Here is a 57,671-nt window from a genome sequence, read left to right as displayed (position 1 = left end):
GGCCGGCGTCTCGGTAAAACTGCTCAGCGACGGTGACATTGCCGGTGTCATTCACGCGGTGAACACCGAAGATACCGGCGTCGATATCTATCTCGGCTCCGGCGGCGCCCCTGAAGGCGTCCTTGCCGCCGCCGCCCTCCGCTGCATCGGTGGTCAGATGCAGGGCAAACTCATCCTCGACACCCCCGACAAGCGCAGCCGCGCCGCGAAATGGGCATCACCGATGCCAATAGGGTCTACAATGTCGGCGACCTCGCTTCCGGCGACGTCCTCTTCTCCGCCACCGGCATCACCGACGGCTCCCTCATCGAAGGCGTAAAACTCCGTCGCCAATGGGTAGAAACCTCAACCGTCGTCATGCGCTCCTGGAGCCAGACCACGCGATGGATCAAGGCAAGGCACGCAAGGTAGTTTGCTGGGATCCTGGTCTGGCCAGTATGGCAATACCCAGTGGGGTAGGACACTCGTCCGCCAGAGCCTTTCAAAAGCGCGGTGTCATTCCCGCGCAAGCGGGAATCTCTGTTTCTGTGCAAGGAGATTTCCGCTTGCGCGGGAATGACACGGTGAGGGGTGGGGCTGAGGAGCCTCACTACTTCCCGTCCGCCACCTCAAAGAACCGCGACACCGCCCGCTCGCCCCGCCAAGCCGCCGTCACCCTCTCCACATTCTCCTCGATCCCATCCCCCGCCTGCAGCTCCAGATCATACCGACGCCCCTCATGGATCGTCAGCGCATCCTTTTCCGCGCTGCCCACCGGCCGATCCCCGCGCGCCAATTCCCGCCGATTAAGTTCCTCCACCGGGCAATGCAGCGCCACGAACAACACATCGAACGGCTGAAACAGCTCCGCCAGTTCCCCCTGCCACCCCGGCGTATCCAGAATGTGCTCGACGATGAGATTATTCCCCGCCGCCGCATAGGCAGCCAGCGACGCATGATAGCCGGCAAAGAACGGCGCCCGCATCTCGCGCCAATTGAAGTCGCCCGCCTTAACCCGCCCCAGCGGCAACACGCCCGAGTCGCGCAGATGGTCGATGGAAATGTGCCAGAAGGGCCTCTCGATGCGATCCTGCAGCATGCGTGCAAGGGTAGACTTCCCGCTGCTCGAAGCGCCATGCAGGAAAATGATGCTCGCCTTGCCCGTCATCGATCGCTCCCAGATTGCCGGGCGCAACAAGCATGCACACACAACACGCGGCAACCCCTTTCCCCTCTGCACTAAATCGCCTAACACCAGCCCATGCTGGAAACGCGCCGCAATTTTCTTGACGTCACTCAGTCGGTCCTTGGCCGCGCCTGGGTCGACAGGCTCGACGTCGCGGGCGCGCGCATGGCCACGGCCATCGCGCAGCGTGCCGGCATTTCGGACATCCTGGCGCGAATTCTTGCGGGCAGGGGCGTCGACATCGATTCCGCACAGGCCTATCTCGAGCCCACCATCCGCAACCTGATGCCCGATCCCTCGACGCTGACGGCCATGGATGATCTCTCCGACCGTCTCGCCCGCGCCATCGCCGACAATGAATCCATCGCCCTCTTCGGCGATTATGACGTGGACGGCGCCAGCTCCTGCGCCCTCATGGTGCGCTACCTCGCCCATTTCGGCCTGACCCCGCAGGTCCATATCCCCGATCGCATTTTTGAGGGCTACGGCCCCAACATCGCCGCCATGGACAAGCTGATCGATGCCGGCGCCTCGCTCATCATCACGCTCGACTGCGGCACCACCAGCGATGGCCCAATCGCACACGCCCGCTCCCGCGGCGTCGATGTGCTCGTCATCGACCACCACCTCTCCGACCACGACCTTCCCCCCGCCACGGCCCTGGTCAATCCCAATCGCCCCGACGACATTTCCGGCCTCGGCTATCTTTGTGCTGCCGGCGTCACCTTCATGGTTCTGGTCGCCGTAAACCGCGCCCTGCGCCAGCGCGGCGATACCGGTCTGCCGGACCTTTTGAAATTGCTCGACATCGTCGCCCTGGGCACCGTCTGCGACGTCGTGCCCCTGGTCGGCCTCAACCGTGCTTTCGTCCTGCGCGGCCTCGAAGTCGCCCGCCGCGGCGACAACCACGGCATGGCCGCTCTGGCCCTCGCTTCGCGCGTCAGTGGCCCGCTCAATCCCTATCATCTGGGGTTTCTCATCGGCCCGCGCATCAATGCCGGCGGCCGCATCGGCAATGCCGCCCTCGGTACCCAACTCCTTGCGCTCGACGACGAGCACCAGGCCCTCGTCATCGCGGCAAAGCTCGATGAGCTGAACACCGAACGCCAACGCATCGAAGTCGAAGCCGTCGAAGAAGCTACATCCGTCGCCGCTGCCGAAATCGGGGCAGGCGAGGGGCCTCCCATTCTCGTTCTGGCCTCTGCCAATTGGCATCCCGGCGTGGTTGGCCTGGTCGCCGCGCGCTTAAAAGAGCGCTTTGATCGTCCCGCCTTCGCCATCGCCCTCCACCCCGATGGCACCGGTACCGGTTCCGGCCGCTCCATGCCCGGGGTCGATCTCGGCAGCGCCGTCATCGCCGCCGTCGAGGCCGGTTTGATCCCCAAGGGCGGTGGCCACGCCATGGCTGCCGGCGTCACCCTTCGCCCGGGCGATCTCGGCCCCTTCCGCTCCTTCATCTCCGACCGACTCAGCGGCAGCGTCACGACGGCCCGCGCCGCCTCCGCCCTCAAGGTCGATGCCGCCCTCACGGCCCGCGGCGCCACCGTCGACCTCCTCCACAATATCGAACGCGCCGGCCCCTTCGGCGCCGGCAATCCGGGCCCGGTCTTCGCCTTCCCGTCCCATCGGGCGCGTTTTGCCCAGGTCGTCGGCAAGGGCGGCCATGTCAGTTTCACCCTGTCGTCAGACGACGGCGCCAAGCTGAAAGCCATTGCCTTCCGCGCCGCCGGCACGCCTCTCGGCGATATCCTGCTGCGCGATAGCGATCAGCCCCTGCATTTTGCCGGCAGCCTCTCGCTCGATCACTATCAGGGCCGCGAACAGGTCCAGTTCCGGCTCACGGATATCGCGCGGATTCCGCGGTAGCGAGGAAACTCAATCCAGATCCAATGCGTTATTCGCCTCGTAGTCGAATATGAGACTATGTGGGGAACTCTTTCGTGCGTGCTTTATCCAGTGCTTTCAGTAACACCGGGAGGCCAGGCTTTTCAGCCGCTTGGTTCGGTTCCCGGAATCATTTTTTCAGCCATTTTGTGAAGCGTTTCGATCCCAGCTTGCCGCGCTTTGTCGGGCCGGCATCGGGCATCAAACTGCTGCTTGCATATCCGTTAATGCCCGTTAAACTATTGATATGCATCCACTGGGAAGCACTACTGCTTCGGCTCAAGGGGATGCCTCCGCGGCCGAAGCTGTGCAATTTGCCTGGCTCGCTCCGGCCCGCATCACGATGGTTGGATGTAGCGGCGCAATGAGTAAGACAGCGGTAGACCACTCCAATACTGGCGCAACGCCCTGGACGCGTTTTGCCTCCTTTCTCGTCGAAAAGATCGGCTTTGCCCTGATCGGCCATCCCAAATTCGGGGCCGTGACCGTCATTCTGCCCAATGGCCGTACGCGGACCATGGGCAATACCAAGACGGGCGAGCACGCCGTCCTGCGGCTCAACAATTTTAGGGTCATCACCGAGGCCATGCGCCGCGGCACGGTCGGCTTTGCCGCCGCCTATATGAATGGCGACATCGAGGTCGACGATCTCACCGCGCTGTTCCGCTTTTTCCTGCAAAACCGCGACATGTTCGAGAGCGCCAACAAGGGCTTCTTCCGCCGCGCCGCCACGGACTTGCACTATCACCTGTCGCGCCGCAACACGCTCGAAGGCTCCAAGAAGAACATCGCCGAGCACTACGACCTCGGCAACGACTTCTACGGCCAGTGGCTCGACCCTTCGATGACCTATTCCTCGGCGCTTTTCACCTCCGGCGATCAGAGCCTCGAAGAAGCGCAGGTGGCAAAATATCGCCGCGTCGCCGACATGGCCGGCGTCACGCCCGGCTCCTCCGTGCTGGAGATCGGCTGCGGCTGGGGTGGCTTTGCCGAAACCGTCGCGCGCGACTATCAGGCCAACCTGCGCGGCATTACCCTTTCCGCCGAACAACTCAAATACGGCCAGGACCGCCTGGCGCGTCAGGATCTCGACAAGTACGCAAAGCTCGTCTTCGAAGACTATCGCCACACCGAAGGTCAGTTCGACCACATCGGCTCCATCGAGATGATCGAGGCGGTGGGCGAGGACAATTGGCCGAGCTACTTCCAGACCATTCATGATCGCCTGAAGCCCGGCGGCACCGCCGCCATCCAGGCCATCACCATCAACGAGGCCGATTTCGACGGCTACCGCAGCGGCCCCGACTTTATCCAGCGCTACATCTTCCCCGGCGGGATGCTGCTGACCAAGACGGTGATGCGCGAATTCGGCGAAAAATACGGCTTGGTTCTCGAAAACGTCGAGACCTTTCGCCTGTCCTACGCCAAAACTCTAAAACTCTGGCGCGACCGCTTCCTCGAACGCTGGCCCATGATCGCTCCGCTCGGCTACGATGAAACCTTCAAGCGCAAATGGGTCTACTATCTCAGCTATTGCGAAGCCGGTTTCACCGAAGGCTCCATCGACGTCGGCATCTACCAGTACCGCCGTCCTGCGTGAGGCTGGGCTCACCCCTTCCTCGACCTCTTCTCCTCCACAACGTCATCCCCGCGAAAGCGGGGATTTTGCCGCGACACCCCTCCATCCCTCCCCGCAAGGGGGGCTGGTGTTTTTGTACAGGTCTGGCCCCACACTCGATGCAGCACCTCTCCCTTGACGGGGGAGGATGGGAGGGGTGCTGGCATGCTCAATGGCCAAGGTCCATATACGACGTCCCCGCCTTCAGCGGCGTTCCACCACCGCCCTGCACCCTATAAACTTGACTTGACCATTCAATATTACCGAGGCAAAAAACGCTCACTTTGCAACCAGGTGAGCCCATGACCCTTCGCGCCTTCGCTCTCGCAGCCCTGTCGTCACTTGCACTGTCCGCCGCGGCTCATGCCGAACCCTGGACTTACACTGATGGCTCAGGCCAGACGGTCACGCTCGACGCCGCCCCGCAGCGCATTATCGCCAGCCAGGATGCCGCCGCTGGCCTCATTCCGCTCGGTATTCGCCCCGTTGGCATCTATGCCGATGGTCCGGTTGCCGACGCCAAGGCTCTGCAGGGTCTCGATCTCACCGGCATCGAAATCATCGGCCAGGCCTGGGGCGAGGTCGATATCGAAAAGGCCGCCGCCCTCAATCCCGATCTCGTCCTTGCCGAATGGTGGGATCGCAACGCCACCTGGTCGGGCGGCGAAGATGTGGTCACGCTGCTGACCCAGCTCGCTCCCATCACCGGTGTTTCGGCCGGCGATTCCATCCTGGGCATGATCGAGGACTATGAAACTCTCGCCGCCAGCCTCGGCGCCGATCTCGCCCAGCCCTCCATTGCTGCCGAAAAGACCGCCTTCGAAAACGCCTTGGCCGATTTCAAATCCGCCATCGCAGCCAAGTCGGGCCTGAAAGTTCTCGCCGTCTATGCCGGCGACGACGCACTCTATGTTGCCGATCCTGCTGGCGCCGCCGAGCTGCTCGATATGCAGTCCTGGGGCCTCGACCTCGTCGAACCCGAAGGCGTCGACGCCGCCGGCAACAACTATTTTGAGACTGTCAGCTGGGAAAACGCCGACAAATACCCGGCCGATCTGATCCTCGTCGACAACCGCTCGCCCGCCACCATGAAGACGGCGCTGGCCCAGCCCACCTGGACGCTCAATCCTGGCGCCAAGGCCGGTCAGGTCGCCGAATGGCCGGCTTTCTGGCTGCGTAACTACACCCACTACGCCGCCGCGCTCACCGAACTGACCACGGCCATCAACGCGGCCAATGCCGATCTCACCCCCTGATGCCAGTGGAGCAGGCGAATAGGAAAGCGGGCCGGGCGGCAACGCTCGGCCTCGGTCTCGCCCTTTTGGGCGCGGCGCTCTTCGCCATCGTCCTGCTTTCAATGGCAACCGGCGCGCGGCCCATCCCCATCGACATGGTTTGGTCCGCGCTCGTTTCCTACGATCCCAATTCGACCGAACACCGCATCATCTGGGACCTGCGCCTGCCGCGCACGGTCGTCGGCGTCCTCGTCGGCGCCGCCCTCGGCCTTGCCGGCGCGGTCCTCCAGGGCGCCACGCGCAACCCGCTGGCCGATCCGTCCATCCTCGGCATCAATTCCGGCGCCGCCCTCTTCGTCGTCCTCGGTGTTTCCGTTTTCGGCATCACCCAACTGACGGCCTATGTCTGGCTCGCCTTCATTGGTGCCGGCGCCGCAATGCTGGTCGTCTATGCCGTAGCCTCGCTCGGCCGCGAAGGCTCCACACCCATCAAGCTGGCCCTTGCCGGCGCCGCCATGACCGCGGTCATGCAGGCGATCATCAACGCCATCCTGCTCACCAGCCCGCGCACGCTCGATGAGGTGCGCTTCTGGCAGGTCGGTTCGCTGGCCGGCCGCTCCATGGAAATCGCCCTTCAGGTCAGCCCTTTCATTCTCGCAGGCACCGTGCTCGCCCTCGCCACGGCCCGCCTCCTCGATGGCCTCAGCATGGGCGACGACGTCGCCCGTTCCCTCGGCCAGCGCATCGGCCTCTCCCGCGGCCTTGCCGGCCTCGCCTCCGTCGTTCTCGCCGGCTCCGCTGTCGCCGCTGCGGGCCCCATCGCCTTTGTCGGCCTCACCGTCCCCCACGTCGCCCGCGCCATCACCGGCCCCGGCTATCGCTGGATCCTGCCCTATTCCATGCTGATGGCGCCCATCCTGCTCCTCGGCGCCGACGTCATAGGCCGTATCATCGCCCCGCCCGGCGAAGTGCAGGTCGGCATCGTCACCGCCTTCATCGGCGCGCCCTTCTTCATCGCGCTGGTCCGGCGCCGCAAATTGGCGGCCCTCTGATGACCGCAATCGACACCAGCTACATCGCAGGCGTCCGCCGCCAGCGCGAAAGCAAAAGCCGTCGCGTCACCCTCGGCCTCGTCCTCGCCCTGGTCCTCGCCAGCGCTGCCGCGCTCACCCTCGGCGATTTCCCGGTGCCGCCCGAAGAGATCATCCGTTCGCTCTTCTCCCCGCTGACCGGCCTCACCAACAAGGGCGTCGATTTCATCGTCCTGCAGGTCCGCGTGCCGCGTCTCTTCCTGGCGCTCCTGTCCGGCGCCGCCTTCGGCCTCTCCGGAATCATTTTCCAAACGCTTCTGCGTAACCCCTTGGCAAGTCCCGATATTATCGGCATCGCCCACGGCGCCAGCGCCGCTGCTGTTTTCTGCATCATTGTCCTGGGCTGGACCGGCCTCGCCGTTTCCCTCGGCGCATTCGCCGGGGCTCTGCTCACGGCCTTTGCCATCTACATCCTCGCCTGGCGCAATGGCGTCACCGCCTATCGCGTCGTGCTGATCGGCATCGGCGCCGCCGCCATGCTCAGCGCCGTCATCTCCTATCTCTTTACCCGCGCCCGCCTTTTCGAAGTGCAACAGGCCATGGCCTGGCTCGTCGGCAGCTTGAATGCCGCGCGCCCCGGCGATTCCATCGTCCTCGCGGCCATGCTCGTCGTCACCCTGCCTTTGCTGATCATCCTCGTCCGCGGCCTCGATGGCCTGGAACTGGGCGACGACACCGCCCACGCCCTCGGCACTCGCGTCGAGCAAACCCGCTTGGGCCTCATGATAGCGGGCGTAGCCCTCGCCGCCTTCGCCACGGCCGCAGTCGGTCCCGTCGGCTTCGTCGCCTTCGTCTCCGGCCCCATCGCCCGCCGCCTGATGGGCGGGGCAGGGCGCGGCATTCCCCAGGCCGGCCTCGTCGGCGCCCTGGTCATGCTGGTATCGGACCTTCTGGCGCAACACGCCTTGCCAAACATGCAATTGCCGACCGGTGTCGTCACCGGCGGCTTCGGCGCAGTCTTTCTACTGTGGCTGCTCGTCGTCTCCGGCCGTTCCGGCCGGGTGAATTGAAGGAGACGAACATGACGCAAAACCACCAGCTCATGGCCGCCGGTCTGCACCTCGGCTATGCCGACCGCGAAATCGTCTCCGATCTCAATCTCAACGTTCCCGCCGGCAAGCTCACCGTCATCGTCGGCGCCAATGCCTGCGGCAAGTCCACCCTCTTGCGCGGCCTCGCTCGCCTGCTCACGCCCACAAAGGGCGCCGCCTATCTCGATGGCAAGCCCATCCACCAGATGCCGACCCGCGAAGTCGCAACCCTTCTTGGCGTCCTCCCCCAGTCCCCCATCGCCCCCGACGCCATCACCGTCGCTGACCTTGTCGGCCGCGGCCGCTATCCGCACCAAGGCTGGTTCCGCCGCTGGACCCCGGAAGACGACGCCGCCGTCGCCGAGGCCCTCGGTGCCACCGATATGGGCGAGCTTGCCGATCGTCCCGTCGACGAACTCTCCGGCGGCCAGCGTCAGCGCGTCTGGATCGCCATGGCCCTCGCCCAGCAGACCGATCTTCTTCTCCTCGACGAACCGACCACCTTCCTCGACATCAACCACCAGGTCGAAGTCCTTGATCTGCTTACCGATCTGGTGAAAGAGCGTGGCCGCACCGTCGTCGTGGTCCTCCACGACCTCAACCTCGCCTGCCGCTACGCCGACCACATCGTCGCGATGAAATCCGGCAAGATCGTCACCGAAGGCCGCCCCGTCGACGTCATGACCGAAGCGGTCGTCCGCGAAGTCTTCGGCATGACCTCACGCATCGTCGTCGATCCCATTTCCGACACCCCGATGATCGTCCCCATCGGCCGCCACCACGTGGAAAAGGCTGTCGCCTGACAGCAAAAAGCCCCGGAGGCTTTCGCCTTCGGGGCCGTTTATCGGTCTTCGATATTTTCTACCGCTTTCCGATTTAGACACAACGCGCCGCCTCCGGATCGGTTCCAACCTTTTTCGCTTTTTCTCAGCGAGCTTGACTCTCAACCTGCAAGTGAACAAATAGAGAACAAAGAAAAGCTGGCGACCGGTGGCATCATGTCGACAGAAGCAACGATCCTCCACGCCGATCTCGATTCCTTCTACGCCTCGGTCGAGCAGCTTCTAAACCCGGACTTGCGCGGCAAGGCCATGGCCGTGGGTGGTGGCGTCGTCCTCGCCGCCTCCTATGAAGCCAAGGCCTTCGGCGTCCGCGGCGGCATGTCCGGACGCAAGGCGCGCGAACTCTGCCCACACCTGCTCTTCGTCCGTGGTAATTTCGACCAGTACCAGCGCCTGGGCGACGCAGCCATCGCCGTCCTCGAAGACTACACGCCCCTTATCGAACGCATCTCCATCGACGAAGCCTTCGCCGACGTCGCCGGCTGCACCCACCTCTTCGGCTCGCCGCGCGAAATCGCCGAAACCGTCCGCCGCCGCGTCCGCGACGAACTTGGCCTGCCCATCTCGGTCGGCGTTGCCCGCACAAAACATCTCGCCAAGGTCGCCTCCCAGGTCGCCAAGCCCGATGGCCTGGTCGTCGTCAATCCGGCCACCGAACTCGACTTCCTCCACGATCTGCCCGTCGGCCTCATGTGGGGCGTCGGCCCTGTCACCGAAGGCAAGCTCAAGGCCGAAGGCATCCTCACCATTGGCCAGCTTGCCAACACCCCCGGCCGCTCCCTCCGCGGCCTTCTCGGCGATGCCGCTGGCGAAAAGCTCTCCGACCTCGCCTGGAACCGCGACACCCGCGCCATTGTCAGGGAGCATCGCGCCCGCTCCGCCGGCGCCCAATCCGCCCTAGGCCGTCAGCCGGCTACCGAAGCGGTGTTCAAACCCGTCCTGCAGCACCTTGCCGATCGCGTCACCTCGCGCCTGCGTGCAAAATCCCTCGCCGGTCGCACCATCACCGTCCGCGTCCGCTTTGCCGATATGCGCGCCGTCACCCGCGCCATGACGCTCGATGCGCCCGTCTCGGCCACCCTGATCGTCGCAGAAATCGCCGAAGAACTGGTCCGTCAGGCCCTCGCTGACCACCCCAAGGAAAGGACGATCTCACTGCTCGCCGTCTCGGTCTCGCACATCGAGGAGCAGCGCCAGATCCAGCTCGAACTCTCCCTCGGCCTCGACGACGAAAAGCGCCGTCCCGGCTCCCGCCAGGGGTGCCGCCCGCTGGTCGGCCGACCGCGCCATGGACAAGGCCCGCACTCGCTTCGGCCGCGACTCCATCGGCTACGCCGCCGCCCACCTCGAGCGCAAAAGCTCCGTCCCCGACGCTTTTCGCGAGCTGGCCGAAAAGGACCTTGGCCGGAGCTAGCAGGAACGGGGAAGCAATCGCTTGTCCTTTTTTGTCCGCTAGTCGTCTCGCCCATGCCTCGAAATCCTCGACAGAAAGCCTAGGATCGCGTCATATCCCGCATAACGGAGTGTCCAGAAATGACCGATACGGCTCTTCTCGTCATCGACGCCCAGGAAAGTTTTCGCCAGCGTGCCAATTGGCACGAAGTGGATAGCCCGACCTATCTTCGGAACCAGCAGGCACTGATCGATGGCGCCCTGGCAAAAGGCTGGAAAATCGTCCGCGTCTTCCACGGCGAGCCCGAAGGCATTTTCTCAATCGCCTCCGGCTTCGTCACGCCCATCAGCGATCTCAAGCTCGACAAGCCCGACCTCGAATTCATCAAGCAGCGCCATTCCGCCTTTGTCGGCTCACCACTTGAAGTCTTTCTCGTCGAAAACGGCATCCGCCGCCTCGTGATTTCAGGCATCCGCACCGAGCAGTGCTGCGAAACCACCACCCGCCACGGTTCCGACCTCGGCTGGCAGGTCGACTACGTCACCGAAGCCACCCACACCATGCCGCTCACCGACGCCACCGGCAAAACCTGGACTGTCGAAGAGCTGAAGGCGCGCACCGCCGCCGTCCTCGATGGCCGCTTCGCCAGGGTCTGCACCATCGCCGAAGCCCTCGCTGGCGCACCCAAGGCCGCCGCCGCATGACATCAACGCCGCGCCGCATTCCGACTTACGTCGTCCTGCCGGCGCGGACGCTCCTTCTTGACGTCGCGGGCCCGGTGGAGGCCCTGCGCTACGCCAATCGCGCCCAGGATCAGGTGCAATTCGACGTCCGCTATGTGGGCGCCTTGCCTGAGGTCACGACCTCCATCGGCCTGAAAGTCTCCGGCATCGAGCCTTTGCCCGCGACGATAGGGCAGGGTGCCATGATCATCCTCTCCGGTCACACCGAAGAGCCGATGGATGCGGGCCATCCCATGGACCCGCTCAACGCCGGCTCCGACGAAGCCGTCGCCTGGCTCCGCCGCATCGTCCAGCCCGAAACCCTTCTCGTCTCGATCTGCTCCGGCGCTCTCCTCGCCGCCCGCGCAGGCCTTCTCGACGGCGTCAATTGCACCACCCATTTTTCCGATTGCGGCGACCTAGCCGCCGTGGCGCCAACAGCAAAAGTGCTGGAAAACCGCCTCTATGTCGAAGATGGCAACCGCTATACCAGCGCCGGCATCACGGCCGGCATCGATCTGATGCTGCACATCATCGGCCGCCTCACCAGCCCCGCAACCTCCGCCGCGGTCGCCCGCCAACTGGTCGTCTATCTCCGCCGCGCCGGCACCGATCCGCAGCTATCCCCCTGGCTCGAAGGCCGAAACCACATCCATCCTGCGATTCACCGCGTTCAGGACGCCATCACCGCCGATCCCACCCGCGATTGGTCCCTCGAAATCCTCGCCCCCATCGCCATCGCGAGCCCGCGCCACCTCAGCCGCCTCTTCAACGACCACACCGGTATGAGCATCCCCGACTATCTCAACAAGCTCCGCGTGGCCCTCGCCCAGCAATTGCTGACCGAAACCCGCCTCGATATCGAACGCGTCGCCGAGCGCGCCGGCTTCAATTCGAGCCGCCAGCTCCGCCGCGCCTGGAGCCGCATCAGCCAAACCCCGCCCAGCGCCGTTCGCCGCTTGAGCTAGAACACCCGCCGGAGCTCCGGTCAGCCTTCCCCTTCAAACATGCTGCGCGCAAATACGGCTGCCTCCACACGGTTGCGCACCCCGAGCTTAACGAAGATGCGGCCGAGGTGATATTTCACCGTCGCTATGCTGATGCCCAGATGCTTGGCGACCTCTCCATTGCTGCTGCCCATCGCGATAGAGCGCAACACGGCGCGCTCCTGCTCGGAGAGTGCGGCGACCGAGTCGCGATCGGCTTCCGCCTTGGACGTGTTGTTGAGCGTCGTCAGCCAGCCGGCGAGCGATCGCGTGGAAAGATAGGTTTCCCCGCCCTGCACGTCGTTGATGATGGCGATGAGGTCGGCCGGCGATGTTTCCTTGGTAACGAAACCCGCCGCCCCCTCGCTCATGGCCGCGACAACGTCGACACCTTCCTCGGAGGCCGTCAGGATAACGACCTTGGTGCCCGGACTGGCATCGAGAATTGAACGAATATGCCCCACGCTGCTGGCGCGCTGCATCCACAGGTCGAGCAGCAGGATGTCGGGCCGGTGCCGGGTTGCCAGCTCGATGGCATCGGCAGGGCTGCCTCCTTGGGCGACCACCTCGATCTTGTCCGAAGTGGCAAGCGCCTGGGCCAGCCCGGCGCGGAAAATGGCGTGGTCGTCGACAAAGACGACGGTGGTGACCTCAGTCATCTTGCCGCTCCATATCGAGGCTTACATCAAGCGAAAATTCATCCCCGATCCGCCGCGCCGCGAACGTGCCATTGAGGATTTCCACGCGCGCCTTGAGGCCATCGAGGCCCATGCCGGACAATTCGTGCGGCTCGCGCGGCCGCGCCGTCGAAATCGCATTACGCAGTTCTATGCGTGCACGCTGCCCCGACATTTCGCACAAAACAGTGACGCTCGAATCCTGGGAGTGCCGGAAGGCGTTGTTCAGCCCCTCCTGCACGATCCGATAGAGCGCAATCTGCGTCTCGAGGCCCGCGTTGGCCGGGCCGAACTCCCCCTGCGAATGACGCTCGCTCCGGTGCGCGCCTCATGCGCCTCGATGGCGAGATCGACGATCGCGTCGAATGACAGATTGGCGATATCGGGCAGAATGAGACCGTGGCTGATGCTCCGGATTTCCGACAATGCGGTGATCAGCGAGGTGCGCATCGCGTTCAATATGCGCTGGCGCTCGGCCGGCGTTTTCGCGATGGCACTCTCCTGCGCCTTGAGAAGAGCGAAGTTGATGAGCTGCGATGGGCCATCGTGGAGGTCTGCGCTCGCCAGTTTCAGGCGTTTTTCAGCCAGCAGCGCGGCATTGTCCGAAAGCCGGCGCGCCTCCTGCACCTCCCCCACCTGCGCCCGCAGATGCAGGGAAGCCTTCAATCGCTCGGCAAGATCGTGCCTTTGCGCCTGAATGGTCCGGCTGCCCCTTTGCACGATGCCAAAAAGCACGATGATCGCGGCCAAGGCGCCCGCCACGACGAATGACCAGACGAGCAGGGTCGTATTCGTCAGCGAATGCTCGAGCGCTTCGGTCGTTTCGTGGATTTCCACCACGGCAATGATCTCGTCGCTGCCTAGCCTGTGGACGGGTGCATAGACCTCGAGCAGGCCCGCCTGCAGCTCGCGCAGCGTGTGCTCCTCCGCCCCCAGATCCGCAAATGTAGAGGTAACTCGTCCCTCAAACGCATGGCGCGCTTCGATAGGCAGGGCGAACTTGCGGCCGATCAGGAAGGTCGAATTGGAATAGGCGACTTCGCCGCTTGGCAGCCAAACCTCGAGGTAGGGGAACCGATCCCGAAAATCCTCCTTGGCCATCAAGGTATCCATGCGAGCAATATTGTCGCGGGAAATTTCGCCTCCATCAGCCACGTCCTGCAACATCGTGGAAAACACCCCATCGAGAAAAAGGGCTGTCTGCTGGGTTCGTTCGTTGATCTCGCTTTGGTTGAGAACGGCGCTGATGAGCATGCCCGAAACGGCACTGACCAGCAGCACCATGGACACGCTGGCGATCAGATATTGCGTCGCAAGTTCAAGGTCGCGCCAGCGCAGAACAGCACCCTGAAAATGCTGCCTGAGCCCGATCATTTCCCGATACGCCCCGCGGGCGACGATGGCAGCGGAAGACTCCCCAAAAACACTTTCAGATCTCTCCGTCCTTCTCCGGCAAACATGACGCGCCGGAACAATTACCATCCTCCAATATTTCGGCTTCAACAACGCAACTTCTTGAGTCGTGGATAAAAACGCTCGACCAAGGCCCTAACCACTTGGCTAGTCGCGCGCTAACCGCGCCGATAGGACCGGTTCCGACTTCAAGGGTAAAAGTCTCAAGACCTACCGATATTACGGCCGGGTCGTTGCCGTCTTAGCGTCTCCATAACGAAAACCCCTGCGCCCAGTGTTTGGCCCCTGCAGCGGTTTCGATTGTTTGGGAGATGGCAATGGTAACGCTCGTAAAGCACGATCTGGAATTCATCCTGAAGCAGATCGAGATCGCGGAAGCACACGCCGATGGCGGAGATCTTGCAGCGCTGGTCGCGGGTTATGGCGGCAATGATGGCCTCGCACAGGCACACCTCTTGCCCTATGGCCTCCGCACCGTCGATGGCAGCTACAACAATCTACTGCCCGGCCGGGAAAACTGGGGCGCCTCCGACCAGAGCTTTCCTGGCCTCTTCACCCCGACCTATCTCAACGATGGGGACGGCGACAGCTACAGCTTTAACCCCGCCCCGGGTGCACCGCCCTATAGCAACAACAACTACGGGGCATCGGCCACCGTCATCGACGCCGATCCGCGTATCATTTCCAATCTCATCGTCGATCAGACGCTAAATAATCCAGCAGCCATCGCCGCCGCGCTGACACTGGCCGGCGTTCCCGCCGCGGAGCTCTATGAAATTCTCGGCCAGATCGTCGATGCCAAGCGGGCGGTCGACGCAGCCACGACAGGCAATGCATCCGCTCAGGAAATCGCAAATCTCGAGGCGGCAGTCGATGCGGCCGAAGCGGCGCTGGTGCAGGCCAACGCCGATGCCGGGAGCCTGATTGCTGCTGCTGCCGGCGATCAGGCCTTGCTGACAGCGGCGGAAGACGCCCGAGATGCCGCGCAGCTGGCCGCCGCGCAAGCGGTTGCCGCCGTTACCGCCCTCCTGACCGATGGCGTTCCCAATGCCGATCAGAGCGTCGCCTTTGCCGATGCCATCGCCCATTCCGATCTCATGCAGGCAGCGGTCGTAACGGCCGAGGCGAATCTGGTCACCGCGCAGGCCAACGCAGCCGCGTCGTCGGCGGCATTGTCCGCCGTCATCGGTGCGGCAACCGATGCGCTCACCGAAGCGCAGGCCGATCTCGCTGCGGCATTGCAGTCGGCGCCGGATCTCGCAGCCGCCCAGGCCCATCTCACGGTGCTTCTCGCCGCACATGGCGTCGAGATGGATGGCAATACGGTCCTCCTGCCCAATGTCTCGCCCGACGAAGGCCTGTCCTCGCCCTTTAATGGCTGGATGACGATCTTCGGCCAGTTCTTCGATCACGGCCTCGATCTCGTGGCCAAGGGCGGCAATGGCACGGTCTATGTGCCGCTGGCTGTCGATGATCCGCTCTATGAAGTTGGCGGCCAGAACTACATCGCGGTCACCCGCGTCACCGTCAATCCCGGCGCCGATGGCATTCTTGGCACGGCTGACGACGGTGCCGGCCCCAAGAACCTGACGACGCCGTGGGTCGACCAGAACCAGACCTATGCCTCGACCGCGTCCAAACAGGTTTTCATGCGCGAATATATCGATGGTCCCGATGGCAAGCCGATCGCATCGGGTCTCTTGCTCGAAGGGCTCAAGGGAGGTCTTGCCACCTGGGCCGACATCAAGGCGCAGGCCCGGGATGTCCTCGGCATCGACCTCACCGATCTCAATGTCGGCAATATCCCGCTGATTGCCGCCGATGAATATGGCAACTTCATCCCCGGCCCGAATGGCTATCCGCAGCTGGTGGTAGGCTGGGGCCCGGACGGCATTCTGGGCACCACCGATGATGTGCTGCGCGAAGGTAACCCCGGCGCTCCGGTGAGCGCCCTCGGCGTCGTCCTCACCGGCCACGCCTTCCTCGATGACATCGCCCATGCGGCAGTGCCGGTGGTTGCCGGCGGTGTGCTCCAGGAGGATCCGGATAGCCTGACGGGCAACGCCGTTCCCAGCGTCATGGGCCGTAACACCCAATACGACGACGAACTGCTCGATCGCCACTTCATTGCCGGCGATGGTCGCGTCAACGAGAACATCGCCCTGACCGCCGTCCACCAGGTCTTCCACGCCGAGCACAATCGCATCGTGGAAATGACCAAGCAGATCGCGCTCGAGAGCGGCGATCTCAACTTCCTGAATCAGTGGCTACGGGTCGATGTCACCGCCATCCCAACGACGCAGGCGGGAATCAACGCCCTCGTCTGGGACGGCGAACGACTCTTCCAGGCCGGCCGCTTCACCAATGAAATGGAATACCAGCACCTGGTCTTCGAAGAATTCGGCCGCATGATGCAGCCCGATATCGACGCCTTCGTGTTCGAACCTTCCGCCGATATCAATCCCAGCATCGCCGCTGAATTCGCCCACGTCGTCTACCGCTTCGGTCACTCCATGCTGCGGCAGAACATCGACGTCATCCAGATGGATGCGGTTACCGGCAACCCGATAGAGAACGAAATTTCCTTGTTCTCGGGCTTTCTCAATCCCGTCATGTACGAATCCCTGGGCACAACCGCAGAGGAAGCGTCTGGCGCCATCATTCGCGGCATGACCCGTCAGGTCGGCAGCGCCATCGACGAATTCGTCACCGACGTGCTGCGCAACCAGTTGCTCGGCATTCCGCTCGATCTGGCCGCGATCAACCTGGCCCGCGGTCGCGATGTGGGCACGCCGCCGCTCAATGTCGGCCGCCAAAAATTCTACGACGAAACCGGCGATACCCTGCTCAAGCCCTACACGAGCTGGGCCGATTTCGCGCTCAATCTCATGAATCCGGCCTCGATCATCAACTTCATCGCGGCCTATGGCACCCACGAGTCCCTGCTCAATACCCAGGCCAACCCCAAGACCGTCGAACAACTGCGCGAGGCGGCCACGCTGCTGGTGCTGGGCGGCACGGGCGCACCGGCGGACCGGCTCGACTTCCTCAATGCCACGGGCGCCTACGCCAACGCCAAGCTCGGCGGCCTCAACGATGTCGATTTCTGGATCGGCGGCCTGGCCGAAAAGAAGATGGCCTTCGGCGGCATGCTGGGCTCGACCTTTGCCTTCGTTTTCCAGATGACCATGGAAAACCTGCAGGACGCCGACCGGTTCTACTACCTGTCGCGTACCCAGGGCCTGAACCTGCTCAACGAGCTGGAAAACAACACCTTTGCCGAACTGGTCATGCGCAATACCGACCTCGGCGGCACGGACCAGACGGCCTTGCCCGGCAATCTCTTCTCCGCTTTCGAAATGCCGACCCTGGAAATGGATCCGAGCAAGCAGCTCGGCGACGATCCGACCCAGGACAATCCCTATCTGCCCTTCGCCAATATCGTCGAACGGCGCGACGCCGCCGGCAACCTGATCGCCGCGGGCGATACCAGCACCATTGCCGCCTATATCCGCGTCAACAGCAATGAGCACTTCACCATCGGCGGTACCGAAGGCAATGACACCATCGTCTCTGGCGGCGGCGACGACGCCATCTGGGGCAAGGGCGGCGATGACCGCATCGAGGCTGGCTACGGCGTCGACAAGGTCTTTGGCGGCACGGGCGACGACATCATCACCAATGCCGGCACTGATATCGGCGAGGCTGATTTCCTGCACGGCAATGAAGGCAACGACGTCATCCATGGCGGCTCGGGCCTGTCGCTGATCTTCGGCAATCAGGGCAGTGACTTCCTCATCGCCGGCCCCGACGGCAAGGAGGTCTTTGCCGGCACCGGCAACGACTTCGTCCTCGGCGGCACGGGTGGCGATTTCCTGCTCGGCAACGAAGGCGACGACTGGATCGAGGGCGGGGATCGCTTCGATACGCTGGCGGGCGAAAACTCCGAACTCTTCTTCAATTCCTCGATCATCGGGCATGACGTGCTGCTCGGCGGCGGCGGCGACACCGACTATGACGCCGAGTCCGGCGACGACATCATGTCCCAGAACAGCGAGGGCATTCAGCGCTCCAACGGCATGGCCGGGTTTGACTGGGCCATTCACAAGGGCGACAGCCAGGCCGCCAATTCCGACCTCGGCATCCCCATCTTCGAAACCCAGGAAGCCTTCATCCTGCGCGATCGCTTCGATCTCGTGGAAGGCCTGTCGGGTTGGGTGAAGAACGACACCCTGACCGGCCGCAACGTCGCGGTGAATACCCGCGCCGAAGCCGAAGGCACCGCGGCCATCCCCAACGCAGATTCCGCTCTCGACAGCTATTCCAACGCACTGCTTGAAAAGAATGTCGACCTGATCACCGGGCTGCGGGCCCTCGTCGCCCACATCACCCGAACCCAGCAAACCGGCAACAATGACGTCGTCGAATCCGTCGTGCTCGAAACGGCTGATGCTTCTGACATCCTGCTCGGCGGTGGCGGTAGCGACACCATCAAGGGTCTGGCCGGCAATGACGTCATTGACGGCGACATGTGGCTCAACGTCCGCATCGCGGGCACGTCCAAGGCCGGGACGGTCTTCTCCGCCGACGCAATGGAAAGCGCCGTCACCCTATATCGCCACGCGACGACTGGCGAGTTTGTCGCCTTAGCCGGCGCGAACATCGTCGCCGTCACCAAACCGCTGACCACCTGGATGCTGGAGGGTGCCATCAACCCAGGCGCGCTCCGCATCGTCCGCGAAATCATCAACGGCAATGTCGCAGGCGATATCGACCGCGCGGTCTATACCGACGCCCGCGCCAACTACAGTTTCGGTCTCAATTCCGACGACAGCCTCTTCATCGATCATACCGGCTTCGTGCAGGTGCAAAACGATGACGACCTGCCCGAACAGGAGGAGGGCACCCCGAACCTGCGTTCGGACGGCAAGGACACCTTCCGCAATATCGAACTCCTGGCCTTCAGCGATGGCCGCTTCCTCAACGTCATCGAAGGCACCAGCGCTGGTGAAACGCTCACCGGCACCCTGGTGAACAATGGAACCGGGCTCGACGACCTCATCTCCGGCCGCGACGGTAATGACACGCTCAACGGCGGCGCTGGCGACGACATCCTGCTCGGTGGCGATGGCGCCGACACGCTCAATGGAGGTGACGGCAATGATACGCTGGTCGGCGGCACGGGCGCAGACGCACTCAATGGCGGCTCCGGCAACGATACCTATGTAGTCAACCTGGGTGACGGCAACGATGTCATCACCGACACCAACGGCACGGACAGGATCGTGATCGGTGCCGGAACGCTCACGGGTCTCACCGCTTTCAGCGGCGGCAGCAACGATCTGTTCCTGCAATTCAATGGCCAGCAGCTCACCGTCAACGATCACTACGATGCCGCCGCCGAGGCTGTCGAAACCATCAATCTCGATGGCGCCACCTATGAAGGCTACGCCTTCGACGGCGACTATGCCCTCAGCACCGACGATAATGGCAACCGCACGGCGGCCGCCGGGGTCAACACGCTCCTCGCCGGCTCGGGTAACAGCAACGAGCTGGTTGGCGATACCGGTGACGACCTGCTCTTCGGCCATGATGGCAATGACGAACTCTTCGGCAATGACGGCGACGACCTGCTGGTCGGCGGCATCGGCAGTGATGAGCTCGATGGTGGAACTGGTGCCGACACCATGGTGGGCGGCACCGGCAATGACATCTACACCGTCGATGACGCTGACGACGTGGTGGTCGAGGCCCTCGGCGGCGGCATTGACGAAGTCCGCACCGATCTCGACACCTATACCCTCGGCGCCAATGTCGACAACCTGACCTATGTCGGCGCCGGCACCTTTGCCGGTATCGGCAACGAACTCGCCAATGTCATCGAGGGCGGGGCAGGGGTGGACACGCTGACCGGGCTCGGTGGCAATGACACCTATGTGGTCACGGCCGGCGACGTGGTTGTCGAGGCCGCAAATGGCGGCACGGACACGATCATCGCTACTGCCACCTATACCCTCGGCGCCAATCTTGAAAATCTCACGCTGGACGACGATGCCGGCGGCATCAATGGCACCGGCAACGCGCTCGACAATGTCATCACCGGCAATGACGCCGCCAACCAGCTCTTTGGCGGCGGAGGAAACGACACCATCAATGGCGACGACGGCGCCGATTTCATCGATGGTGGCACTGGCAACGACACCCTGCATGGTGGCGGCGGAAACGACACCGACATCCTGATTGGCGGCGAAGGCGACGACACCATCCATCTCGCTACGAATGCCGGAATCGGCAACAACGGCAATGACATCGTCCGCTACACAGCCGCCAATTTCGGCAATGACACCATCCACGGTTTCGACGCCAGTGGCGGCAGCATCAACAACCAGGACATGATCGATCTTAGTGCGCTAGGCGTCACTGCCGCCAACTTCGCGACCCGCGTCACCATCGAGGACGTGGAAGATGCTGGGACCGACGACACGCGGGTCACCGTGCGCGATGCCTCCAATACTGTCATCGGCACCATCTTCATCGAGGAAGTAGACGGCAACGATGTCACCAGCGCCGACTTCATTCTCGCCCAGAGCGCCCCTGCGACCGTCGGCAATCCGACAAATGGTGCCAACACCATCACTGGCAACGACCAGGCCAATACCATCAACGGTCTAGGCGGCAATGACACTCTGAGTGGCGGTGGTGGCAATGACATCATCACCGGCGGGGAGGGGGCCGACACCATCAACGGCGATGCCGGAGACGACACGATCATCTGGAACGCCAACGCCTCGGGCCCGAGCGATGGTCGCGACACGGTCAATGGCGGCACCGAAGGAACGGCCGGCGATACCTTTGTCGTCAACGGCAATGCCTCGGCCGAAATCTACCGCATCTACACCAAGGCCGCGGCAACGACCGCAGGCTTCGTCTCGGCAGCCCTGACGGAAATCGTCATCACCCGCCAGGTCGGTGCCGCTCCGGCAACCATCATCGCCGAACTGCGGGAGATCGAAGAAATCCGCATCAACGGTATCGACCCGGCCGGCAACACCACGGCCAGCGGTGATACCATTCAGATATTCGGCGACTTCTCGAACACCAGCCTGCGTCTCAATACCATCACCATCGAAGGTGACGCTGGTGACGACACCGTCGATATCTCCGCCCTGACCTCCGCGCACCGCATCGTCTTCCGTTCCAACGGCGGCCACGACACCATCATCGGAACCCTGCGGCCTGAAGACGTGATCGAACTGCCCATCGGCGCCGATCCCGCCGAATACACCTCGTCCACCACCGATGGCGTGACCACGCTGACCAATGGCCAGCACAGCATTTCCTACGTGGCAACCGGCGAGGGCCCGCAGATCGGCGGTGACGACGACGACGAGGATGATGAGGACGACGAAGACGATCACGAAGATGACGACGACTGCGACGACGACGATGATGATGATGCCTCGTCTGCTGGTGGTCCGGTTCTGGGCACACCCCAGGATGATGTATTGCTGGGAACGTCTGGTGGGGACCTGGTGTTCGGCTTTGCCGGGACGGACTACATCATCGCCAATGCCGGAGTGGACGTGATCCGGGCCGGTGCCGGTGATGACTTCGTCGATGCCGGGGCGGGTCGCGATGTGGTCTTTGCCGATGATGGCGACGACGATGTCTTCGGCGGCGATGACGATGACCTGATCTATGGCGAGGCGGGTGACGATCGCCTCTTCGGTGGTTCGGGCAATGACCTCATCGATGCCGGGGCAGATGACGACACCGTCTTCGGTGGCGCCGGCAACGACCTCTTCGTCGGTTCGCTCAACGATGGCAATGACACCTATTATGGTGGCGAGATCTCGGGTGATGCCGGCAATGACACGCTGGACCTGGCCTTCCTCACCGCCAATGCCACGGTGGACCTGGGCACCGGGGTGGGTGGCCGCGGCAGCGCGGTGTCGAGCCAGAGCGGCACCGATACGCTCTATGGGGTGGAGAATGTCACCACCGGCTCGGGCGATGACGTGATCACCATGAGCAATGCCGTCAATGTGGTGGATGGCGGAGCGGGTGAAGACATCTTCGTCTTCGGTTCGGCCACTGCCGCCCATGGCGACACGATCAAGGGCTTTGAGGCCGGCGACAAGATCGACCTCTCGGGGATCGATGCCAATGCCGGGGTGGCGGGGAACAACAGCTTCACCCTCCAAACCTCCACCACGGCCCCGGGCCAGATCGTGGTCACCCATGAGACGCGGGAGGATGGGGAATATACCGTCATCTCGGGCAATACGGCCGGGGACAATGCCCCCGAGTTCCGGATCAGCATTGCCGGCAACCACGCCCTGACCGGCACCGACTTCAACCTTTAGCCTCCAACTGCCCGGCCGGTTTAACCGGCCGGGCTTTTTCCTTTCGATAATCCACCATTCCGGGGGCTGATCATGGCATCGACGACAAAGGTTTTAGCCGAACATCGCGGCGACGAGATGCTGCGCCGGGAGTTCAAGGGCGTCGCGGTCTTCCTGTTCTGGATCTCGGGCATCATCAATGTGCTGGCTTTGACCGGCTCGTTCTACATGCTGCAGATTTACGACCGGGCCCTGACCAGCGGCTCCATCCCGACCCTCCTGGCGCTCTCCATCCTCGTTATCGGGCTCTATCTCTTCCAGGGCGTCTTCGACATCGTGCGCAGCCAATTGCTGGTGCGCATCGGGGCCCGCTTTGATCGCATGCTGGCCCCCATTGCCCATCGCGTCAGCGTCGACATGCCCCGCTTCGGCTTTTCCACCGGCGAGGCCCTGGAACGCGGCCGCGACGTCGACACCATCCGCACCTTTATGGGCAGCCAGGGCCCGGTGGCCCTGTTCGATCTGCCCTGGGTGCCGCTCTACATTTTGTTCGTCTACTTCCTCCACCCCGTGCTCGGCGCCCTGACGCTCGGCGGCGCCTTTGTCCTGACCCTCCTCACCATCTGGACCGAACTCAAGTCGCGCAAACTCGCCGCCGCCGCCCAACAGGCCTTCCTCACCCGCAATGCCGTGGCTGACTCGAATGCCCGCAATGCCGATATCCTGAAGGCCATGGGCTTTGCCGGCCGGGCCGTCAGCCGCTTCAACGAGGTCAACCAGGACCACCTGACCCTGCAGACCCGCGCCAGCGATGTCATCGGCACCTTTGGCGCCTTCTCGCGCATTTTGAGGATGGTGCTGCAATCGGCCCTATTGGGCGTCGGTGCTTACCTGACCATTCAGGGCCAGATGTCTGCCGGCGCCATCATCGCCGTCTCGGTCGCTTCCTCCCGCGCCCTGGCCCCCATCGACATGGCCATCGGCAATTGGAAGGGCGTCGTTGCCGCCCGCCAGGCGTTCAAGCGGTTGCGCGATACCATGGTGGCCCTCTCCAACATGACCAAGCCGCTTGACCTGCCGGCCCCGTCCAAGTCGCTCAAAGTGGACAAGATCTCGGTGGCCGCGCCGGCCAGTGGCCGGGTCCTCCTCACCGAAGTCGCCTTCGAGCTCAATGCCGGCCAGGGTCTTGGGGTGATCGGCCCCAGCGGCGGCGGCAAGACCACGCTGGTTCGCGCCCTGACCGGTATCTGGCCATCCCTGCGCGGTGCCATCCGTCTCGACGAGGCCGACCTCACCCAGTGGGACGAGGACAAGCTCGGCCAATATGTGGGCTATCTCCCCCAGGACGTGGCTCTGCTCGATGGCACGATCGTGGAAAACATCACCCGCCTGGCCCCGCAGCGCGATGCCCGCGCCATTGTCGCGGCCACCAAGGCGGCGGGCGTGCACGAGATGATCGTCAGGCTCCCCGATGGCTATGACACCCAGCTTGGCCCCATGGGCACCGCCCTCTCGGCCGGCCAGCGCCAGCGCATCGGTCTGGCCCGGGCGCTTTATGGCGATCCCTTCGTGGTCATCATGGACGAACCCAATGCCTTCCTCGATGCCGAGGGCGAACAGGCGCTGAACCTGGCCATCCGCCAGATCCGGGCCCGTGGCGGCATTGCCATTGTCGTTGCCCATCGCCCCTCGATCCTGGCCGAGGTCGACATGGTGGCGGTCATCCAGAATGGCCGGCTGACCGCCTTCGGTCCCAAGGAAGAGATCGTTGCCGGCCAGCGCCAGGCCAACCTCAATACCAATGCCGGTGGCCTCAAAGTGGTCGAGCCGCGGACGGAAACGGGAGGCATGGCATGATCATCGAGGCCAAATCCAGCCAGCAGCAGCACCAAAAATCCGATCCGGCCGACCTCAGGAAAAAGCTCGAGTTCAACGTTCCCGAGAAAACCTCGCGCCTGCCGGTCTATCTGGCGCTGTTCTTCACCGGCATCGCCGCCTATGTGAAAAGCGTCTTTCCCGCTGACGCCCAGGACCACGTGTCTCCGGGCACCGAAGCCAATCCCGCCGCCAATAGCGGCGCTCCCCGCGGCACCCGCCACGAACCCGGCGGCCCCGGGGTCGATCTCATGACCACCGGCGGCATCGAGGAAGAGCATCCGAGGAGTTCAGTCCGTCACGCGGCCCTGGGCTGGGACGAGGCTTTTACCATGCCCGACCCGATCGCCTTCCACTATACCGCGGCCTCCTTCGACTTCCTGGGTCCCAATGTCGCCCCCTTCTTCCCTGCTGCCGTCCACTACCGGCCGCAGAACGACAATGCTGCCCTCTTCGATCGCGCCGAACCGAACATCACCCCGTCCTCCTCTGGTCCAAAGCCTCATCAGGACACCCCGAGCCCCAGCGAGGACGACGGCGACAATGACAATGCCGACCCCGATGACGACGACGAGGATGATGACGACGACAATGGCACCAACCGCGCCCCCACCGTTCTGGGCCCGGTCCGCCTCCACGACGTCTTTGCCGGCCAGGTGGTCCTGATCGGCCTCTCCCAACTGCTCTTCGGGGCCAGCGATCCCGACAATGATATTCTGACCATCAACGACCTCACCGTCACTGGCGCCACCCTGGTGCAGACCGGTGCAGGCTGGACCCTGACGACGCTCCCCGGCATGCTCGGTCTCGTCACCTTCACCTATGAGATCAGCGATGGCCTGATCGAGATCGTGCAGACCGCCAGTCTCGAGATCGTCCGCAACCAGGTGCACCTGACCGCCAATGCCGACGTCTATGCCGGCACCCCTGGGACGACGACATCGACGCTCTGCCCGGCCATGACATCATCGACGCCCGCGCCGGCAATGACAGCGTCACCGGCGGGCTCGGCGACGACCACATCATTGGCGGGGACGGCGACGACACCCTCTTTGGCAACGAGGGCAATGACATCATCTTCGGCGGCGAGGGCAACGACACCATCGGCGGCGGCGCCGGCAATGACCTGCTCTTCGGCGAAGCCGGCAATGACATCATCCATGGCGACGAAGGCAACGACACCATCGAGGGTGGCGCCGGTGACGACATCATCCATGGCGGCGAAGGCGACGATGCCATCGCTCCCGGCTCAGGCGACGACCATGTCGATGGCGGCGAGGGTTTTGACACGCTCGACTATTCCGAGAGCGCCGACGACCTCATCGTCGACTTCGTCACCGGCCTCGCCACCAGCGACAGCATGGGCACGGACACGTTCCAAAACATGGAAGCGGCCATTGGCGGCAGCGGCAATGACACCTTCTTCATCGGCACCACGGCCACGGTCATCACCGGCGGGCGCGGCGACGACCTCTTCATCTTCACCGTGATCGACGAGGCCCCAAGCCTCAGCCGGCAGCTCGTCCACGACATCCTCGACTTCGTGGTCGGTGATCGCATCCGCGTGGCGGACTACGACATCTCCCGCAAAGCGGCGCGCACCGAGGAAGAGCGCTTCGAAGATTTTTATGAAGAACTCGACGAGGGCGATCGCGAGGACCTGCCGATCCGCGTCCGCTACGAGCGCTATGACGATATCGACCATTCCATCATCGAGGCCGATGTCGATGGTGACGACGTCTTCGAAATCGCCATCCGCGTCGATGGCATCCAACTGCCCTTCACCATCGAACACACCATCGTCTGACCTGCGTCCCGGAGTTCTGCGTGATGACCACGATCGACACCTATGCCGCCTTCACCGCCAAACCCGTCAACCATCGGACGCGACGCGCTGACCAGGACAGTTTTGGGCTGCGTGGCCGGGTCATTGCCGGCAGCATTTTCGCCGTGCTGCTGGTCGTCGGCATCGGCGGCTGGTCGGCCACGGCAAAACTCTCCGGCGCCGTCATCTCGCTCGGCACCGTGCTCGTCGACGATGAGGTCAAGGCCATCCAGCACCTCGATGGCGGCGTCGTGCGCGCCATCGAGGTGCGCGAGGGCGATATTGTCGCAAAGGACGATGTTCTGTTCCGGCTCGATGACGTGCAGATTCGCACCGAGCGCTCGATCCTCCTCGGCCAATTGGCCGAACTGGTCGCGCGGCAGGCCCGGCTCCAGGCCCAGGCAGGGCAGGAGAATGAAATCGACTTCCCCGAGCACTATCTCGCCAGCTATCCCGGCGCGGCCCCGATCCTGGCCGGCGAGCAGCAATTGTTCGACAGCACCAGGCTCAACCAGCAATCGCTGCGCTCGCAGCTGAAGCTGCAGGTTGCCCAGTTGCGCGAAGAGATCGCCGGGCTCGACTATCAGAACTCTGCCCTCAGGGACGAACTCGTGCTGGTCCGCGAGGAACGCTCCCGCATGGGCGAACTTGCGAGCAAGGGCCTGATTGAAACCACCAAGCTCAATGCCACCGACCGCGAACTTGCCCGCATGATGGGTTCCGAAGGCGAGATCGCCGCCGGCATTGCCCGGGCCAATGCCCGCATCAGTGAAATCGAGCTGCAGATCCTTGCCATCGACCAGACCGGCGGCATGGAGGCGCTACGCGAGTTGCGCACCGTCGACGCGCGCCTTGCCGAACTCACCGACCGCCTGACCGAAGTCGATGCCCGCCAGGCCCGCACCATCATCCGCTCTCCGGTCAGTGGCACGGTCAACGAGGTCTCCGTCACCACCCTTGGCGGCGTCATCACGCCGGCCGAAAAACTCATGACCATCGTCCCCACCGATGCGGACCTCAAGATCGAGTTCCGCGTCGCTACCAACGACATCGACCAGCTCCGCCTCGGGCAGCCCGTCAAACTCCGCTTCTCCGCCTTCAACCAGCGCACCACCCCCGAAATCGCGGGCCTGGTCACCCGCATCTCGGCCGCCGCCACCAGCGACCCGCAGTCGGGCCAGAGCTACTATCTCGCCGAGGCCGACCCCACCGATGACCTCGACCAACTGGGCCCCACCGGCCTCGTCCCCGGCATGCCTGTGGAAGTCTTCGTCCAAACCGAAGAACAGGTCGCAATCGCCTACTTCGTCAAACCATTCACAGACCAAATAACCCGCGCATTCAGGGAGGAGTAATGTCGAGCCAGCCCCGCCTCGGTACGGTCACGGTCTCCGACGATCACCCGGCAATCGCCTACGCCTGGCGCCGCGCCAGCCTCCTCAAAAATCCAGCGGTTTCCACTTCGTCCTCATCAAGCCCCTCGATCCCTGCCAATCGCCCCGAACGGCGAAGTTCCCCCTTTTGCCAGGCCTCGGGAACCGCAGGGTGGATGTAGCTCCGCCGGCAAACGGCCCTGGTATTGCCCAGCTTGGCCGCGACCTGGTCGATGACGGCATTGATGGTGCGGGCCTGGGCCGTCTTGGTCTCGGGCAGTTCGGTGGAAGCAAAGAGCCCAAACGCGCGCACGCTGGCCGCCCAGGTGCGAAATGTCTTCGAGGTGAAGCCTGGCCCGGCAAAGGCGGCGATGTAGTCGTTCACATCGCGCGAGGAGATGGCGCAGCGCCCCGCATCGCTTTCATACTGAAACAGATGCTGCCCCGGCATGTCCTGCAGGCTTCTGAGCAGTTTGGCGATCCGCCGATCCGTCAGTTGCAGCCGCCATTCCTTGCCAGACTTGCCCTTGAAGTTGAGCCGCAGCGTTGAACCGGTGATTTCGACATGGCGATTGCGCAGCGTCGTCAGACCAAAGCTCTTGTTCTGGCGGGCATAGGCGGGATTGCCGACACGGATCAGGCTATTGTCGAGCAGCCAGACCACCGAGGCGACGACACGCTCATAGCCGAGCGAGCGGCGGCGCAGATCGCTTTCCACCTGCTGGCGCAACGCCGGCAATGCCTTCGCGAAGTCGGTCAGCGTATGAAACTTGGTCGTGCTGCGATGCTCGGTCCAGTCCGCATGATAGCGATACTGTTTGCGGCCCTTCTCATCGCGTCCAGTGGCCTGGATGTGGCCGCCCGCATCCTTGCAGATCCAGACGCCTGCCCAGGCGGGGGGGAATGACGAGCGCACGGATGCGGGCAAGTTCGTGTCTGCTCGGGCGGTTGCCTTTCTCGTCGACATACGAAAAGCCGGTACCGCGCCTTTGCCGTCGCCAGCCTGTCTCCTCGTCCGAGGAAAAGGCCAGGGCAGGGCCCATCTCGTCGGCCCGCATCCGGTCCAGAACCTGTCGTGCAACGCGCATCTTTACGTGCTCCTCCGCACCCCGAATGAACGGGGCCGGCAAAGCGTTCCCGATGCGCGCAAAGGTGAAGGGCCGGAACGCGCCGCCGCAAGCGGCGTTGACTCGGCGAAAAAACCGGGACGACCTAATGCGCAGGGACTTTCATCGTTCTGCGTGACGACAAACCCGACCAGGGAGGTCCAGATGGAAACGCCAGTCGGCCTTGATGACGGTGAGGAGGTCGCCGAGCGCCTCGGCGTGCGGCTGACATCGCCCGATCGGGTCGTCTTTCCGGAGCAGGGCATCACCAAGGCGCAATTGGTGGCTTACTACGAAGACGTGGCATCGGTCATGCTGCCGCATATCGAAAACAGGCCGCTTAGCCTTGTGCGCTGCCCGCAGGGCCCCACCAGGCATTGCTTCTTCCAGAGGCACGATACCGGCGGCTTCCCGCCGCAAATGCTCTCCAGGACGATCGCTGAAAAGGATGGCGACAAGCAGGACTATTTCTACATTACCGAACTGGCCGGCCTGATTGCGGGCACGCAGATGAATGCGCTCGAATGGCACATCTGGGGCTCGCGTTTCCCTGATATCGAAAAGCCCGACCGGCTGGTCTTTGACATCGATCCCGATGAAGGGCTCGATTTCTCCGCCATCACCAGCGCCGCGACCGATATTCGCGACCGTTTGGAAGCGCTGGATCTCAAGAGCTATCCTCTTGTCTCAGGCGGCAAGGGCATCCACGTGGTTGTGCCGCTCAAGCCGGAGAGGGAATGGCCCGACGCCAAGGCATTCTGCCGCGCTTTCGTGCAGAATATGGCCGAGGCTGAGCCGGATCGCTTCACGGCCAACCTCTCCAAGGCGCAGCGCAAGGGCAGGGTGTTCCTCGATTATCTGCGCAACGAACGCGGCTCCACCGCCATCTGCCCCTGGTCCGTGCGGTCACGCCAGGGCGCGCCGGTGGCTGTGCCGGTGAGCTGGGGCGAAGTGCCGAAACTCAAGCAAGCCAACGGCTTTTCGCTCAAGGCCGCCGCAGCCCGCGCCAAGGACAAGGACGTCTGGGCCGACTATTTCAAGCAAAGGCAGGTGCTGACCGCCAAGATGCTCAAGGCGGTCGCCGCAGAAGACACCTAAAGCGTCGCCAGTTCCCTATTGGCGAGGCGTCGGCCATAGGCCTGCCTGATCGCCACCTTTTCCTCCAGTGCCGTAATGACCGTCTCGGCAAAGTTGGTGTCGTACATCTGGGAGAGATTGTTGAGCCCGCCCGGGGTGAAGACGTTGATCTCCAGCACTTTCTCCCCGACGATATCGAGCCCCACCAGAAACATGCCGTCCTGAATGAGTTTTGGCCGCACCGTCTCGGCGATGGCGAGCATGGTGTCGGTGACTTCGACCGGCGCCGGTCCGCCCCCGACATGCACGTTCGACCGAATTTCGCCCTTGGCCGGCACACGACGGAAAGCGGCATATTTGCCATCGCGCATCAGCGGCCGGCCGTTCATCATGAAGAACCGCACATCCCCCTCTGTCGCCTCCGGCATATAGGCCTGCGCGATGAGATAACCCTCGCCGCTCACGGCCTCGAAAATCTGGTTGAGATTGGCGTCCTTGGGTGAGGCGACCTTGAAGACGTTCTTGCCCCCCGATCCCTGCAATGGCTTGACGATCGCGCCCTTCTTCTGGCCATCGATGAAATCGCGGATCTCCTTGATATTCTTGGAGATCAGCGTCGTGGGGCGGACCGAGGCCGGAAAGTCCTGGAAGTAGAGCTTGTTCTGTGCCTGGGCCAATCCGTCGGGGTCGTTGACCACCAGCGTGCCGCGCTGCGCTGCCATTCGCCCGAAGATCACCCCGATATTGGCGGCCCATGGGCGATCGTTCGCATCGAGGGACGGATCGTTGCGCAGGAACAGCACATCGATCTCGCCGATGTCGAACATGCGCGTCTCGGCCTTGTCGCCGACGAGGTCCTTGTGCAGCGTTTCCGTCTTCTTGTAGCTCGACACCGGCAGCGTCCTGCCCCAGACCGAAAGGCTGTCATCGGCCCGCAGCACGAAGTCGGACGGGGTGACGTAGCAGATCTCGTGCCCGCGGCCGAGCGCGGCAAGCGCCAGCGCGGTCGTCGAAAAATTCGGCGTTTCATCTTCAATGGAGTTGACGAAAAAGGCGACGCGCATGCCCGGCTCCTAGGCTTGAATGAGGTCAATGGGGGTAAGGCCGGCACGAAGCCGGTCAAGGCGCGCATCGGCGCCCTTGATGGAAAGAAATTGCGGTTCGATCCGGGCGGGCTTAAGCAGCCCGCGCGTGCTCAATTCCTGCATGACGGCAAAGTGGTCGGCGGCGATCTTGCCCAGCCAGAACGGCTCCAGCGAGCCGCCAGCCTGAAGATGCGCCAGGATTTCGAGCAGCCCGCGCAGATAGATGGCGTCCTTGGCGAGGCCTCCGCCGCGATAGACCCGCAGCGAGGCGCTGAAAGCGCTGGTGTCGGAAAAACCATGCTCCTTGCTCAGCAGGCGGAATGTTTCGACGAAGCTGGCGCCGTCCAGCATGGCGGCCACCGCGAGCACACGTCCTGCCAGCAATCGCAGGCGCGCGACATTCATGCCACCCGCCAGGAATTCGGCCAGAACAGCCAGCCCTTCCTGCGTCCCCTCATAGCCGGCGAGGCCAGAGCGAAAGAGTCTGAGGCCATGACCTGACCCGTTGAAATAGGTGAGCAGGTGCACACCCACTTCATGGCTGAGCAGCGCCTCGACGCGATCCCGGGCCACTCTGGTATTGCGCGAGATCAGCAATCTACCATTGGAGACCATCAAGCCTGCCGGCAGGTCGTCGCGAATATCGATTTCTGCCGCAAAGCCGCTGGCCTTCCCGGAATAGCGGGCGATCATGGCTTGCGCCCGCTTTTCCACGAAGCGGTAATCGACGTTCTCGGCCTCGTTCCTGCCGGCCTTGCGCGCCGTGGCCGCAAGAATGTCATCAGCCATCTGCATCAGCCGGGGTTCAACCGACTGATAAAGTGCTCGTCCCAACTCCTTGAACTGTCTGTTATCGCGCAGCGACAACATGGAGAGTTGCAGGTCCAGTTCCTGCTGCTTCTCCCGGTAGAGCCGGGACAGCACGGGATCCTCGAAATGATCGAGCCCGATGGCGAAAAGTGCCTTCTTGGTCGCAGCCACCTCGAAGGTGAGCGGACGATAGAGAAAATGCGGCGCCCGCTCGAAACCGGCTGCGCTGAATTCGGCCCATGCCGCCTCGGCATTGATCGGCGTAACCGCCAGCAGAAAATCAAAGCTTCCGGCTATGTCGTCGATGGCCCGGTCGGCGCGACCGACCGCATCGATGAAGACGCGCCGGCCCAGGGCCCGGTGAGTGGTGATCGAAATGCCGGTCCCGGCGCGCGCAAACTCGGCCGCGCCCCGCAGGGTTGCATCGACGATATTGGCCGCCAGCCGGTCGCGCAGTTCAGGATAGATGTTCTTTGACTGCGGCGCCCTGTAGATCGGCGCAAAGCGGATGGTCAGCACTCCAAATCGCGTGACCCTTCGCGCAAGCCCCGCGGCCCTGTCTTCGGCCGCCGCCATTCGCTCGATCCGCGGCGAGCGATAGCGGGAATCGACCTTTTGCATGGCGCTGGCAAAGGAGGCCGCCGCGGCCTGTGCCGCCTGGTCCGGCGTATTGGAAACGCTCACCGCGAAGGGCGCCAGATAGGGCGCATCGGCCGCCAGCCGGTCTTCCGCCATTTCCCCAATGTCGATGACCAGAAAGCCGCCAAAACGCTTCTGCATCGCCTTGCCCACAACCGACAGCACCGCAATGGCATCCGTGGCATTCCGAACCAGAAGATAGGCGGCATTCGCCGTCACCGCCTCGCGCGCCGCCGGCTGCGCCTGTCGCCCGATACACACGGCAATGAACGGCATCGGCCGGTCGACATAAAGCCGCCCACGTCCATTGAGATCGAGGCGAATGGGATCCTCGCGCTCAAGGCATTCTTCGAGCTGGGCAATGTCGAGCAGGTCGTTCTTTCCGGTCATCTCCTTGCGTCCAGAGCCGCTTCGAGCACGGGGAGGGAAGACCGGATCGCCTCCCGCAAATCGGCTATGGCAGCCTCATCCGGCTCGCCCGTCCATTCGTCCATGAAGATCTTCTTGAACTCCACGGCAATGGCGCAGCCCGTTTGCGGAAAATGCTCATGCACGAAGCGGGTCTGCTCTCCCTTGCCGGCAAAGGCGACGTTCTCGCGCACGTCGAGCGAGCGGCCGCCCAGCTTGTGCTGGCGAAGACGATCAATGAACGGGTCGAGCACATGCGCCCAACGCGCCCTGTCCATCGACGACGTGCCGATATTGATGTCTGGCGCCTCGTCCTGCGAGGTCGCAAGCGCCGCCGCGCCGGCCCGACGATGATTGTAGCTGTGCATGTCGAGCAATACGAAGCCGCCGTGTTCGGCCTCGATGTCGGAGAGGATATGGCGCAGCGTGGAATAATAGCTCGCATGCTGCCGCATCAGCGCTTCCACATCCTGCGCCTCCGGCTGATCCCGCCAGACCCTAAGGCCCCAGGACTGATCGGGATGCAGATAGATCGCGCCATCTGGTGCCCGATTGAGATCAAGCTCAAACCGCGACCGGTGCACGACCATGCGGTTCGCCATATCGGCGATGAACTGGGCGGTAAAAGGGTCTTCCTCGCGCAACCGGCCCGCTTCATCGAGAGCCATCCTGGCCTCAAGATGTGGCCAGATCAGATGGCCATCGTGAATGGCGGTGCCAATAAGAGGCGACCGGCCCCGGTGGATCGACCAAAGGGAAGACGGGTCTTTGGGTAGAGAAGTGACGCTTGGCTCCATGGGCACGAAAACGTGTCGGCCCGCCAGGAGGTTCCGTGTGGATACTAGGGCTTGGGTGCGAAGAGGCGATCTCGCGATCCGGCGAGGTGATCCCGCATCAGCTTGCGCGCGGTTTCCACGTCCCCCGCACTGATGGCGTCAAAGACCGCCGTATGCTCGGTCAACACATGCCCCAGACCATCATTCGTGCGCCGCAGCGATAGCCCATGGAGACGCATGCCCACGGCAATATGCTCTTCCAGCGCCTGCATGGCCGTGACGAAATAGGGATTGGCGGAAGCCTGGGCGATGCTGAGGTGGAACATGAAATCGGCATCGGCGCGGTGCGCCTGCCGGTTGGTGGCATCACGCAGGAGGTTGAGCGCAGTCTTGATCTTCTGCAGGGCTTCGGGCGAGCGGCGTTGCGCCGCCATCGCAGCCGCTTCCGGCTCGATAGTCAGGCGGAAATCATAGCAGTGCTGCAGGTCCGACAGGTTCTCCATCTGGCCAAAGCCAAGTGGCTCGCGAATGCCCTGTTCACGCACGAAACTGCCCGCACCGCGGCGCGAATAAATCATGCCCTGGTCGCGCAGGCGCTGCAGTGCATCGCGGATCACCGGGCGCGAAACCTGGAACTCCGCGGCCAGCGCATGTTCGGTCGGCAGGCGTTCATCCACCGCATAGGCGCCCGATTTGATGGAGCGCTGGATGCGGTCGAAAACCGTATCAGCAAGATTGCGCCGCCCGGTGAGACTATCCGACATGGCTGTGCACGAGGCTCCCGACGCTGAGATATGGGGCGAATAGGGTGGACAAGGTGTCCGGATCGCCAAACCCGCCCGATTTGGTGACGACAGTCAAGCCTCCCGCCCGGGCAATGGGCAGGCCGGGCAGGGCTTCTCCCAAGAGTTCGAGCACGGCAATGCCAAGTTGCTCGAGAATAACCTGCGCCGTGGCGCCGCCCGAAAGGACCAGCAGCGAGCCAGGGGGCGGGGAGAGGCTCGCAAGGGTCTTGCCGAGAGCGGCAGCCACCGTCTTGCCATCGGCCGGGGATGAGCCGGGCACTGCCTGAATAATGGTCAGTCTTGCTGGGGCAGCGGCTGCGGTGCCTTGCCCGTTCGGCGCCGGAACATAGGCGATTTCCGCGCCGCCAGCGCGCAAGCGGTCGAGCTGTGCCAGCGTAATCGGATCGGTAGAGCCAATGACGCAATAGGCACGACCTTCGGGCCAGGAAATATCGGCCTCGCCGGCATCGGGCGCCATGGCTTTGGCCATCGCCTCGGCAAGACCACGCGCGCCGATTGGCAGGTCAAATCCCTTTTGCAGCGCCCTTTCGATATCAGCCTGATCGGCGATATCGGGCACGATAGCCTTTGCAGCATGCCGCCCAAGCCGTTCGGCGACCTCGATAGGCTCCGCGACGCCAAAACCGCCGATCCGGCCATTCTTCATCCAGCGCCCAAAAGCGGGGATGGCCGGCACGACAAGGCTTTGTTTGTGCGGGATCGCATCAAGCTCGGCTTCAATATTGCCCTTGAGCCGCGAGTCCACCTTCTTGAACAGCGCCGTTCCAGCCGGCAGCGCAGCCAGTGCCGTGCGGACTGCTGCCGTAGCGCCTTCAGCCGAAATTTCTCGGCTATCGGTCGAAACACCGACGACACGCGCGCCGGTCGCAATGGCCCGCGGCAAGGCTGCCGGGTTGAGCGCCACAGCCGTCGAAATGCCGCGCATCGCAAAGGGCGCCGCTGCGTCCAATGCCCCGGTCAGATCGTCGGCGATGATCGCCCGTTCAAGCATGGCTAAGAACTGCCCGCCTTTGTGCCTGCACGTCCGGATCGGGATCGAGATTGGCGGCCAGCAAGCGCTGCGTATAGGGATGCTGCGGCGCCTCAAAAATCTGCGCCGTCGGCCCGCGCTCAACGATCTCGCCCGATTTCATGACGATGACCGTATCGGCAAAATCGCGCACCACGCCAAGATCATGCGCGATGAACAGAAACGAGATGCCCAGCCGCTGCCGCAGACCATCGAGCAGGGCAATCACCTGCGCCTGAATGGAAACGTCGAGCGCCGAAACAGCCTCGTCGCAGATGATCAGTTCCGGCTCAAGCGCGAGTGCTCGCGCAATAGCGATACGCTGGCGCTGCCCGCCGGAAAACTGGTGGGGATAGCGGTCCACATGTTCGGCCGAGAGGCCAACCTGCTCAAGCAGCTCGATCACCCGCGCCCGGCGCTTGCTGCGGTCGGGCATCAGCTTGTGAATATCCCAGCCTTCGGCGATCAGCGAAAAGACCGACATACGCGGATTGAGCGACTGGGTCGGATCCTGAAAAACCATCTGGATCTGCCGGCGCACGCCGAGCAGTTCGCTCCGCCCCATGCTGATCAGGTCGCGTCCCTTCCAGAACGCCTCGCCGCTATCCGCCTCTTCAAGCCGGAGCAGTGTGCGCGCCAGCGTCGATTTCCCCGAGCCGCTTTCGCCCACAACCGCAAGGCTCTGCCCACGCGCCAGCGTTAGGGACACATCCTTGAGCGCATGGAATTTGCCATAGGTCTTGCACAGCTTCTTCGCATCGAGCAGCAGCGGCGCGGCCTCGTCGAGCAGCTTGATTTCCCCCTTGCCGGGCGCTGCATCGATCAGCTTCTTCGTATAGGGATGCTTGGGGCTGTGATAGACGTCGCGAACCGAGCCTTCCTCGACGATCTCGCCCTTGTTCATCACCACGACCCGGTCGGCAATCTCGGCGACAACGCCGAGATCGTGAGTAATCAGCACCAGCGCCATGCCGGTCTCGGCCTGCAATTCCTTGAGCAGCGCCAGCACTTCGGCCTGAATGGTCACGTCGAGCGCGGTAGTCGGTTCGTCGGCAATCAGGATGTCGGGTTTCAGCATCAGCGCCATGGCGATCATCAACCGCTGGCGCTGGCCGCCGGAAAACTGATGCGGATATTTGTGCATGGCCTTTTCAGGTTCAGGAATGCCGACCCGGATGATCAGCTCCATGGCCCGAGCCCGCGCCATATCGGCGGGGCGGCCATGTGCCGTCATCATCTCGATGATCTGCCAGCCAACCGTATAGACGGGATTGAGATGGCCCAGCGGGTCCTGGAAGATCATGGCAATCTTCTTGCCATTGAGGGCCCGGTGCTTCTCGTAGGAGACCTTGAGGAGGTCCTCACCCTCATAGAATATTTCGCCCGAGACGATTTCTGCCGGCGGAATATCGAGCAGGTTCATCACCGCATTGGCCGAGACCGACTTGCCCGAACCGCTTTCGCCCAGGATGGCCAGCGTTTCGCCGCGCCCAATGGCCCAGCTCACATTCTTCACCGCATTGACGGTGCCGCGGGCGGTATGAAAATCGACCGAGAGATTACGAACACTTAGCAGGGGCTCAGACATTCTTGGTCTTCCTTGCTTCCAGGCGCCAGCGCTGGGCGGGGTCGAGCGCAATGCGCATCCAGTTCGAGAGCAGGTTCAGCGACAGGGCGGTGATGACAATCATCAGGCCCGGCCAGAAGGCCAGCCACCAGGCGGTGTTGAGATATGGACGACCCTGCGCAACCATAAGGCCCCAGGTAATGTCAGGCGGCTGCACGCCGATCCCGAGGAAGGACAGCGAGCTTTCCGCCAGCATGACAAACGCGAAATCGAGCGTCGCAATGGTCACCAGCGTCGGCGCCACCACCGGCAGGATGTGCCGCAGGATAATGCGGGCATGGCTCGCCCCCATCACCGTCGCCGCCTGCACAAACATGCGCTCGCGCACTTCCAGAACTTCGGCGCGGGTCGTGCGCAGATAGATCGGAATGCGGGTGATGGCGAGAACGAGGATCATGTTGGGGATCGACGGCCCCAGCACATAGAGCACCACAACCGCGATCAGCAGCGAGGGGAAGGACATGATCACGTCAGCCAGGCGCATGATCACCTGCGACGTCGTCTTGCCCATATAGCCGGCCACGAGGCCAAGCCCGGCGCCCACGATGAGTGCTGCGAGCACCGTGCCGGCCGCGATCAGCATGGTCGAGTGCGCCGCAACGACGAGACGTGCCAGCATCGGGCGGCCGAGAGAGTCGCCGCCGAGGACAAAGGCCCATCCACGCTCAAAACTGAAGGGCGGGAAATTGCGGCCGCGCAGGTTCTGGTCCGAAGCAAGCTCGCCAAGCAGGGCAGGGCCCAGCGCCGCAAACAACACGATGACGATCAGCACCACGGCCGAGGTAAAGGCCAGCTTGTCCCGCCACAGCATGGAGAGAAGAGACGGGCCGCGCACATTGTCTTGCGCGCTGGATTTGGCGAGCGACAGGTCTGCCATCATCGCCTCCTAGTTTCGAATTCGCGGATCGAGCAGGCCATAGGCGATGTCGATCAGGATGTTCATGATGAAGATGGCGACGGCCGTGACCATGATGGCCGCCAGCACCACGTTGAAGTCGCGCTGCAGGATCGAGTCGATCATCAGCTTGCCGACGCCGGGGAAACCGAAAATGGTCTCGACGATGACAGCGCCATTGAGGAGGGCCGCAGCCTGGTCGCCGATAACAGTGATCACCGGCAACATGCCATTGCGCAGCGTATGCACGAAGATCAGCGGCAGGTTCTTTACGCCCTTGGCCCGGGCCGTCTTCACATAGGGCGCGCCCAGCGCCGAGATCATCGACCCGCGCACCACCTGCACCACCAGCCCAAAGGGCCGAATGAACAGCACGGCAATCGGCAGCACCCAGTGCAACGGCGTACCGACACCGGAAGTGGGCACCCAGCCAAGACCAATGGAGAAGATAACGATCGCAACAATGGCGATCCAGAAATCGGGGGCCGAAGCACCGATCAGCGAGATGATCGACACCAGCCGATCAAAGAACCCGCCGACATTGAAGGCCGCGAGCGAGCCCAGAATGATGGCCGAGGTGACAACGAGGCCCATGGTGATCAGCGCCAGCGGCAGCGTCCAGGCATAGGCTTCTAGCACGACATCGATGGCCGGCCGCGCCTTGCGCAGGCTTTCGCCAAAATCGAGCTGCAGGAGGTCCAAGACATAGCGGGCAAACTGCTCGATGAGCGGCAGATCGAGCCCGTGCAGGGTGCGGAACTGCTGCTTCATTTCTTCGGTGGCGTCGATGGGCAGGAAGAGAACTGCCGGGTCGCCGGTCAAGCGCGAGAGGAAGAACACCAGGATCATCAATCCGAGGAGGGAGAGGAGGCTGGCGATCGCTCGCTGTCCGATCATTTTGGTCATGCCGGTCACCCGAAAAATGCTTGGAATGATGAAGTGCCGGAGAGACCCCGGCACTTCCGAGTTTGGACCCTGAACAGGTCTTACTTGAAGCCGATTTCGCTCAGCTGCAGCTGCTGGTTGGTCGCGATGGTCGGCGTGAAGTCCAGACGTTCGCTGACGCGGCTGAGGCCAACCATGTGGAACAGCAGGACGTCGGCCACGACTTCATCGTGGATATAGGCGAAGAGCTCGGACCAGAGAGCGGCGCGTTCGTCGCCGGTAGCAGCCGAGGCGCGGGCGATCAGGTCGTCGACCTTGGGATCGTTGACGCCAGACTGGGTGCCTTCGCTCGCATACTTGAAGAACATCGAGAAGACCGGATCGCCGCGGCTATTGTCGTGCTGGGCAAGAACCAGACGGGTGCCTTCGCTTTCCGGATAGGGCTTGGAGTAGTACTGCTCGTGCTCGGCGACTTCCACCATGCGCAGCGAGGCGTTGAAGCCCACTTCGGTCAGCATATCGGTCAGCGCTTCAGCCACTTCCGTCACGTTCGGGAAGTTTTCGGTGCGAGCAATGATCTCGATGGGAAGGCTCGTGTCGACACCCTCAGCCTTGGCTTCTTCGAGCCATGCCTTTGCCTGGTCCGGATCGTAGGCCGGCGGGGTCAGGTTTGGGTTCCAGCCGAGCGTGGTCGGCGGCACCATGGCCACGGCCAGTTCGGTGCCTTCCGGCAGAACCGTACCGATAAAGGCTTCGCGGTCGATTGCGGCATTCAGCGCCTTGCGAACGCGGATGTCGGTCGTCGGGGCGTCCTGGCTGTCGATACGCAGATAGACGGTTTCCGAGTTGAGATAGCTGAAGTCGGTCGCCGGGTTATTGGCAACTTCGGCGGTGATCTGTGGCGCGATATCGGCTTCACCAGCTTCCACCATGGCGGCACGAACGGCCGGCTCGGAACGGAACACATAGGTGGCCTTGGTCACGGCCGGGGCTTCACCCCAATAGTCGTCGCGGCGCTCCAGCACGATCTGCTGGCCGGCGGTCCATTCGGTCAGCTTGTAGGGGCCGGTGCCGATCGGGTCACGGACGAATTCCATCGGCGTTTCCGAGGGAACGATGGTCACAAGGCTCATCAGCAGCGGCAGCACCGGCTGGGCCGGTTCGGCCTTGATGTCGATGGTCAGGTCATCGACCACGGTGAAGGTAAGCGCGGTATCGGCGAAGTAGCGCTTGCTCTCGCAGGTGATCTGGTCCGAGAAAACGCGATCGAACGAGTGCTTGACGTCGGCGGCATCAAAAGCCGAGCCATCCGAGAACTTTACGTCCGGACGCAGCTTGAACTGCCAGGTGCCGTCGCCCTTGTCTTCCCAGCTTTCGGCCAGGCGCGAGGTCAGGCCCTTGTCGCCGCGCACGTCGAGTTCGGTCAGCGTTTCGCTGATGTTCTGCAACACGACGCGGCCAATGTTGGAGCGCGTGGCCATACAGGGTTCAACGAGATCGAGCTCTTCGCTCAAAACCACGGTGATGTCGGTGTCAGCCTGCGCCAGGGCAGGTGCAATGGTCGTGGACGCCAGCAGGGCGCCGACCAGAATCGGCTTTAGCAACAATGTAACCTCCCATCGCAGCTAGACGGTGCCATGAGCGGCGCTGCGGATGCGCTCATGCAAATTCCTCCGGGGACGGACAGGGTCCTTCCTTGGGCAGGGACTATTTCCATTCGAGCATTAGTTGTCAAACCAAAAATGATCGAGATTACAAATCTGACCGTTGTGTCGATTTAACGCATTGAAAATACGATATAAAAAATGAACTCGTGTTGTCTGGTGTTGTGAAATTGACCAAACATAAACTTGACAACATGTGTGAAGGTGTGGAGTTTGGCGCAACCAAACGAAGGGGAGAGCTATGTCGCCGGAGGAAATTGCGGCCCGTATGGATGGTCGTTTAGTGGCGGGTGCCGATGGGCGGATCGAGGCTTATTTGCCCTCTCCCATGGTGCAGAATCATGCCGCCTTCATTGAACGTCTGGACGACGGCACGCTCGCCTGCCTCTGGTTCGGCGGCACGCTCGAAGGCAAGTCGGATATTTCCATCTATGCCACGACGCTGAAATCAGGCGCCGAGAGCTGGGGCCCTTCAGTGCGCCTCAGCCATGACCCCGATCGCTCCGAGCAGAACCCGGTTCTCTGGCGCAACGGCCTCGGCCAGTGGCAGCTCTTTCACACGGCCCAGCCTTCGGGCAATCAGGACGAATGCCTCCTGCGCGCCCGCACGATCTCCGTCTCCGATGGCACCCTGTCCGGCGATGAACCGCGCACGATCGACCTGCCGCTCGGCAGCTTCATCCGCGGCCGCTTCATCAAGCGCAACGATGGCGCCTGGATGATGCCGATTTTCCGCTGCATCTCCCGTCCCGGCCAGCGCTGGAATGGCAGCCACGACACCGCCGCGGTGGCGATCAGCCATGACGAAGGCCAGACCTGGACCATGTCCGAGGTTCCCGGTTCGATCGGCTCGGTCCACATGACCATCGTACCGCTCGATGGAGACCATTTCGTCGCCTTCTACCGCCGCCGCCAGTCCGATTTCGTCCATCGCTCGGAAAGCCTCGATGGTGGTCTCACCTGGTCCGCGCCCGCGCCGACAGATGTGCCCAACAACAATTCCTCGATCAACGTCATCCGCCTCGCCGATGGGCGTCTGGCCATGCTCTGCAACCCGACCTCGGCCGCAACCTCGTCCGACCGTCGCGTGTCGCTCTATGATGAAATCGAAGAGGGCGATGATCGCCCTGATGCCTCCGGCGGCTGTGCGCCGATCTGGGGCGTGCCCCGCGCGCCGATGACGCTTTGCGTATCGAGCGACGGCGGCAAGACCTGGCCACTGCGCCGCATCGTCGACGATAGCCCCGGCACCTGCCTTTCCAACAATTCCGTCGACGGGCGGAACAAGGAACTATCCTATCCCTATCTGCTGGAAGGCGAGGACGGCGCATTGCACGTCGCCTACACCTACTTCCGGCGCGCCATCAAATATGTCCGTCTCCCCGTGGGATGGATCGACGGAGAACACTCGTGAGCGACATCATCGGCATTACCATGGGCGACCCGGCTGGCGTCGGCCCCGAGATTTCGGTCAAGGCCGTCGCGGAAATGAGCGCCGACGAACGCGCCCGCACCCGCATCTATGGCAATCGCGAAACCCTCGAGAAAGCCCGCGACGCCGTCGGCGCCACGCTCGATCTCGACGCCGTGGTCGTTGATCTCCCTATTGAAGGCGGTCCACTTCCCTGGGGCAAACTCGATCCGCGCGGTGGCGACGCCGCTTTCCGCTTCATCGAAAAGGCGGTCCGCGATTCCGAAGCCGGCAATATCGGCTGCATCGTCACCGCCCCGATCAACAAGGAAGCGCTGAACCTCGCCGGTCATCACTACGACGGCCACACCGGCATGCTGGCGCATCTGACCGGCCAGAAAACGGCCTGGATGTTGCTCGGCTCCGAACGGCTCAAGGTCATCCACGTCTCGACCCATGTGTCGCTGAAGACCGCCATCGACCGCGCCACGCCCGAACGCATCCTCGCGACCATTCGCACCGGCAACGAGCACCTCAAGCGCATCGGCTACGAAAACCCGCGCATCGCCGTCGCCGGCATCAATCCGCACTGCGGCGAAAGCGGCCTCTTCGGCAACGAGGATGACTTGCAGGTCGTCCCTGCCGTCGCCATGGCCAAGGCAGAAGGCATCAATGTCGTCGGCCCCATCTCGGCCGACACGGTCTATCACCGTGCCTATACCGGCGCCTTCGATCTCGTCGTCGCCCAGTATCACGATCAGGGCCACATCCCGATCAAGCTCGTTGCCTTCGATACCGCCGTCAACGTCTCGCTCGGCCTGCCCATCGACCGCACCTCGGTCGATCACGGCACCGCCTTCGACATTGCCGGCACCGGCAAGGCCAACCACGTCAACATGAAGTCCGCCATCGCCTATGCGCGGCGGCTCGTTTCGGGGAAGAAGTGATGAATCCGGCCACAAAACTCCCTGTCTCCGGCGTCTTCTGCGCCTCCGCGACGCCCGTCCTCGAAGACGGCTCGCCCGATCACGCCACCTTCGCCGCGCACTGCAAGGCGCTCATCGAAGAGGGCTGTGATGGCGTGGCTCTCCTCGGCACCACCGGCGAAGCCAATTCCTTCAGCATCGCCCAGCGCCAGCAACTGCTTGAAAATGTCATCGCCTCGGGCATCGACCCGCAGCGCCTTCTCCCCGGCACCTCGCAGACCAACGTTCCCGACAGCATCACACTCGTAAAGCATGCCGTCGAAGCCGGCGTAAAAGCCTGCGTCGTCCTGCCGCCCTTCTATTACAAGGGTGTCAGCGACGAGGGCCTCTTCCACTTCTACGCCGAACTCATCGAAGGCGTCGGCAGCAATGACCTGCGCGTCATTCTCTACCACATCCCGCCCATCGCCCAGGTCGGCATCTCGCTCGAACTGACCGCGCGCCTGCGCGAGACCTTCCCCGGCACTATCGTCGGCGTGAAGGATTCTTCTGGCAAGATCGAAAGCATGCAGGCCTTCGCCTCGGCCTTCCAGGATTTCTCCGTCCTTGCCGGCGCCGACCCCTTCATGCTGCCGCTGCTGCGCTCGGGCGGGGCAGGGTGCATCACCTCCAGTTCCAATCTCATTGGCAAGCACCTGCGCGTCGTCTTCGACAACTGGTTCGACGACACCCAGAGCGACAAGGTCGATGCCGCCCAGGCCCGCATCAACGCCTGGCGCGACCTCTCCAATGCCTATGTGCAGCTTCCCACCATCAAGGCCATGCTCGCCAAGCGCCGCAACCACGCCGGCTGGACCCGCGTCCGCCCGCCGCTGGTCGACCTGACCCCGGCCGAGCTCGACACCGTCTGGGCCAAGATGGCCGAGCTGGAGGCGCAAGAAAATGTCTGAGAACGTTCTCTCCATGGCGCGGCCGATCACCCTGCTGCAGCCATCGCGTCTCGAAATCGGTGCCGGCGCCGTCTCGCGCCTCGCCGAATGGGCTGATGGTTTTAGCCGCATCTTCGTCGTCGCCATGGCGCCCACCGTCGGCTTCGCTTCGCGCATCGGCCTCAAGGGCACGATCGAAACCTTCGTCGATATCCCGCCCGAGCCCGATCTGCCGGCCTTCGAAACCGTCCTCGCCGCCGCCCGCGCCTTCAAGCCCGATCTCGTGATCGGCCTCGGCGGTGGCTCGGTCATGGACGTCGCCAAGCTCGTCGCCGTTCTCTGGGATAGCGAACAGTCCATTCTCGACGTCGTCGGCGTCAATAAGGTTTCTGGTCGCCGCACCGCGCTCGCCCAGGTGCCCACCACCTCCGGCACAGGTTCCGAAGCGGGCATCCGCTCCCTCGTCACCAATCCCGAAACTCTGGCAAAACTCGCCATCGAAAGCCGGCACATGCTGGCCGATATCGTGGTGCTGGACCCCGAGCTGACCTACTCGGTCCCTGCCGCTGTCACCGCCGCGACCGGCATCGACGCATTGGCGCATTGCGTTGAATCCTTCACCAACATCAAGTCGCACCCGCTGATCGACGGCTACGCCACCCTCGGCATCGAGCTGGTAGGAAAATACCTCGCCCGCGCCGTCGCCAACGGTTCCGACACCGAAGCCCGAGCCGGCATGATGCTCGCCTCCTACTATGGCGGCATCTGCCTCGGCCCGGTGAACACCGCCGGCGGCCATGCTCTGGCCTATCCCCTCGGCACCCGCCTGAAACTCCCGCATGGCCTCGCCAATGCGATCGTCTTTCCGCACGTCCTCGCCTTCAACACGACGACCCGGCCTGAAAAGACTGCGGCTGTTCTCGCCGCCCTCGGCCTTCCCGCCCATGCCGACGAACGCATCGTCCTCGCCAGCGCGCTCAATTGGTGTCGGGATCTCGGAGTTGAAATGCAGCTCTCGCGCCACGGCGCCAAAGCGGAAGATTTCCCGATCTGGGCCGAAGAGGCTTTCGCCATCAAGCGCCTGATCGACAACAACCCCCGTACTCTGGGCCTGTCGGATATTCTCGCGATCTACCAGAACGCCTATTGAAGGTGGCGGCTCGTGCCGCCACCCCCACTTTACTTGAGGCTACCAAAGAAGGCCGCAACCTCCGCGGCCCACACCTGCGGCACTTCCAGCGCCGCGAAATGGCCGCCGCTGTCGAGTTCATTCCAGCGCACGATGGTATTGCCGTCTTCGGAAAAGCGCCGTATCGCCACTTCATCCCGCCCAAACACCGCAACCCCGGTCGGCACGCCCGAATTAGGCTTCGGATTCCAGGCCTCGGGATCATGCGCATTGTCGTAGTAGAGCCGGATCGACGACGCCGCGGTGCCCGTGAACCAGTAGACCAGCACATTGGTCAGGAACTGGTCCCGGGCAATCGCATCGGGGCTGTCGCCAAAACCCGCGAACATATCGCCCAGCCAGGCAATGAGCCCCGCCGGCGAGTCCGAAATCCCGTAAGCCACGGTCTGCGGCCGGCTCGATTGCAGCGCGTTGAACCCAAAGCGCTCCGCCACGAACTGCTGCAACCGCTGCAGCCTCACTTTTTCAGCATCGCTGAACGTAGCGATATCCTCCGGCTCGATCGGCCCCATCGGAATGAACCCCATGGTCGCGGCATTGACATGCACACCGATCACACGATCCGGCGCCGCCCGAGCAATAGCAGGCGCAATCACCGCCCCCGCATCGCCACCCTGCACACCAAAACGCCGGTAACCCAGCCGCGACATCAGCTCGAGCAAAGCCGCAGCGATGCGGCCATCATTCCATCCGGCCTCACGGGTCGGCCCGGAAAAACCAAAACCGGGCAGGGAGGGAATAACCAGATCGAACCCCGCCGCAGTGAGCGGCGCGATAGCGTCCAGAAATTCGACAAACGAGCCCGGCCAGCCATGCAGCAACAAAAGCGGCATCGCATCGGCCGTCCCGGCCTTCACATGCAGAAAGTGGATGGTCTGCCCATCGATCTCGGTGATGAACTGCGGATGCTGGTTGATCACAGTCTCCTGCGCACGCCAATCGAAACCATTGCGCAGGCGGTCGATCATCCCGGTCACAAAGCCGGCGGTAGGCCCGGCACTCCAGCCCGCTCCGGGGGCTTCGCTGGCGAGAATGGTATTGGCCAGCCGCTGCTGCAGGTCGGTCAGCCGGGCTTCCGGAATGGCGATCTTGAAGGGGCGAATATCGGTCATTTGCTGCGTCCTTGCTGGGGTGAAAGTGCATCCTTTCTAGCCAGCGGGCCGTCCGCAGGATTGAAGATTTCCGACAATCTACCGGGTGGCAATTTGCCCAGGCGTGAGTCCCATGATCGCTTTTACCGAGCGGATCATGTGCGGCTGATCCGCATAGCCGAGCGCAAAGGCGACATCGGCGGCCGGGCACCCCTGCTGCAACAGGCCCAGCGCCTTCTGGGCCCGCTCGATCTGCGTAAAGGCCTTGTAGGTGAGCCCGGTCGTCCTCAGAAAATGCCGCTGCATCGTCCGCTCCGACATGGCCATGGGATGGCCGGAAACGACGGACGCGACGAGATTATTGTCCTCGACAATGCCACTGCTGATCAGCTTGGCAACGAACCTGTCCACGGTCTCAAAGGTCGGGATCTCAAGAACGTCACTGCCCAACGAAAAGCGATCACGGCCGATATTGGACAACACGACACCCTCGTCGCGCATCCTTTCGCCCGGCATGAGCGACATAAAACTGCTCGGCTTGAAGGCAATCGACAGGATCTCATCACCCGCCGAAAACTGGTGCGTCACCGCCGACGTCGTCAGGCCGGTCCGCAGCACCGTCGTGCCGGCTGCCGATTTCAGGATCGCAAAATCCCAGCAGCCGTCCGGCTGCATCAACGTGCTGCCATCGCTGTTGAAAGTGGTGTGCGTCACCGCCTGCACCACCGGCGACGACCAGCCATCGAGTTTTACGACAGTATGCATGCCCGCGTTCGCCCGAGTTGCGTTCGGGCAATCTGACCGGGTTTGGCAATTTGTGCAATCAGCAAGCAAAGAGGCCGGGCGCTGGCCCGGCCATCCGTTCTGCTTGATTGAGTTACAGCGTCTCTTTCAGCCACGCTGTGGTCTTGTCGATCACCGGCCGGCCGATCTCGGGCTCATCGCTGAAGACCCCCAGCATGTGATCTGTCCCGGGAATGACCAGCGCCTCGGTCTTGCCCGCCGCAAGGCCCACATATTGTTCAAAATAGCCGCTCGCCGGATCGCTCTCGCCGGCAATGGTCAGGAATGGTCCCGCATAGCCTGCAAACCTATCCGCGAGGTCATGCTGCGCAACGCTATCGAGAAATTCCTGCTTGAGGGAAATCACCCTCCAACCGAGATCGAGGCTCGCAACGCCCTCGGCCTTGGCCTTGTCATAAAAATCCTGGCCGAGGAATTCGTGGAACTCGGCCTGCAGGTCCCCCATCTGGCCCCAAACGACGACCGAAGCGAAATCATCCGGTTCGAGCATGGCAACGGCCGCCCCAAAACTGTAGCCGATGACGCCTATACGGGCAGCGTCCACGCCATCGACCTCGGCAAGATAGCTGCGGGCCGCCGCGGCATCGGCAACCAGCCCTTCAAGCGTCGTGTCGGCCATGTCGCCACTGCTTTCGCCATAGCCGCGGAAGTCGATTCGGAGCGAGGCGATCCCCTCGGCCGCGAGCGCTTCGGCCTGCATGGCAAAGAGGCCGCCAACTTCGTCGCGCGAACTGCCAAAACCGTGCAGCATCACGACCGCCGGGCCATTGGCGCCGTCCTCCGGCACGGCCAGCGTGCCCACTATCCCATTGGGAAGGTCAACAACCGTCTCGGCGCCTTGAGAGGCACCGGCAGCAAGCGCGAAAACGAGCGGAACAACGACGGCCTTGGTGGTGATACGAAGAAACGACATCGACATTCTCCTTGTTGGCATTTCCAGAGGTTGATGCTGTTGTTCTAGCCGCTGGGCACCGCGCCGGATTGAAGAAATCCGACAACCTTGCGCCGCTACTTTGGTGGCGGTTTTTTCATTTCGGCGCTGAGCACGTCAAAAATCCGCTCGTCGCCCGATTGGGAAACATTGAAGCGGAGATAGCTTTTTGCGTCCTGGGCCAGGCTGAAGGCGTTTCCCGGTGCCAGCACGACATTATGCGCCAATGCTGCACGCGAGATATCCGCGGCATCGAGCTCATCGGGCAATGTGCACCACAGGAACATGCCGGCCTGCGGCTCGATCCATGGTTCGATCCCCAGACGACGCAGCTTCTCGCCAATATCGCGCCGTGCCTTCGCCAACCGGCCGCGCAGGCCATCCAGATGCTTGCGATATCCGCCGTCGCTCAAAACGTTCAGCACCAGTTCGGCATTAAGCCGCCCACCCCCAAAACTGGTGGCAATCTTGAGGTCCGTCAGCCCCTCGATCCATTCCGGCCTAGCCGCAATGAATCCACACCGCGCCGCCGCCGAAAGGGTCTTGGAAAAGCTGCCGATCTGAATAACCCGGTCGAGGCCATCAAAAGCCGCCAGACGCGGGGCAGGGTTGATTTCGAAATCGGCAAAAATGTCGTCTTCGATGACAGTCAGACCATGAAGTTCCGCCAGCTTGAGCACCCGATGGGCCACCACGGGCGACAGCGTCGCACCGGTCGGATTGTGAATGCCGGAATTGGTGATGTAGAGCCTAGGCTTGTGCTCGGCGAGCACAGCGGCAAAGGCCTCGGTGTCGGGTCCATTCGGCGTATAGGGCACGCTGACCAGATGCGCCCGATGCGCGCGCAGCAGCGCCTGGAAGTTGAAATAGCACGGGTCGTCGATCAACACGGTATCGCCCGGCTCCAGCAGGAACCGGCACAAGAGGTCGATGGCCTGGGTGCCGCTTTCCGTCAACATGATCTGGTCCGGCGCCGCCTCCACCCCGTGGTCCGCGAGGCGCCGGGATATGAGCTGCCGCAGCGCCGGCAGGCCGAGCGGGGTGCCATATTCAGACAGTGCCAGACCATCGCTTCGCGACAGCGTTCGCAATCCGCGACGCATCGCATCTTCGGGCAGCCACGACGGCGGCAGCCACCCGCATCCAGGCTTCAGCGCGGCATCATTGGCTTCAAGCGACTGCCGTGACACCCAGAAGGGGTCTACCACCCGGTCCAGCTTTGGCCCCACCTCGGATAGGGCGAGCGGCGCCGCGTGGTTGGCAATGTAGAAGCCGGCCCCGGGTCGGGATTGTATCGCCCCTTCTGCAACGAGCCGCGCATAGGCCTCCACCACGGTCGATACCGAGACAGCCATGGTTTTGGCGAGGCTGCGAACCGAGGGCAGCCTTTCCCCGGCGATCAGGCTGCGCCCCGCAATGCGCTGCCTGATTGCCGCCATGACCGTTTCGATCCGGGAAAGGTTCATCCGTACTGCTCCAGCGAACATAACAGTTCTGCCAAATTGTACTGGATCGTAGCTGGCCCGGGCAACTCCCCTCGCGCATAAGCCACCAACGAATGGAGTGCGTCATGGACCGATCAACAAGTGGCTGGATCAATGGATTGGTCGGCGTCATCATTTTCAGCGGCTCGCTGCCGGCCACGCGTGTCGCCGTGCAGGCATTCGATCCCATATTCCTGACGGTCGCCCGCGCCGCCATAGCCGGCACATTGGGGCTCGGCCTTCTCCTCATTTTCCGCGAACGTTGGCCAAGCAGGCAGGATTTGTTGTCCCTCGCGATCGTGGCGCTGGGCGTCGTGGTCGGCTTTCCGCTGCTGACCGCACTGGCGCTGCAGCACATCACTTCCGCTCACTCGATCGTTTTCGTCGGGCTCTTGCCGCTGTCCACGGCGATCTTCGGGGTCTTGCGCGGCGGCGAGCGGCCCAAGCCTGCCTTCTGGCTGTTCTCGATTCTGGGCAGCGCGCTCGTCGCCGGCTTCGCCTTCGCGCAGGGCCTGACGGCCTCGCCGCTCGGCGATGCTCTCATGCTGGCCGCCATCATCGCCTGCGGTCTGGGCTACGCAGAGGGCGCGAAACTGTCGCGTACCCTGGGCGGCTGGCAGGTCATTTCCTGGGCCCTGGTGCTGTCGCTGCCTATCATGGCGATTCTCACCATGGTCTATTGGCCATCAAACCTGTCGGGCATTGCAGCGCCGGCCTGGTTGAGCCTGGGCTACGTGTCTGTCTTCAGCATGCTGGTCGGGTTCGTCTTCTGGTACCGCGGCCTAGCTCAGGGCGGCATCGCCGCCGTCGGCCAGCTCCAGCTATTGCAGCCATTCTTTGGCCTGGCACTGGCCTCGACCCTGCTGCACGAGCCGGTGACACCGGCAATGTTGCTGGTCACCCTTGCGGTAATCGCCTGCGTCGCCGGCGCGCGAAGATTCGGAAAGTAGGGGAGGGCGGACGAAACCGGTTCGCGCAAAAATTCGCTGCGCGATTCCGTGCTCGAATAGTGCTTGAGAGGAAGCGCACTGCCTGCGCCAAGTCTTTGAAAGTGCTGGTACGCCCAAGGGGAATCGAACCCCTGTTTACGCCGTGAGAGGGCGTCGTCCTGACCGCTAGACGATGGGCGCCTAAGCCGAGTTGAGCGCCTGAGCCAACCCGCTTTCCCGGCACAATGTGGGGGAGAAGCGTGGTACGCCCTAGGGGAATCGAACCCCTCTCTGCACCGTGAAAGGGTGCCGTCCTAACCGATAGACGAAGGGCGCGCTCAACGCTGGGTGTCGTATAGAGGGAGCTTTTCTGATGCGCAACCCCCTCGAACGAGATTTCGCACTTTTTTCAAAAAGCCGAAAGTTATCAACAGCCTGAGAAGGTGACGGGACGATTGTAGCCGCGCGGGCGGTCGCGAACGTCGACATGAATGAAGTTCCGGCCCGGATAACAGCCGAGCCCGCCCACGGCCGAAGTGCGCATTGCGAACTCGATCAGCCGGCTCTTGTCGACGCCCGGAATGTAGAAGTCCGCGGCCATGCATTTGGTGTGATAGGAGTTGTCGGCGCCCCCGGCAGCCGCATTGTGATAGTTGTCGCGATAGCCCGATTGCATCACCACCTTCTTGCCGAAATGCCCCTCGAATTCCCAGATCAGGAATCGCAGTTGCGGCGACAGGCAGAACGCATTGACCGTGCTGGACGCAACATAGGTTCCCCAATCGGCCTTCAGTCCCGAATAGCCCGAACCGCTGCCACTGGCGAACATGGCCATGGGTACACAGGCCGCCAGCGTGGTTACGACGGCGCCGATAGCGAGGACAGAGCGAAGAAAATGGGGCATGGCAACTTTCCCGATTTGCCCGCTGTGGCAAAAGCACCACACACAATGGGCTGAACGGTTCAGTCGCTAAAATTAGAAGGGTTTCGCTAACCGCGCGCTAAGCAGCACGGTTAGCGAATCGTGAAGGCGGACCAAGGGGGCGCCACGCCTCCAGGCCAACCGCCGCTGCATTTCAAGAACACGGCGTCATTCCCGCGAAAGCGGGAATCTTTGTTTCTGCGCAAGGGATTCCCGCTTTCGCGGGAATGACGCCGTGCTCGGATGGTTGGGAGCAGTTCGGGCTCCCGGAATTGCTTACCAGTTGCCGGTATTCGGCATCGAAGCCCAGGGCTCCTGCGGGGGCAGGGTGCCGTCCTGAATCAGTTCGACTGAAATCCCGTCCGGCGAGCGCACAAAGGCCATGTGCCCGTCACGCGGCGGGCGGTTGATGACCACACCCATGTCCTGCAGGTGCTGGCAAAGCGCGTAAATATCCTTCACGCGATAGGCGAGATGGCCAAAATTCCGGCCGCCAGTGTAAACTTCCGGATCCCAGTTATGGGTCAGTTCCACTTCGCCGCCTTCGTCGCCCGGTGCGCGCAGGAAAATCAGGGTGAAGCGGCCCTTTTCATTGTCCGTGCGCCGCACCTCCTGAAGGCCGAGGCCGTCGCAGTAGAATTTGAGGCTCGCCTCGACATCGGTGACGCGCACCATCGTGTGCAGATATTTCATTTTTGCCTCCTTTTCGCACGATCGTGATACCGGCCTAACAAGCGCAGACGCTGGCCGCAACGACAACCGGGCCCGGCTCATACAACTATTTCGCAACACCTTCTTAACTTTTGGGACTGAATCGGACAGAGTGCGTTGGTATTGTCGAGTACCCGTGGTCACGGGAGTTGCAAAAGGGCGTTGCGGCATGGGGGCCAATATTAACGGCGATAGTGGAAATCCCACGAATCCGTCTCACGACACCGAAGCTGGTGAGCGCGAAAACCTGTCCGCGCGACAGGACGGGGCCGCTGTTGACACCATCGAAGTGGCCGGAACCATCAAGTGGTTCGATGCCGGCAAGGGTTTTGGCTTCATCGTGCCGGACAATGGTCTGGCCGACATCCTGCTCCACGTCACCTGTCTTCGCCGCGACGGCTACCAGACCGCCTATGAGGGCGCCCGCATCGTTGTCGAGGCGCTCAATCGCCCCGGCGGCCTGCAGGCCTTCCGCATCGTCTCGATGGACGAGTCCACCGCCCGCCACCCGGCCCAGATGCCGAGCCCGCGCACCCATGTCGTGGTCGAGCCCAGTTCGGGCATGGTCCGCCTCGAGGTGAAGTGGTTCAACCGCATTCGCGGCTTCGGCTTCCTCTCCGCCGGCGAGGGTACGCCCGATGTTTTCGTGCACATGGAAACCCTGCGCCGTTTCGGCATCACCGAATTGCGCCCCGGCCAGTTCGTGCTCGTGCGCTACGGCAATGGTCCAAAGGGCCTTATGGTCGCCGAAATTCGACCCGACGGTTGGGGCGACGCACCGTCTTCGCATTGAGCCAGGCCTGAGCCCAGCTCGATGCTAACAGTCTGCTAGCAAAGGCATACCCAATGTTGCACCAATTCCGGGCACTTGCTGTCGCGGCGACCCTAGTTGCCGTGAGCCTGCCTTTGGCCGCCTGCAGCGACGAATCCAAGCTGACGATCCACAGCGCCGACGGCGATCACACCTTCAATATCGAGATCGTCGACACCGCCGAAAGCCGGGCTCAGGGCCTGATGTACCGGCAGGAACTCGCTCCCGACGCCGGCATGCTCTTCGACTTCCTCGATGATCGGGAAGTCTCGTTCTGGATGCGCAACACCTTCATCCCGCTCGATATGCTGTTCATCACCGGGGAAGGCGTGGTGAAAAACATCCACGTCAACGCCAGGCCCCACGACCCCACCGGCATCCCGTCCGATGGTCCCGTTCAGTTCGTGCTGGAAATCCCGGGCGGCCGAAGCGTCGAGCTCGGCATCGAAGCAGGCGACACCGTGACCCATCCCCGCATCACCGCCGCCAAGTAGCTCTTCAGAGGCGGTGAATGACCATGCAGTCGAGCACCGCCCAAAGGTGCAGGCTGGCGCCCGCCACCACGAAGACATGCCATAAGGCATTCTGGAACTTGAGCTTTTCCCAAAGGTGGAAAATGATTCCGGCCGAATAGGTGACGCCACCGGCCAGCAATAGCCACAGCGTCGAACTCGGCAATTCCTGCGCCAACGCCTGAAACACAACAATGCCGCTCCAGCCAATGGCGAGATAGAGCAGGATCGCCAGCCGCCCGAAACGCTGCGGCACAATCAGCTTCAGCGCCACCCCGACCAGCGACGCGCCCCAGACGAGACTCATCATGATCGCACCGGCCTGCGTGCCGCCGATCACGGCGAGGAACGGCGTATAAGTCCCGGCAATAAAAAGGAAAATCGCTGCCTGGTCAAAGCGCGCCAGGTGCCGTTTGATCGGCGAAATCGGCCACATATTGTAGGCCAGGGATATGCCCAACACGGCCACCAGCGTCGCAACATAGACGATCAGGGCCGGAAAAGCCTCCGGCGCCGTATGCATCGCCGTCATGGCCAGGAGGATTGACCCCGCGGCAATCGCCACAATGAGGCCCAGGATATGCACAGCGGCATCGACGATCAGTTCGGCCGGCGTGAACGGCCGCTGCTCACGGCTCCACCAGGAATAGGATTTGGGACCTGCTGCGTAGCTCATGACAACTCCTCCTGGACGCCAGACTGCGGCGAAGGATGTGACCAATCTATTGCCTCTACGCGGCATTCCGATGTCATCCTCAACGCGACACCAACGTTTCTGGTGAAGAAAGGGTTCGCTCGCTTGACCTGTAACGCCTCAGTTACGTAGGCCTCACATCATGAGCAGAAAGTCCAAACCCCCGATTGCCCTCTATTCGGCCCTCGCCGACACCACCAGGTGCCGGATTCTGGAGATCCTGAAAGCGGCCCCCACACCGGTCCACGTCCTGACCGAGGCTTTCTCCATCAGCCGCCCGGCCATTTCACGGCATTTGCGGGTTCTCAAATCCGCAGGCCTCGTTGCCGAGGTGAAAAAGGGGCGCGAGAACGTCTACGCCTTCCGGCCTGCCAAGCTCGATGCGGCGCGAACCTGGCTCGAAACCATTCGCTCGGCCGAAGCCGCAGTGGAGGAGGTTGTCGAAGAAGCGCCCGTCGCAGTAGTTGCTGAAGCGCCCGTTGCCCCCAGGCCCGCCCGCGCGCCGAAGAAGAAACCCGCCGTCAGCGCCGAAAAGCCCGCCAGGGAGCCCGTGCCGGCACCGGCTCCAGCGGCACCCTCAACGAGCCAAATGGGTTTTGATTTCTAGAGCGCCTCGCTCGAGACATATCTCGGGCGCGTGAGGCGCGCCTCGCTTGTCAGGCGGATACGACAGGGTAGGGGGCGAGCACGGTGCTTTCTTCCGGCACCTCAAACAGATCCGCCGTGACCCGCTCAAGCTCATGAGCCGACCAAGCAATCTGAAGATTCGGACAATCGCCGTCGACCGCTCTCAGGGCCGCACGCGGGCCAAGGGCAATCGGCACGATGGGGCGAGCGAGGCTAGCCGCTGCTGCCATCGCCGCATCGATATCCTTGCGCTGGTCGCCCACGTACCAGATGACGTCCCGCGCTCTCACATCGCGGCCAAGGCCAGCCAGCGCCGCCAGGATCGAATCGGGCCAGGGCTTGCCGCGGCCGACATCTTCGCGAAACACGCAGGCCGAGAAATATTTCTTGAGGTCGAAGGCTTCCAGCACATCATGCCCATAGCCGCGCCCAAGCCCGTTGCTGACCACGGCGAGAAGCACGCCATTGGCGCGCAGCCGCTCCAGCACCGACCGCAGGGTCTCGCAGGGCACCAGCATTTCCTCGACCGATTTCCGGCGCACGCGATGAATGGCACGATGCACGAGCAGCTTCGGCGACTTGTGCGGCGCGGCCACGCACTGCCGGCGCATCAGCCGGAAACGTGCCACCAGTCGCGCAGCCCGGTGCGAACAATCATCAAGAAATTCCAGCGTCTGCAGGACGCGCGGATTGACGTGATGAACCAATGTTCCATCGAGGTCGAACAGTACGATGGTCGGTGCCGTCAGATTTGGATCCAGCGTAGCATCCCCCAAATTGTCCCCAAATTTGCCGTATTTTAACCAAGCGCACAACCCCAAGTGCCTGCCAGGCAGTCAATTGCTTGTGCTCAATCGGCGCGATGGAGACGCTTCAGGGCCGATTTTGAGGCCCTGAAGCGGGCGGATTCCCTGGCTTTAGCCACGTATCCAGAGGCGGGGACACGTAGTTGGTTCCCCGCCATTCCGGTAGCGTTCAGTCAGATAGGAATTCCCCGCACGTAGATCGCCTGTGGGTCGCGTAGCCGTGGCAGCGAGTCTATTCGGTGAAGCTGAATTCGCTCAGTTCGCAGACGTTTTTGTTGGAGGCTTGAACCTGGTCGCCATCCTCGAACACCGCCAGGAAGTCATATTTGCAGTAGCCGCTGCCATCGTCGATATTGATCATGACGCTATAGCCAGCCGGCAGGATGTCCTCGCCGAGAATGTCCTCCTCCCACGAGTTGGTGCCCGTGTTCGAGGCGTAGAATCGAACGATGTCAAACGAGGTTTCGTTGTTGATGCGCACGCGGCGATCAAGAGCCGCGGCGTCGACGACTACGACGGTTAAAGCAAGCACTGCGCCTGCCAAAGCTTTATGCATGATTGTCCCCTAAACGCGGTGCCCTCCGCATGGGAACTTTATTTGGTAAGCTCACGTAGGCGCAAGTCGATGAAAGCGAGTCTACTTGAGAGCCCGTCGCGGTCGACAATAACTTGAAAGGGCTCGAATTTTCGCGTCGTGGGTACGCAAGCATGCCTCGTCAGGCGACTTGCCCAAAAAAGAAAGAAGCAACCAACGGGAAGAAATCTGGCGATCCCGACAGGACTCGAACCTGTGACCTTCAGCTTAGAAGGCTGCTGCTCTATCCAGCTGAGCTACGGGACCGCACGCGCCTTCCTTTAGCTGATCTGGCGAAAAAAGAAATGCCTGCGGCTTCAAGAAGAATGGTTATCGGATCGGGTCTTGCCCGTGCCATCGCGGGCAATTCTGGCCGTGCTTTCGCGCACGACGAGTTCTGAGCGCAGCACGATCCTGAGCGGCATGCCGAGGGCCTCGGGGTCTTCCACGAGATCGATGAGTGCCTCTGCCGCCATGCGGCCGAGCGCCTCGCGCGGCTGGCGCATCGTGGTCAGCGGCGGCACATAGTGCGGGGCCACTCCAAGATCGTCGAACCCCACGACTGAAATGTCCCGCGGACAGATGATCCCGTGCTGCCGCAAGCCGGAAAGAAAGCCTATGGCTGATTCGTCATTGGCCGCGAAAATGGCTGTGGGACGTTCGGTCATCGAGAGGAAACGCGCGGCGGCAGCAAAGCCACTTTCCATGTCGAAATTGCCTCGAAAACTCCACTCTGGCACCGGCGCCAGGCCAGAGCCCGCCAGCGCCCTCGCAAAACCAGCAAACCGCTCGCGCGACACGACATTGTGCTCCGGCCCCAGCAGGTGGCCGATCCGCCGATGGCCAAGATCGAGCAGATGCTGCGTCGCCCGTTCGGCCGCGTCCACATTGTCGGTGAGTACGGTGTGAAACCCCGAATTCGGAATTTCCTCACAGGCGACGACGATGGGAATGGTCTCTGCTTGGCCGGCGAGCGTCTGGAGCAGGTGGGTGTCCACCGAACCATCCAGAAGCAGCAATCCGTCGGCCCGGTTCGAGAGCAGAAAATCCTGCAGCCGGCGGATGGTCTCGTGCCCGAAATAGAGGTTCAGCACGAGCACGCCATAGCCACGAGCCGCCGCCTCCCGCTCGATCGCATCGAGGATGGAAGAGAAGAAAGGATTCCTAATGTCGGGCAGGGCGACAAGGATGGTTTTGGCCGACCGCTGTCGCAATGAGCGGCCTGCCTGATTGAGAGTGTAACCGGTTACACGAATGGCCTCGGAAACACGGGCACGCGTCCCCTCGCTCACCTTTTCGGGTGAGGAGAGGGCGCGGCTGACCGTGGCCGTCGAGACGTTGGCAAACCGTGCAACGTCTTGAATTGTCGGTGTTTTTCTTTCCATACTCACGTCCGGCAGCGCCCCCTCTCGCTGTCAGGATTGCATTCTGTCTAAATCGATCTTGACAGGTCCGCAAGACGTGTATGAAACTCCTGAAATCGATTGCACAACCAGTTTCGATTAGTTATGCAATCGATTACACGCGGCCGGTCGGGGTGTCTGGAGGAAACGGGGACCCGCAGGTCGGCAGCATGAATGGGGTACATAGCCCCTCGTGTTCGTTGGGAGGACATTCCTATGAAGAAGTTTGCAGTGGTTGCCGCTATGGCAACCGCGCTGCTCGGTTCGACGTCTGCATATGCCGTCGATCTCGAAGTGACCCACTGGTGGACCTCGGCTGGTGAAGCCGCGGCCATCGCCGAATTCGCCAAGCTCTTCGAAGAGCAGACCGGCAATACCTGGGTCGACTCGGCCCTGGCTGGTTCGGGCACCGGCGCCAACCCCGTCATCATCAGCCGCATCATCGGCGGCGACCCGATGGGCGCCACCCAGATGAACACCGGCCGTGACGCCGAAGAACTGATCCAGGCTGGTCTCATTCGCGACCTGACCCCGATCGTGGAAGAAATGGGCGGCCTCGGCTTCTATGTCGACCAGTCCCTGCTCGAGCCCTGCACCTACGACGGCAAGATCTACTGCTTCCCGATCAACATCCACTCGTGGGATTGGCTGTGGC

General features: G+C 62.7%; 47 protein-coding genes, 3 tRNA genes and 3 pseudogenes (2 of these 53 only partly in view). 26 read left to right on the top strand and 27 right to left on the bottom strand.

The genetic code is table 11. The features are described from left to right. A pseudogene (glpX, locus tag NVV77_RS01540) lies at positions 1-411 on the top strand (class II fructose-bisphosphatase); it begins 575 nt to the left of the window's first position. A gap of 178 nt (positions 412-589) precedes the next feature. Here the strand turns inward: glpX and NVV77_RS01535 are convergent. Continuing rightward, the gene (locus tag NVV77_RS01535; RefSeq protein WP_295410038.1) at positions 590-1,147 is read right to left on the bottom strand and encodes a chloramphenicol phosphotransferase CPT family protein; all 558 of its coding nucleotides are present in this window, start codon (positions 1,145-1,147) and stop codon (positions 590-592) included. Between the two features lie 93 nt (positions 1,148-1,240). Here NVV77_RS01535 and recJ point away from each other — a divergent pair, with 93 nt between their 5' ends. From recJ to NVV77_RS01490, 9 genes are all read left to right on the top strand, one after another. Beyond that, complete coding sequence (gene recJ, locus NVV77_RS01530; RefSeq protein WP_295410036.1) at positions 1,241-3,031, top strand: single-stranded-DNA-specific exonuclease RecJ; 1,791 nt, start codon at positions 1,241-1,243, stop codon at positions 3,029-3,031. Between the two features lie 382 nt (positions 3,032-3,413). After that, positions 3,414-4,649: a cyclopropane-fatty-acyl-phospholipid synthase family protein gene (locus NVV77_RS01525; RefSeq protein ID WP_295410034.1), complete on the top strand. Its 1,236-nt coding sequence runs from the start codon at positions 3,414-3,416 to the stop codon at positions 4,647-4,649. 320 nt (positions 4,650-4,969) lie between these two features. Beyond that, a complete protein-coding gene (locus tag NVV77_RS01520) occupies positions 4,970-5,923 on the top strand; it encodes an ABC transporter substrate-binding protein (protein ID WP_295410032.1) in 954 nt (317 codons plus the stop codon). After that, positions 5,923-6,954 carry an iron chelate uptake ABC transporter family permease subunit gene (locus NVV77_RS01515; RefSeq protein ID WP_295410030.1) on the top strand — a complete coding sequence of 344 codons (1,032 nt, stop codon included), beginning with the start codon at positions 5,923-5,925 and terminating at the stop codon, positions 6,952-6,954. The genes NVV77_RS01520 and NVV77_RS01515 overlap by 1 nt, the downstream gene beginning before the upstream one ends. Continuing rightward, the gene (locus tag NVV77_RS01510; RefSeq protein WP_295410028.1) at positions 6,954-8,003 is read left to right on the top strand and encodes an iron chelate uptake ABC transporter family permease subunit; all 1,050 of its coding nucleotides are present in this window, start codon (positions 6,954-6,956) and stop codon (positions 8,001-8,003) included. Before NVV77_RS01515 ends, NVV77_RS01510 begins: the two co-directional genes overlap by 1 nt. Before the next feature lie 11 nt (positions 8,004-8,014). Next, a complete protein-coding gene (locus NVV77_RS01505) occupies positions 8,015-8,827 on the top strand; it encodes an ABC transporter ATP-binding protein (RefSeq protein WP_295410026.1) in 813 nt (270 codons plus the stop codon). Positions 8,828-9,022: 195 nt separating this feature from the next. Further along, positions 9,023-10,363: a DNA polymerase IV gene (gene dinB, locus NVV77_RS01500; RefSeq protein ID WP_295410024.1), complete on the top strand. Its 1,341-nt coding sequence runs from the start codon at positions 9,023-9,025 to the stop codon at positions 10,361-10,363. A 36-nt stretch (positions 10,364-10,399) separates the two neighbouring features. Then, complete coding sequence (locus NVV77_RS01495) at positions 10,400-10,963, top strand: isochorismatase family protein (RefSeq protein ID WP_295410022.1); 564 nt, start codon at positions 10,400-10,402, stop codon at positions 10,961-10,963. Continuing rightward, positions 10,960-11,949: a GlxA family transcriptional regulator gene (locus NVV77_RS01490; RefSeq protein ID WP_295410020.1), complete on the top strand. Its 990-nt coding sequence runs from the start codon at positions 10,960-10,962 to the stop codon at positions 11,947-11,949. Before NVV77_RS01495 ends, NVV77_RS01490 begins: the two co-directional genes overlap by 4 nt. A 20-nt stretch (positions 11,950-11,969) precedes the next feature. Here NVV77_RS01490 and NVV77_RS01485 read toward each other — a convergent pair whose 3' ends face one another. From NVV77_RS01485 to NVV77_RS01475, 3 genes are read right to left on the bottom strand one after another with little or no spacing between them, the layout of a single operon-like run. Beyond that, positions 11,970-12,626, bottom strand: a complete 657-nt coding sequence (locus tag NVV77_RS01485) for a response regulator transcription factor (protein ID WP_295410018.1) — start codon at positions 12,624-12,626, stop codon at positions 11,970-11,972. Next, positions 12,619-12,819: a hypothetical protein gene (locus tag NVV77_RS01480; protein WP_295410016.1), complete on the bottom strand. Its 201-nt coding sequence runs from the start codon at positions 12,817-12,819 to the stop codon at positions 12,619-12,621. The genes NVV77_RS01485 and NVV77_RS01480 overlap by 8 nt, the downstream gene beginning before the upstream one ends. 50 nt (positions 12,820-12,869) lie before the next feature. After that, entirely contained in the window at positions 12,870-14,018 is a 1,149-nt protein-coding gene (locus NVV77_RS01475; protein ID WP_295410014.1) for a hypothetical protein, read from the bottom strand. 356 nt (positions 14,019-14,374) lie between these two features. Here NVV77_RS01475 and NVV77_RS01470 point away from each other — a divergent pair, with 356 nt between their 5' ends. The 6 genes and pseudogenes from NVV77_RS01470 to NVV77_RS01450 all read left to right on the top strand — a co-directional run bounded on the left by NVV77_RS01470 (position 14,375) and on the right by NVV77_RS01450 (position 27,457). Further along, complete coding sequence (locus NVV77_RS01470) at positions 14,375-22,423, top strand: peroxidase family protein (protein WP_295410012.1); 8,049 nt, start codon at positions 14,375-14,377, stop codon at positions 22,421-22,423. Between the two features lie 72 nt (positions 22,424-22,495). Then, the gene (locus tag NVV77_RS01465) at positions 22,496-24,259 is read left to right on the top strand and encodes a type I secretion system permease/ATPase (RefSeq protein ID WP_295410010.1); all 1,764 of its coding nucleotides are present in this window, start codon (positions 22,496-22,498) and stop codon (positions 24,257-24,259) included. Further along, positions 24,256-25,131 (top strand): annotated as a pseudogene (locus NVV77_RS21835) (cadherin-like domain-containing protein); the annotation flags it as partial. The gene NVV77_RS01465 and the pseudogene NVV77_RS21835, both read left to right, overlap by 4 nt. 86 nt (positions 25,132-25,217) lie before the next feature. Then, positions 25,218-25,523, top strand: a pseudogene (locus NVV77_RS21830) (calcium-binding protein); the annotation flags it as partial. A gap of 138 nt (positions 25,524-25,661) precedes the next feature. Next, on the top strand, positions 25,662-26,084 hold the full coding sequence (locus NVV77_RS01455; RefSeq protein ID WP_295410007.1) for a hypothetical protein: 423 nt from the start codon (positions 25,662-25,664) through the stop codon (positions 26,082-26,084). A 23-nt stretch (positions 26,085-26,107) separates the two neighbouring features. Further along, positions 26,108-27,457, top strand: a complete 1,350-nt coding sequence (locus NVV77_RS01450) for an HlyD family type I secretion periplasmic adaptor subunit (RefSeq protein ID WP_295410005.1) — start codon at positions 26,108-26,110, stop codon at positions 27,455-27,457. Positions 27,458-27,515: 58 nt separating this feature from the next. Here the strand turns inward: NVV77_RS01450 and NVV77_RS01445 are convergent, their stop codons facing one another. Continuing rightward, positions 27,516-28,403, bottom strand: coding sequence for a DNA topoisomerase IB (locus tag NVV77_RS01445; protein WP_295410003.1), 888 nt, complete (start codon positions 28,401-28,403; stop codon positions 27,516-27,518). 343 nt (positions 28,404-28,746) lie between these two features. On the opposite strand from NVV77_RS01445, the gene ligD reads away from it, so the two are divergent. Further along, on the top strand, positions 28,747-29,679 hold the full coding sequence (gene ligD / locus NVV77_RS01440; protein WP_295410001.1) for a non-homologous end-joining DNA ligase: 933 nt from the start codon (positions 28,747-28,749) through the stop codon (positions 29,677-29,679). On the opposite strand, the gene NVV77_RS01435 is transcribed toward ligD, so the two are convergent. From NVV77_RS01435 to NVV77_RS01395, 9 genes are all read right to left on the bottom strand, one after another. Further along, entirely contained in the window at positions 29,676-30,722 is a 1,047-nt protein-coding gene (locus NVV77_RS01435; protein ID WP_295409998.1) for a glutathione synthetase, read from the bottom strand. The two genes, ligD and NVV77_RS01435, sit on opposite strands and share 4 nt — an antisense overlap. A 9-nt stretch (positions 30,723-30,731) precedes the next feature. After that, on the bottom strand, positions 30,732-32,582 hold the full coding sequence (locus tag NVV77_RS01430; RefSeq protein ID WP_295409996.1) for a flavohemoglobin expression-modulating QEGLA motif protein: 1,851 nt from the start codon (positions 32,580-32,582) through the stop codon (positions 30,732-30,734). Beyond that, positions 32,579-33,397, bottom strand: coding sequence for an N-formylglutamate amidohydrolase (locus NVV77_RS01425; RefSeq protein WP_295410590.1), 819 nt, complete (start codon positions 33,395-33,397; stop codon positions 32,579-32,581). Before NVV77_RS01425 ends, NVV77_RS01430 begins: the two co-directional genes overlap by 4 nt. Positions 33,398-33,441: 44 nt before the next feature. Next, on the bottom strand, positions 33,442-34,140 hold the full coding sequence (locus tag NVV77_RS01420; protein WP_295409994.1) for a FadR/GntR family transcriptional regulator: 699 nt from the start codon (positions 34,138-34,140) through the stop codon (positions 33,442-33,444). Continuing rightward, positions 34,130-35,173 carry a four-carbon acid sugar kinase family protein gene (locus tag NVV77_RS01415; RefSeq protein ID WP_295409992.1) on the bottom strand — a complete coding sequence of 348 codons (1,044 nt, stop codon included), beginning with the start codon at positions 35,171-35,173 and terminating at the stop codon, positions 34,130-34,132. Before NVV77_RS01415 ends, NVV77_RS01420 begins: the two co-directional genes overlap by 11 nt. Further along, entirely contained in the window at positions 35,166-36,779 is a 1,614-nt protein-coding gene (locus NVV77_RS01410; protein ID WP_295409990.1) for an ABC transporter ATP-binding protein, read from the bottom strand. Before NVV77_RS01410 ends, NVV77_RS01415 begins: the two co-directional genes overlap by 8 nt. Continuing rightward, the gene (locus NVV77_RS01405; protein ID WP_295409988.1) at positions 36,772-37,695 is read right to left on the bottom strand and encodes an ABC transporter permease; all 924 of its coding nucleotides are present in this window, start codon (positions 37,693-37,695) and stop codon (positions 36,772-36,774) included. Before NVV77_RS01405 ends, NVV77_RS01410 begins: the two co-directional genes overlap by 8 nt. A gap of 9 nt (positions 37,696-37,704) precedes the next feature. After that, a complete protein-coding gene (locus tag NVV77_RS01400; RefSeq protein ID WP_295409986.1) occupies positions 37,705-38,619 on the bottom strand; it encodes an ABC transporter permease in 915 nt (304 codons plus the stop codon). 80 nt (positions 38,620-38,699) lie between these two features. After that, positions 38,700-40,202, bottom strand: coding sequence for an ABC transporter substrate-binding protein (locus NVV77_RS01395; RefSeq protein ID WP_295410589.1), 1,503 nt, complete (start codon positions 40,200-40,202; stop codon positions 38,700-38,702). Between the two features lie 301 nt (positions 40,203-40,503). On the opposite strand from NVV77_RS01395, the gene NVV77_RS01390 reads away from it, so the two are divergent. Genes NVV77_RS01390 through NVV77_RS01375 form a run of 4 tightly spaced genes read left to right on the top strand, consistent with a single transcriptional unit; the run spans position 40,504 to position 44,678 of the window. After that, entirely contained in the window at positions 40,504-41,676 is a 1,173-nt protein-coding gene (locus tag NVV77_RS01390) for an exo-alpha-sialidase (protein WP_295409984.1), read from the top strand. Then, positions 41,673-42,620, top strand: coding sequence for a 4-hydroxythreonine-4-phosphate dehydrogenase PdxA (gene pdxA, locus NVV77_RS01385; protein ID WP_295409982.1), 948 nt, complete (start codon positions 41,673-41,675; stop codon positions 42,618-42,620). Before NVV77_RS01390 ends, pdxA begins: the two co-directional genes overlap by 4 nt. After that, positions 42,620-43,549 carry a dihydrodipicolinate synthase family protein gene (locus tag NVV77_RS01380; protein WP_295409980.1) on the top strand — a complete coding sequence of 310 codons (930 nt, stop codon included), beginning with the start codon at positions 42,620-42,622 and terminating at the stop codon, positions 43,547-43,549. The genes pdxA and NVV77_RS01380 overlap by 1 nt, the downstream gene beginning before the upstream one ends. Continuing rightward, entirely contained in the window at positions 43,542-44,678 is a 1,137-nt protein-coding gene (locus NVV77_RS01375) for an iron-containing alcohol dehydrogenase (protein ID WP_295409978.1), read from the top strand. Before NVV77_RS01380 ends, NVV77_RS01375 begins: the two co-directional genes overlap by 8 nt. A gap of 29 nt (positions 44,679-44,707) precedes the next feature. Here the strand turns inward: NVV77_RS01375 and NVV77_RS01370 are convergent, their stop codons facing one another. The 4 genes from NVV77_RS01370 to NVV77_RS01355 all read right to left on the bottom strand — a co-directional run bounded on the left by NVV77_RS01370 (position 44,708) and on the right by NVV77_RS01355 (position 49,030). Continuing rightward, positions 44,708-45,829: an epoxide hydrolase family protein gene (locus NVV77_RS01370; protein WP_295409975.1), complete on the bottom strand. Its 1,122-nt coding sequence runs from the start codon at positions 45,827-45,829 to the stop codon at positions 44,708-44,710. 78 nt (positions 45,830-45,907) lie between these two features. Next, positions 45,908-46,573, bottom strand: coding sequence for a helix-turn-helix domain-containing protein (locus NVV77_RS01365; RefSeq protein WP_295409973.1), 666 nt, complete (start codon positions 46,571-46,573; stop codon positions 45,908-45,910). 112 nt (positions 46,574-46,685) lie between these two features. After that, positions 46,686-47,525, bottom strand: coding sequence for an alpha/beta fold hydrolase (locus NVV77_RS01360; RefSeq protein ID WP_295409971.1), 840 nt, complete (start codon positions 47,523-47,525; stop codon positions 46,686-46,688). Positions 47,526-47,620: 95 nt separating this feature from the next. Then, positions 47,621-49,030, bottom strand: coding sequence for a PLP-dependent aminotransferase family protein (locus NVV77_RS01355; RefSeq protein WP_295409969.1), 1,410 nt, complete (start codon positions 49,028-49,030; stop codon positions 47,621-47,623). 83 nt (positions 49,031-49,113) lie between these two features. On the opposite strand from NVV77_RS01355, the gene NVV77_RS01350 reads away from it, so the two are divergent. Then, positions 49,114-49,977 carry a DMT family transporter gene (locus tag NVV77_RS01350; RefSeq protein ID WP_295409967.1) on the top strand — a complete coding sequence of 288 codons (864 nt, stop codon included), beginning with the start codon at positions 49,114-49,116 and terminating at the stop codon, positions 49,975-49,977. 105 nt (positions 49,978-50,082) lie between these two features. On the opposite strand, the gene NVV77_RS01345 is transcribed toward NVV77_RS01350, so the two are convergent. The 4 genes from NVV77_RS01345 to NVV77_RS01330 form a co-directional block, all read right to left on the bottom strand. Beyond that, a tRNA-Glu gene (locus NVV77_RS01345) sits at positions 50,083-50,157 on the bottom strand. A gap of 60 nt (positions 50,158-50,217) precedes the next feature. Further along, positions 50,218-50,292, bottom strand: a tRNA-Glu gene (locus tag NVV77_RS01340). Positions 50,293-50,383: 91 nt separating this feature from the next. After that, a complete protein-coding gene (locus NVV77_RS01335; protein WP_295409965.1) occupies positions 50,384-50,860 on the bottom strand; it encodes a D-Ala-D-Ala carboxypeptidase family metallohydrolase in 477 nt (158 codons plus the stop codon). Between the two features lie 294 nt (positions 50,861-51,154). Further along, positions 51,155-51,571 carry a VOC family protein gene (locus tag NVV77_RS01330; RefSeq protein ID WP_295409963.1) on the bottom strand — a complete coding sequence of 139 codons (417 nt, stop codon included), beginning with the start codon at positions 51,569-51,571 and terminating at the stop codon, positions 51,155-51,157. Between the two features lie 187 nt (positions 51,572-51,758). Here NVV77_RS01330 and NVV77_RS01325 point away from each other — a divergent pair, with 187 nt between their 5' ends. Next, the gene (locus NVV77_RS01325; RefSeq protein WP_084587561.1) at positions 51,759-52,382 is read left to right on the top strand and encodes a cold-shock protein; all 624 of its coding nucleotides are present in this window, start codon (positions 51,759-51,761) and stop codon (positions 52,380-52,382) included. 53 nt (positions 52,383-52,435) lie between these two features. Then, entirely contained in the window at positions 52,436-52,894 is a 459-nt protein-coding gene (locus NVV77_RS01320) for a DUF192 domain-containing protein (protein WP_295409959.1), read from the top strand. Positions 52,895-52,898: 4 nt separating this feature from the next. Here the strand turns inward: NVV77_RS01320 and NVV77_RS01315 are convergent, their stop codons facing one another. Continuing rightward, entirely contained in the window at positions 52,899-53,588 is a 690-nt protein-coding gene (locus NVV77_RS01315) for a hemolysin III family protein (RefSeq protein WP_295409957.1), read from the bottom strand. A 160-nt stretch (positions 53,589-53,748) separates the two neighbouring features. Between NVV77_RS01315 and NVV77_RS01310 the strand changes: the two genes are divergently transcribed. Further along, positions 53,749-54,213 (top strand): helix-turn-helix transcriptional regulator, encoded by a 465-nt coding sequence (locus NVV77_RS01310; RefSeq protein WP_295409955.1) that lies wholly within the window; start codon positions 53,749-53,751, stop codon positions 54,211-54,213. Between the two features lie 49 nt (positions 54,214-54,262). On the opposite strand, the gene NVV77_RS01305 is transcribed toward NVV77_RS01310, so the two are convergent. The 4 genes from NVV77_RS01305 to NVV77_RS01290 all read right to left on the bottom strand — a co-directional run bounded on the left by NVV77_RS01305 (position 54,263) and on the right by NVV77_RS01290 (position 56,998). After that, positions 54,263-55,054 carry an HAD hydrolase-like protein gene (locus NVV77_RS01305; RefSeq protein ID WP_295409953.1) on the bottom strand — a complete coding sequence of 264 codons (792 nt, stop codon included), beginning with the start codon at positions 55,052-55,054 and terminating at the stop codon, positions 54,263-54,265. A 217-nt stretch (positions 55,055-55,271) separates the two neighbouring features. After that, positions 55,272-55,595, bottom strand: a complete 324-nt coding sequence (locus tag NVV77_RS01300) for a hypothetical protein (protein WP_295409951.1) — start codon at positions 55,593-55,595, stop codon at positions 55,272-55,274. A 208-nt stretch (positions 55,596-55,803) separates the two neighbouring features. Further along, a tRNA-Arg gene (locus tag NVV77_RS01295) sits at positions 55,804-55,880 on the bottom strand. 50 nt (positions 55,881-55,930) lie between these two features. Next, entirely contained in the window at positions 55,931-56,998 is a 1,068-nt protein-coding gene (locus NVV77_RS01290) for a LacI family DNA-binding transcriptional regulator (RefSeq protein ID WP_295409949.1), read from the bottom strand. A 234-nt stretch (positions 56,999-57,232) separates the two neighbouring features. On the opposite strand from NVV77_RS01290, the gene NVV77_RS01285 reads away from it, so the two are divergent. After that, positions 57,233-57,671, top strand: partial view of an ABC transporter substrate-binding protein gene (locus tag NVV77_RS01285; RefSeq protein ID WP_295409946.1) — the start only. Its footprint extends 803 nt past the window's final position; 439 of the gene's 1,242 nt are visible here — the first part of the coding sequence; its start codon is at positions 57,233-57,235; the stop codon falls past the right edge of the window.

The sequence above is a fragment of the Devosia sp. genome, from assembly GCF_024707125.1.
GTDB lineage: Bacteria > Pseudomonadota > Alphaproteobacteria > Rhizobiales > Devosiaceae > Devosia.
Note: the sequence above shows the minus strand (reverse complement) of the source record. Positions and strands in the feature narration are given on the sequence as shown.

Coding starts and splice junctions, on each gene's coding strand:
- NVV77_RS01535 (WP_295410038.1), bottom strand. CDS start 1,147: ATGACGGGCAAGGCGAGCATCATTTTCCTGCATGGCGCTTCGAGCAGC.
- recJ (WP_295410036.1), top strand. CDS start 1,241: ATGCTGGAAACGCGCCGCAATTTTCTTGACGTCACTCAGTCGGTCCTT.
- NVV77_RS01525 (WP_295410034.1), top strand. CDS start 3,414: ATGAGTAAGACAGCGGTAGACCACTCCAATACTGGCGCAACGCCCTGG.
- NVV77_RS01520 (WP_295410032.1), top strand. CDS start 4,970: ATGACCCTTCGCGCCTTCGCTCTCGCAGCCCTGTCGTCACTTGCACTG.
- NVV77_RS01515 (WP_295410030.1), top strand. CDS start 5,923: ATGCCAGTGGAGCAGGCGAATAGGAAAGCGGGCCGGGCGGCAACGCTC.
- NVV77_RS01510 (WP_295410028.1), top strand. CDS start 6,954: ATGACCGCAATCGACACCAGCTACATCGCAGGCGTCCGCCGCCAGCGC.
- NVV77_RS01505 (WP_295410026.1), top strand. CDS start 8,015: ATGACGCAAAACCACCAGCTCATGGCCGCCGGTCTGCACCTCGGCTAT.
- dinB (WP_295410024.1), top strand. CDS start 9,023: ATGTCGACAGAAGCAACGATCCTCCACGCCGATCTCGATTCCTTCTAC.
- NVV77_RS01495 (WP_295410022.1), top strand. CDS start 10,400: ATGACCGATACGGCTCTTCTCGTCATCGACGCCCAGGAAAGTTTTCGC.
- NVV77_RS01490 (WP_295410020.1), top strand. CDS start 10,960: ATGACATCAACGCCGCGCCGCATTCCGACTTACGTCGTCCTGCCGGCG.
- NVV77_RS01485 (WP_295410018.1), bottom strand. CDS start 12,626: ATGACTGAGGTCACCACCGTCGTCTTTGTCGACGACCACGCCATTTTC.
- NVV77_RS01480 (WP_295410016.1), bottom strand. CDS start 12,819: ATGTCGGGGCAGCGTGCACGCATAGAACTGCGTAATGCGATTTCGACG.
- NVV77_RS01475 (WP_295410014.1), bottom strand. CDS start 14,018: ATGATCGGGCTCAGGCAGCATTTTCAGGGTGCTGTTCTGCGCTGGCGC.
- NVV77_RS01470 (WP_295410012.1), top strand. CDS start 14,375: ATGGTAACGCTCGTAAAGCACGATCTGGAATTCATCCTGAAGCAGATC.
- NVV77_RS01465 (WP_295410010.1), top strand. CDS start 22,496: ATGGCATCGACGACAAAGGTTTTAGCCGAACATCGCGGCGACGAGATG.
- NVV77_RS01455 (WP_295410007.1), top strand. CDS start 25,662: ATGGAAGCGGCCATTGGCGGCAGCGGCAATGACACCTTCTTCATCGGC.
- NVV77_RS01450 (WP_295410005.1), top strand. CDS start 26,108: ATGACCACGATCGACACCTATGCCGCCTTCACCGCCAAACCCGTCAAC.
- ligD (WP_295410001.1), top strand. CDS start 28,747: ATGGAAACGCCAGTCGGCCTTGATGACGGTGAGGAGGTCGCCGAGCGC.
- NVV77_RS01435 (WP_295409998.1), bottom strand. CDS start 30,722: ATGCGCGTCGCCTTTTTCGTCAACTCCATTGAAGATGAAACGCCGAAT.
- NVV77_RS01430 (WP_295409996.1), bottom strand. CDS start 32,582: ATGACCGGAAAGAACGACCTGCTCGACATTGCCCAGCTCGAAGAATGC.
- NVV77_RS01425 (WP_295410590.1), bottom strand. CDS start 33,397: ATGGAGCCAAGCGTCACTTCTCTACCCAAAGACCCGTCTTCCCTTTGG.
- NVV77_RS01420 (WP_295409994.1), bottom strand. CDS start 34,140: ATGTCGGATAGTCTCACCGGGCGGCGCAATCTTGCTGATACGGTTTTC.
- NVV77_RS01415 (WP_295409992.1), bottom strand. CDS start 35,173: ATGCTTGAACGGGCGATCATCGCCGACGATCTGACCGGGGCATTGGAC.
- NVV77_RS01410 (WP_295409990.1), bottom strand. CDS start 36,779: ATGTCTGAGCCCCTGCTAAGTGTTCGTAATCTCTCGGTCGATTTTCAT.
- NVV77_RS01405 (WP_295409988.1), bottom strand. CDS start 37,695: ATGGCAGACCTGTCGCTCGCCAAATCCAGCGCGCAAGACAATGTGCGC.
- NVV77_RS01400 (WP_295409986.1), bottom strand. CDS start 38,619: ATGACCAAAATGATCGGACAGCGAGCGATCGCCAGCCTCCTCTCCCTC.
- NVV77_RS01390 (WP_295409984.1), top strand. CDS start 40,504: ATGTCGCCGGAGGAAATTGCGGCCCGTATGGATGGTCGTTTAGTGGCG.
- NVV77_RS01380 (WP_295409980.1), top strand. CDS start 42,620: ATGAATCCGGCCACAAAACTCCCTGTCTCCGGCGTCTTCTGCGCCTCC.
- NVV77_RS01375 (WP_295409978.1), top strand. CDS start 43,542: ATGTCTGAGAACGTTCTCTCCATGGCGCGGCCGATCACCCTGCTGCAG.
- NVV77_RS01370 (WP_295409975.1), bottom strand. CDS start 45,829: ATGACCGATATTCGCCCCTTCAAGATCGCCATTCCGGAAGCCCGGCTG.
- NVV77_RS01365 (WP_295409973.1), bottom strand. CDS start 46,573: ATGCATACTGTCGTAAAACTCGATGGCTGGTCGTCGCCGGTGGTGCAG.
- NVV77_RS01360 (WP_295409971.1), bottom strand. CDS start 47,525: ATGTCGTTTCTTCGTATCACCACCAAGGCCGTCGTTGTTCCGCTCGTT.
- NVV77_RS01355 (WP_295409969.1), bottom strand. CDS start 49,030: ATGTTCGCTGGAGCAGTACGGATGAACCTTTCCCGGATCGAAACGGTC.
- NVV77_RS01350 (WP_295409967.1), top strand. CDS start 49,114: ATGGACCGATCAACAAGTGGCTGGATCAATGGATTGGTCGGCGTCATC.
- NVV77_RS01335 (WP_295409965.1), bottom strand. CDS start 50,860: ATGCCCCATTTTCTTCGCTCTGTCCTCGCTATCGGCGCCGTCGTAACC.
- NVV77_RS01330 (WP_295409963.1), bottom strand. CDS start 51,571: ATGAAATATCTGCACACGATGGTGCGCGTCACCGATGTCGAGGCGAGC.
- NVV77_RS01325 (WP_084587561.1), top strand. CDS start 51,759: ATGGGGGCCAATATTAACGGCGATAGTGGAAATCCCACGAATCCGTCT.
- NVV77_RS01320 (WP_295409959.1), top strand. CDS start 52,436: ATGTTGCACCAATTCCGGGCACTTGCTGTCGCGGCGACCCTAGTTGCC.
- NVV77_RS01315 (WP_295409957.1), bottom strand. CDS start 53,588: ATGAGCTACGCAGCAGGTCCCAAATCCTATTCCTGGTGGAGCCGTGAG.
- NVV77_RS01310 (WP_295409955.1), top strand. CDS start 53,749: ATGAGCAGAAAGTCCAAACCCCCGATTGCCCTCTATTCGGCCCTCGCC.
- NVV77_RS01300 (WP_295409951.1), bottom strand. CDS start 55,595: ATGCATAAAGCTTTGGCAGGCGCAGTGCTTGCTTTAACCGTCGTAGTC.
- NVV77_RS01290 (WP_295409949.1), bottom strand. CDS start 56,998: ATGGAAAGAAAAACACCGACAATTCAAGACGTTGCACGGTTTGCCAAC.